The 56,651-nt window shown below is 45.6% G+C and carries 57 protein-coding genes (2 of these 57 cut by a window edge); 31 read left to right on the forward strand and 26 right to left on the reverse strand.

The window, feature by feature from the left end; translation table 11 throughout:
* The 3 genes from V2H45_RS00870 to V2H45_RS00880 form a co-directional block, all read left to right on the forward strand.
* On the forward strand, positions 1-312 hold the end of the coding sequence (locus tag V2H45_RS00870) for a UbiH/UbiF/VisC/COQ6 family ubiquinone biosynthesis hydroxylase (protein WP_330481708.1). It extends 1,008 nt beyond the left edge of the window; 312 of the gene's 1,320 nt are visible here — the last part of the coding sequence; its start codon lies off the left edge, out of view; it ends in the stop codon at positions 310-312.
* A 160-nt stretch (positions 313-472) separates the two neighbouring features.
* A complete protein-coding gene (locus tag V2H45_RS00875) occupies positions 473-1,708 on the forward strand; it encodes an FtsW/RodA/SpoVE family cell cycle protein (RefSeq protein ID WP_330481709.1) in 1,236 nt (411 codons plus the stop codon).
* Positions 1,709-1,828: 120 nt separating this feature from the next.
* Positions 1,829-3,121 carry an MFS transporter gene (locus V2H45_RS00880; protein ID WP_330481710.1) on the forward strand — a complete coding sequence of 431 codons (1,293 nt, stop codon included), beginning with the start codon at positions 1,829-1,831 and terminating at the stop codon, positions 3,119-3,121.
* A gap of 120 nt (positions 3,122-3,241) precedes the next feature.
* Here V2H45_RS00880 and leuS read toward each other — a convergent pair whose 3' ends face one another.
* The gene (gene leuS / locus V2H45_RS00885) at positions 3,242-5,830 is read right to left on the reverse strand and encodes a leucine--tRNA ligase (RefSeq protein WP_330481711.1); all 2,589 of its coding nucleotides are present in this window, start codon (positions 5,828-5,830) and stop codon (positions 3,242-3,244) included.
* 369 nt (positions 5,831-6,199) lie between these two features.
* On the opposite strand from leuS, the gene V2H45_RS00890 reads away from it, so the two are divergent.
* From V2H45_RS00890 to V2H45_RS00910, 5 genes are all read left to right on the forward strand, one after another.
* Positions 6,200-8,464, forward strand: a complete 2,265-nt coding sequence (locus V2H45_RS00890) for a cation:proton antiporter (RefSeq protein ID WP_330481712.1) — start codon at positions 6,200-6,202, stop codon at positions 8,462-8,464.
* Positions 8,461-8,955 carry a hypothetical protein gene (locus V2H45_RS00895; RefSeq protein ID WP_330481713.1) on the forward strand — a complete coding sequence of 165 codons (495 nt, stop codon included), beginning with the start codon at positions 8,461-8,463 and terminating at the stop codon, positions 8,953-8,955. The genes V2H45_RS00890 and V2H45_RS00895 overlap by 4 nt, the downstream gene beginning before the upstream one ends.
* A gap of 86 nt (positions 8,956-9,041) precedes the next feature.
* Positions 9,042-9,383 carry a hypothetical protein gene (locus tag V2H45_RS00900; protein WP_330481714.1) on the forward strand — a complete coding sequence of 114 codons (342 nt, stop codon included), beginning with the start codon at positions 9,042-9,044 and terminating at the stop codon, positions 9,381-9,383.
* 197 nt (positions 9,384-9,580) lie between these two features.
* On the forward strand, positions 9,581-9,892 hold the full coding sequence (locus V2H45_RS00905) for a hypothetical protein (RefSeq protein WP_330481715.1): 312 nt from the start codon (positions 9,581-9,583) through the stop codon (positions 9,890-9,892).
* 95 nt (positions 9,893-9,987) lie between these two features.
* Positions 9,988-10,413: an SRPBCC domain-containing protein gene (locus V2H45_RS00910; protein ID WP_330481716.1), complete on the forward strand. Its 426-nt coding sequence runs from the start codon at positions 9,988-9,990 to the stop codon at positions 10,411-10,413.
* On the opposite strand, the gene V2H45_RS00915 is transcribed toward V2H45_RS00910, so the two are convergent.
* The 4 genes from V2H45_RS00915 to V2H45_RS00930 all read right to left on the reverse strand — a co-directional run bounded on the left by V2H45_RS00915 (position 10,408) and on the right by V2H45_RS00930 (position 14,748).
* The gene (locus V2H45_RS00915) at positions 10,408-11,760 is read right to left on the reverse strand and encodes a TldD/PmbA family protein (protein ID WP_330481717.1); all 1,353 of its coding nucleotides are present in this window, start codon (positions 11,758-11,760) and stop codon (positions 10,408-10,410) included. The two genes, V2H45_RS00910 and V2H45_RS00915, sit on opposite strands and share 6 nt — an antisense overlap.
* 137 nt (positions 11,761-11,897) lie before the next feature.
* Positions 11,898-12,431: a Ycf51 family protein gene (locus tag V2H45_RS00920; RefSeq protein WP_330481718.1), complete on the reverse strand. Its 534-nt coding sequence runs from the start codon at positions 12,429-12,431 to the stop codon at positions 11,898-11,900.
* Positions 12,432-12,629: 198 nt separating this feature from the next.
* Positions 12,630-13,934, reverse strand: coding sequence for a homoserine dehydrogenase (locus tag V2H45_RS00925; RefSeq protein WP_330481719.1), 1,305 nt, complete (start codon positions 13,932-13,934; stop codon positions 12,630-12,632).
* 130 nt (positions 13,935-14,064) lie between these two features.
* Positions 14,065-14,748 carry a DUF4333 domain-containing protein gene (locus V2H45_RS00930; protein WP_330481720.1) on the reverse strand — a complete coding sequence of 228 codons (684 nt, stop codon included), beginning with the start codon at positions 14,746-14,748 and terminating at the stop codon, positions 14,065-14,067.
* Positions 14,749-14,979: 231 nt separating this feature from the next.
* Here V2H45_RS00930 and V2H45_RS00935 point away from each other — a divergent pair, with 231 nt between their 5' ends.
* On the forward strand, positions 14,980-15,666 hold the full coding sequence (locus V2H45_RS00935; protein ID WP_330481721.1) for a Uma2 family endonuclease: 687 nt from the start codon (positions 14,980-14,982) through the stop codon (positions 15,664-15,666).
* 215 nt (positions 15,667-15,881) lie between these two features.
* On the opposite strand, the gene V2H45_RS00940 is transcribed toward V2H45_RS00935, so the two are convergent.
* Entirely contained in the window at positions 15,882-16,247 is a 366-nt protein-coding gene (locus V2H45_RS00940) for a Rieske (2Fe-2S) protein (protein ID WP_330481722.1), read from the reverse strand.
* A gap of 93 nt (positions 16,248-16,340) precedes the next feature.
* Here V2H45_RS00940 and V2H45_RS00945 point away from each other — a divergent pair, with 93 nt between their 5' ends.
* Entirely contained in the window at positions 16,341-16,526 is a 186-nt protein-coding gene (locus tag V2H45_RS00945; RefSeq protein ID WP_330481723.1) for a diguanylate cyclase domain-containing protein, read from the forward strand.
* Positions 16,527-16,640: 114 nt separating this feature from the next.
* Complete coding sequence (gene mnmG / locus V2H45_RS00950; protein WP_330481724.1) at positions 16,641-18,551, forward strand: tRNA uridine-5-carboxymethylaminomethyl(34) synthesis enzyme MnmG; 1,911 nt, start codon at positions 16,641-16,643, stop codon at positions 18,549-18,551.
* 205 nt (positions 18,552-18,756) lie between these two features.
* On the opposite strand, the gene V2H45_RS00955 is transcribed toward mnmG, so the two are convergent.
* The 8 genes from V2H45_RS00955 to V2H45_RS00990 form a co-directional block, all read right to left on the reverse strand.
* Positions 18,757-19,134, reverse strand: coding sequence for a clan AA aspartic protease (locus V2H45_RS00955; protein ID WP_330481725.1), 378 nt, complete (start codon positions 19,132-19,134; stop codon positions 18,757-18,759).
* Positions 19,131-19,403, reverse strand: a complete 273-nt coding sequence (locus V2H45_RS00960; protein WP_330481726.1) for a hypothetical protein — start codon at positions 19,401-19,403, stop codon at positions 19,131-19,133. The genes V2H45_RS00955 and V2H45_RS00960 overlap by 4 nt, the downstream gene beginning before the upstream one ends.
* 204 nt (positions 19,404-19,607) lie before the next feature.
* A complete protein-coding gene (locus tag V2H45_RS00965; RefSeq protein ID WP_330481727.1) occupies positions 19,608-19,946 on the reverse strand; it encodes a hypothetical protein in 339 nt (112 codons plus the stop codon).
* A 15-nt stretch (positions 19,947-19,961) separates the two neighbouring features.
* Complete coding sequence (locus V2H45_RS00970; RefSeq protein WP_330481728.1) at positions 19,962-20,249, reverse strand: addiction module antidote protein; 288 nt, start codon at positions 20,247-20,249, stop codon at positions 19,962-19,964.
* A gap of 8 nt (positions 20,250-20,257) precedes the next feature.
* Entirely contained in the window at positions 20,258-20,536 is a 279-nt protein-coding gene (locus tag V2H45_RS00975) for a type II toxin-antitoxin system RelE/ParE family toxin (RefSeq protein WP_330481786.1), read from the reverse strand.
* A gap of 151 nt (positions 20,537-20,687) precedes the next feature.
* Entirely contained in the window at positions 20,688-21,056 is a 369-nt protein-coding gene (locus tag V2H45_RS00980) for a clan AA aspartic protease (RefSeq protein ID WP_330481729.1), read from the reverse strand.
* The gene (locus tag V2H45_RS00985; protein WP_330481730.1) at positions 21,053-21,328 is read right to left on the reverse strand and encodes a hypothetical protein; all 276 of its coding nucleotides are present in this window, start codon (positions 21,326-21,328) and stop codon (positions 21,053-21,055) included. Before V2H45_RS00985 ends, V2H45_RS00980 begins: the two co-directional genes overlap by 4 nt.
* Before the next feature lie 129 nt (positions 21,329-21,457).
* A complete protein-coding gene (locus V2H45_RS00990) occupies positions 21,458-22,447 on the reverse strand; it encodes a PD-(D/E)XK nuclease domain-containing protein (RefSeq protein WP_330481731.1) in 990 nt (329 codons plus the stop codon).
* Between the two features lie 453 nt (positions 22,448-22,900).
* Here V2H45_RS00990 and V2H45_RS00995 point away from each other — a divergent pair, with 453 nt between their 5' ends.
* The 3 genes from V2H45_RS00995 to crtA all read left to right on the forward strand — a co-directional run bounded on the left by V2H45_RS00995 (position 22,901) and on the right by crtA (position 26,791).
* Positions 22,901-24,256: a hypothetical protein gene (locus V2H45_RS00995; protein WP_330481732.1), complete on the forward strand. Its 1,356-nt coding sequence runs from the start codon at positions 22,901-22,903 to the stop codon at positions 24,254-24,256.
* A 262-nt stretch (positions 24,257-24,518) separates the two neighbouring features.
* Complete coding sequence (gene hisD, locus V2H45_RS01000; protein WP_330481733.1) at positions 24,519-25,817, forward strand: histidinol dehydrogenase; 1,299 nt, start codon at positions 24,519-24,521, stop codon at positions 25,815-25,817.
* A gap of 38 nt (positions 25,818-25,855) precedes the next feature.
* Positions 25,856-26,791: a cyanoexosortase A gene (crtA, locus tag V2H45_RS01005; RefSeq protein WP_330481734.1), complete on the forward strand. Its 936-nt coding sequence runs from the start codon at positions 25,856-25,858 to the stop codon at positions 26,789-26,791.
* Positions 26,792-26,948: 157 nt separating this feature from the next.
* On the opposite strand, the gene gatA is transcribed toward crtA, so the two are convergent.
* Entirely contained in the window at positions 26,949-28,421 is a 1,473-nt protein-coding gene (gatA, locus tag V2H45_RS01010; RefSeq protein WP_330481735.1) for an Asp-tRNA(Asn)/Glu-tRNA(Gln) amidotransferase subunit GatA, read from the reverse strand.
* Between the two features lie 115 nt (positions 28,422-28,536).
* On the opposite strand from gatA, the gene V2H45_RS01015 reads away from it, so the two are divergent.
* From V2H45_RS01015 to V2H45_RS01030, 4 genes are all read left to right on the forward strand, one after another.
* Complete coding sequence (locus tag V2H45_RS01015) at positions 28,537-28,893, forward strand: STAS domain-containing protein (RefSeq protein WP_330481736.1); 357 nt, start codon at positions 28,537-28,539, stop codon at positions 28,891-28,893.
* A gap of 56 nt (positions 28,894-28,949) precedes the next feature.
* Positions 28,950-29,348 (forward strand): Mini-ribonuclease 3, encoded by a 399-nt coding sequence (locus tag V2H45_RS01020; protein ID WP_330481737.1) that lies wholly within the window; start codon positions 28,950-28,952, stop codon positions 29,346-29,348.
* A gap of 38 nt (positions 29,349-29,386) precedes the next feature.
* Positions 29,387-30,940, forward strand: coding sequence for a 23S rRNA (guanosine(2251)-2'-O)-methyltransferase RlmB (rlmB, locus tag V2H45_RS01025; RefSeq protein WP_330481738.1), 1,554 nt, complete (start codon positions 29,387-29,389; stop codon positions 30,938-30,940).
* 75 nt (positions 30,941-31,015) lie between these two features.
* Positions 31,016-31,318: a DUF1816 domain-containing protein gene (locus V2H45_RS01030; protein WP_330481739.1), complete on the forward strand. Its 303-nt coding sequence runs from the start codon at positions 31,016-31,018 to the stop codon at positions 31,316-31,318.
* Between the two features lie 252 nt (positions 31,319-31,570).
* On the opposite strand, the gene pgl is transcribed toward V2H45_RS01030, so the two are convergent.
* Entirely contained in the window at positions 31,571-32,290 is a 720-nt protein-coding gene (pgl, locus tag V2H45_RS01035) for a 6-phosphogluconolactonase (protein WP_330481740.1), read from the reverse strand.
* 366 nt (positions 32,291-32,656) lie between these two features.
* Here pgl and V2H45_RS01040 point away from each other — a divergent pair, with 366 nt between their 5' ends.
* The 6 genes from V2H45_RS01040 (at position 32,657) to V2H45_RS01065 (ending at position 37,068) form a co-directional block, all read left to right on the forward strand.
* The gene (locus V2H45_RS01040) at positions 32,657-32,866 is read left to right on the forward strand and encodes a hypothetical protein (protein ID WP_330481741.1); all 210 of its coding nucleotides are present in this window, start codon (positions 32,657-32,659) and stop codon (positions 32,864-32,866) included.
* A gap of 2 nt (positions 32,867-32,868) precedes the next feature.
* Positions 32,869-34,263, forward strand: a complete 1,395-nt coding sequence (asnS, locus tag V2H45_RS01045; RefSeq protein ID WP_330481742.1) for an asparagine--tRNA ligase — start codon at positions 32,869-32,871, stop codon at positions 34,261-34,263.
* A gap of 168 nt (positions 34,264-34,431) precedes the next feature.
* Complete coding sequence (locus V2H45_RS01050; RefSeq protein ID WP_330481743.1) at positions 34,432-35,436, forward strand: phosphoribulokinase; 1,005 nt, start codon at positions 34,432-34,434, stop codon at positions 35,434-35,436.
* A 440-nt stretch (positions 35,437-35,876) separates the two neighbouring features.
* Complete coding sequence (locus V2H45_RS01055) at positions 35,877-36,218, forward strand: hypothetical protein (RefSeq protein ID WP_330481744.1); 342 nt, start codon at positions 35,877-35,879, stop codon at positions 36,216-36,218.
* Between the two features lie 144 nt (positions 36,219-36,362).
* Positions 36,363-36,734 carry a DUF433 domain-containing protein gene (locus V2H45_RS01060; RefSeq protein ID WP_330481745.1) on the forward strand — a complete coding sequence of 124 codons (372 nt, stop codon included), beginning with the start codon at positions 36,363-36,365 and terminating at the stop codon, positions 36,732-36,734.
* Positions 36,718-37,068 (forward strand): DUF5615 family PIN-like protein, encoded by a 351-nt coding sequence (locus tag V2H45_RS01065; RefSeq protein ID WP_408648686.1) that lies wholly within the window; start codon positions 36,718-36,720, stop codon positions 37,066-37,068. The genes V2H45_RS01060 and V2H45_RS01065 overlap by 17 nt, the downstream gene beginning before the upstream one ends.
* Positions 37,069-37,382: 314 nt before the next feature.
* Here the strand turns inward: V2H45_RS01065 and V2H45_RS01070 are convergent, their stop codons facing one another.
* A complete protein-coding gene (locus V2H45_RS01070) occupies positions 37,383-38,504 on the reverse strand; it encodes a metallophosphoesterase family protein (RefSeq protein WP_330481746.1) in 1,122 nt (373 codons plus the stop codon).
* Positions 38,505-38,642: 138 nt separating this feature from the next.
* Positions 38,643-39,299, reverse strand: coding sequence for a YIP1 family protein (locus tag V2H45_RS01075; protein WP_330481747.1), 657 nt, complete (start codon positions 39,297-39,299; stop codon positions 38,643-38,645).
* A 103-nt stretch (positions 39,300-39,402) separates the two neighbouring features.
* Here V2H45_RS01075 and aroA point away from each other — a divergent pair, with 103 nt between their 5' ends.
* Positions 39,403-40,731 carry a 3-phosphoshikimate 1-carboxyvinyltransferase gene (gene aroA / locus V2H45_RS01080; RefSeq protein ID WP_330481748.1) on the forward strand — a complete coding sequence of 443 codons (1,329 nt, stop codon included), beginning with the start codon at positions 39,403-39,405 and terminating at the stop codon, positions 40,729-40,731.
* A gap of 213 nt (positions 40,732-40,944) precedes the next feature.
* Here the strand turns inward: aroA and V2H45_RS01085 are convergent, their stop codons facing one another.
* Both V2H45_RS01085 and V2H45_RS01090 read right to left on the reverse strand, forming a co-directional pair.
* A complete protein-coding gene (locus V2H45_RS01085; RefSeq protein WP_330481749.1) occupies positions 40,945-41,280 on the reverse strand; it encodes an STAS domain-containing protein in 336 nt (111 codons plus the stop codon).
* A gap of 464 nt (positions 41,281-41,744) precedes the next feature.
* Positions 41,745-42,419 carry a response regulator transcription factor gene (locus V2H45_RS01090; RefSeq protein WP_330481750.1) on the reverse strand — a complete coding sequence of 225 codons (675 nt, stop codon included), beginning with the start codon at positions 42,417-42,419 and terminating at the stop codon, positions 41,745-41,747.
* 344 nt (positions 42,420-42,763) lie between these two features.
* Here V2H45_RS01090 and V2H45_RS01095 point away from each other — a divergent pair, with 344 nt between their 5' ends.
* Positions 42,764-46,096 carry a PAS domain S-box protein gene (locus V2H45_RS01095; protein ID WP_330481751.1) on the forward strand — a complete coding sequence of 1,111 codons (3,333 nt, stop codon included), beginning with the start codon at positions 42,764-42,766 and terminating at the stop codon, positions 46,094-46,096.
* Between the two features lie 12 nt (positions 46,097-46,108).
* Positions 46,109-46,933, forward strand: a complete 825-nt coding sequence (locus V2H45_RS01100) for an ABC transporter permease (RefSeq protein ID WP_330481752.1) — start codon at positions 46,109-46,111, stop codon at positions 46,931-46,933.
* Positions 46,934-46,945: 12 nt separating this feature from the next.
* On the opposite strand, the gene V2H45_RS01105 is transcribed toward V2H45_RS01100, so the two are convergent.
* The 4 genes from V2H45_RS01105 to V2H45_RS01120 all read right to left on the reverse strand — a co-directional run bounded on the left by V2H45_RS01105 (position 46,946) and on the right by V2H45_RS01120 (position 48,752).
* The gene (locus V2H45_RS01105) at positions 46,946-47,137 is read right to left on the reverse strand and encodes a hypothetical protein (RefSeq protein WP_330481753.1); all 192 of its coding nucleotides are present in this window, start codon (positions 47,135-47,137) and stop codon (positions 46,946-46,948) included.
* A gap of 109 nt (positions 47,138-47,246) precedes the next feature.
* The gene (locus V2H45_RS01110) at positions 47,247-47,855 is read right to left on the reverse strand and encodes a DUF3455 domain-containing protein (RefSeq protein WP_330481754.1); all 609 of its coding nucleotides are present in this window, start codon (positions 47,853-47,855) and stop codon (positions 47,247-47,249) included.
* 41 nt (positions 47,856-47,896) lie between these two features.
* On the reverse strand, positions 47,897-48,289 hold the full coding sequence (locus V2H45_RS01115) for a DUF2358 domain-containing protein (protein ID WP_330481755.1): 393 nt from the start codon (positions 48,287-48,289) through the stop codon (positions 47,897-47,899).
* Positions 48,290-48,518: 229 nt separating this feature from the next.
* Positions 48,519-48,752 carry a hypothetical protein gene (locus V2H45_RS01120; protein ID WP_330481756.1) on the reverse strand — a complete coding sequence of 78 codons (234 nt, stop codon included), beginning with the start codon at positions 48,750-48,752 and terminating at the stop codon, positions 48,519-48,521.
* 383 nt (positions 48,753-49,135) lie between these two features.
* Between V2H45_RS01120 and V2H45_RS01125 the strand changes: the two genes are divergently transcribed.
* The gene (locus V2H45_RS01125) at positions 49,136-50,038 is read left to right on the forward strand and encodes a pentapeptide repeat-containing protein (protein ID WP_330481757.1); all 903 of its coding nucleotides are present in this window, start codon (positions 49,136-49,138) and stop codon (positions 50,036-50,038) included.
* Positions 50,039-50,182: 144 nt separating this feature from the next.
* On the opposite strand, the gene V2H45_RS01130 is transcribed toward V2H45_RS01125, so the two are convergent.
* A complete protein-coding gene (locus V2H45_RS01130) occupies positions 50,183-51,826 on the reverse strand; it encodes an MBL fold metallo-hydrolase (RefSeq protein ID WP_330481758.1) in 1,644 nt (547 codons plus the stop codon).
* Positions 51,827-52,459: 633 nt separating this feature from the next.
* Between V2H45_RS01130 and V2H45_RS01135 the strand changes: the two genes are divergently transcribed.
* From V2H45_RS01135 to V2H45_RS01145, 3 genes are all read left to right on the forward strand, one after another.
* On the forward strand, positions 52,460-53,299 hold the full coding sequence (locus V2H45_RS01135; protein WP_330481759.1) for a septal ring lytic transglycosylase RlpA family protein: 840 nt from the start codon (positions 52,460-52,462) through the stop codon (positions 53,297-53,299).
* Positions 53,300-53,922: 623 nt separating this feature from the next.
* A complete protein-coding gene (locus tag V2H45_RS01140) occupies positions 53,923-54,960 on the forward strand; it encodes a pentapeptide repeat-containing protein (RefSeq protein WP_330481760.1) in 1,038 nt (345 codons plus the stop codon).
* A 58-nt stretch (positions 54,961-55,018) separates the two neighbouring features.
* Positions 55,019-55,936, forward strand: coding sequence for a histone deacetylase family protein (locus V2H45_RS01145; RefSeq protein ID WP_330481761.1), 918 nt, complete (start codon positions 55,019-55,021; stop codon positions 55,934-55,936).
* 115 nt (positions 55,937-56,051) lie between these two features.
* On the opposite strand, the gene purD is transcribed toward V2H45_RS01145, so the two are convergent.
* Positions 56,052-56,651, reverse strand: partial view of a phosphoribosylamine--glycine ligase gene (purD, locus tag V2H45_RS01150; protein ID WP_330481762.1) — the 3' end only. It continues 678 nt past the right edge of the window; only the last 600 of its 1,278 coding nucleotides appear in the window; its start codon lies beyond the right edge, outside the window — the gene reads right to left on this strand; its stop codon occupies positions 56,052-56,054.

The raw sequence follows: 56,651 nt of genomic DNA on the forward strand, positions 1-56,651 counted from the left end.
GCAGAAGTTGCGATCGCGGCACACCAACAGGGTGAAGATCTTGGCTCCATGGCTGTTTTAAAGCGCTATCAGTCCAGACGATGGTGGGATAATCTGGGCGTAATTTTGCTAACCCATGTAACAAATCGTTTGTTTTCTAACCAAAATTGGTTGCCTCAGGGATTGCGTCGCTTTGGTTTACTCGCACTCGCTACCCTGTTACCCGCAAAAAAAGTCTTGATGTTTCTAATGATGGGCTTACATCAAACTAGAGAAGTTCGTCCAGCTCGCGATCGCGAGCCTCAAGCCGTTGTAAATTCTGCGAGATCGTGACGCTATGCGATCGCTTCGCCCAGAAACCGATCCTAGACTTGACTTGTGATGTAAAATTCAGCTCTCTAGATTCAGTCAGGGACTTGCCTAAATGATTAAATCATTTTAAAGTTTCGGTTTAGCGGATGACACTTTTGCAAAAGCCTTTATACTAGCGGCTGTGAAACTATTTAAGATTTTTCCATTCTTTGATCAGACTGTAGGAAAGTGGGCTACCGAAGCGAGGCTGCTACGATGGCTCACGTTCTTATGGCTATTTGTGGGTTTGGCAGTCTTGTTCTCGGCATCCTACGCAGTGGCAAGAGCAGGGACAACCGATGGTCTCTATTACGTCAAAATGCAGTTGGGCTGGGTCGTACTCGGATTGCTACTCTTCAACGCAGTCATCCATTTCCCGCTGCGAATGCTGGCGAAAATCGGCAGTATTTGTCTGTTTATCGTCTTAATTTTACTATTTGCTACCCATATCCCAGGGGTGGGGACAACTCGCAATGAAGCAACGCGCTGGATCTCTTTGGCAGGTATCCCCGTGCAGCCCTCGGAGTTGATTAAACCTTTTTTAGTCTTGCAAGCTGCTCAACTTTTCGGTCACTGGTCGCGGATTAGCCTACTGCGGCGGGCAATGTGGCTGGGCGTCTTTTTATTGGCACTTGTGGGGATTTTGCTGCAGCCAAGTCTTAGCGTCACCGCTTTATGCGGACTCACCCTTTGGCTGATCGCCCTAGCCGCAGGTTTACCGATGTATCAAATGCTTGGTACTGGAGCACTTGGAATCATTGCAGGTGTGGCAAGTGTCTCGATTAATCGCTACCAACTAGTCCGTATCATGTCTTTTTTAGATCCTTGGCCAGATCAAGCGGGTAGCGGTTATCAGTTAACCCAAGGTTTAATGGCGATCGGCTCGGGTGGTTTTTGGGGAAAAGGCTTTGGCTTTTCAGAGATGAAGCACCTTTTGCCTTACCAAGACACAGATTTTATCTTTGCAATCTTTGCTGAAGAGTTTGGATTGGTTGGTAGCATTAGTATTATTGTACTGCTGCTGATCTTTGCCAGTGTTGGCTTAATGGTTTCTAGTAAGTGCAAAGATCCCTTTGTGCGTTTAGTCGCTCTTGGTGCGACGGTATTGCTCGTAGGGCAATCCTTTCTGAATATTGGTGTGTCATCAGGGGTCTTGCCAACTACAGGTTTGCCTTTTCCTTTCTTTAGTTATGGGGGCAGTTCTATGCTCTCTAGCCTATTTGTCGCTGGGATGTTAGTTCGGTCTGCCCGCGAAATGTCTGCTGCTGAAGTACTCCCTTTTAAGCGATCTTCCCCATCCGAGCACAAAGACTTTAGAGCCCAAAGGCAGGAAAAATTAGCCGCATCAAAGCGACGACGTAGCTTTTCTGTGAAGTGACATCCTCCATTCTCCCAATGCCAAACTGAGGACAGTTATGGTAAGAGTTTTATAGCTCTCCAAACGCTCATTTTGATCGATACTCTATGTCGCCGCAACCACGCATGAATCACAAAACAGATGTCTAGCTCAGATTCCAACTCAGCCTCAGGTTATTTAAAGTTACTGCGCAATTATCAATTTTTAGCTTTGTGGATGGCTCAAATTTTGGCGCAATTGGTAGACAAGATTTTGCTGGTTTTACTAATTGCGATCGCGACCTCCACGGACTATAAGGACTATCCCGTTCCCGTAAATACGCGGGAATCCTTAATCATGATTGCCACGACGCTGCCAGCAATTTTCTTTGGCTCGATCGCGGGAATTTTTGTCGATATGCACCCTAAACGGCAAGTGATGATTCTTTGCAATGTCCTTCGGGGTGTTTTGGTGTTGCTGATTCCCTTCATTCCGAAAGCACTGCCCTTGTTATTGGCGGCAACATTTTTAATTTCTGCCCTCACCCAAGTCTTTGCCCCTGCCGAGCAGTCGGCGATCCCGTCCATCGTGCCTGAGTCTGGCTTAATGTCTGCCAATGCCCTATTTACGATGACGATGATGACATCGATGATTGTGGGCTATGCGATCGGTTCGCCTTTACTGTCGGGCTTAGTGGAATGGTTGCCACAATTTAAAGACTTTAGTCGCGAGTTGCTTTTAGGGGGAATGTATTTACTGTCTGGGGTCGTGTTACTGCTCATTCCCAATCGTGAAATTGTGCATCCTAGAGCTGAGGGGTATAGCTTTTGGGGCGATCTGATCGATGGTTTTAAATACGTGCGACACAACAAACTGATTGCGGGGGCGATGATTCAGCTATGCGTGCTATATGGCATTCTCTCGGCGCTGATGAAACTATCGATGAACTTGACCGAATTGGTCACCAATAGTCGGGCTGATTTTGGCTATTTGATTGCTGCGGCTGGGATTGGCTTGGCGATCGGGGCTTTGCTCTTGGGACAATTTGGCGATCGCTTTGCCCATCGTCCTTTGCCCTTAGTGGGGTTTGTGGGTATGGCATTTGCTTTGGTGATGTTTGCCTTTGTATCTAACCTATGGCTGAGTTTGGTGATCAGTGGCTTTTTGGGTTTTCATGGGGCTTTGATAGCCGTACCCATGCAGACTGCGATCCAAAAATACACACCAGAAAATATGCGAGGCAAGGTGTTTGGTCTTTTAAATAACGTTGAGAATATCGCGGCAAGCTTACCGTTAGTGCTAGCGGCAGTAGCCCTAGATCTCTCAACATCATTCTTTGGGCAAAAGTTGGGGTTTCAAATTGTGATGATTGCTTGCAGCCTCATCGTGGCTTTTTTGGGGACATGGGCATGGACGCATACCCATAAGGCATTAGGTAGTACGAGTTCGAAATAAGGACAAAATTGGAAAATTATCGCGATGTTGTTAGTTTTTGGGCAAAGCATTCCTATAACAAGGGAACTTCAAAATTCACAAATTATTTTGGCAATGCTTTATCCCTACAGGTTTATGGCTCTAGACGACGAAATTAACTAGTTTCCCTGGGACGGCAATCACTTTTTTGATGTCCTTCCCTTCTAGATACTTCTGGGCAATGGGAGAATTCCGTGCATAGGCTTCTAGGGCTGCTTTGTCAGCACCAGCGGGTACTTGGATATTCCCTCTCAACTTTCCATTTACTTGAATTACCAAGGTGATCTCATCCACGACCAATGCTTCAGGATCGGGTTCTAGCCAAGGTTGCAAATGGATAGACTCGGAATGACCCAACTGCGCCCACAACTCATCGGTGATATGCGGTGCGAAGGGAGCCATCAAACGCAAGAGCGATTCAATTCCCTCAACGTAGATCGCCGAGTTTTTTTCCTTGCTATCTTGCAACGCATTACTGAGCTTCATCAACTCTGAAATTGCGGTATTGAGCTGATAGTCGCCCGTCAAATCTTCTGTGACTTCCTTAATCGCGGTGTGAATGGCTCTACGGAGAACGCGATTTCCTTTTTCGTCTGGAGAATTGTTTTGAGGGGAACTTGACGATCGACTCTCCACAAACTCTGTCACCAAACGCCACACACGATTCACAAAACGGAACTGACCTTCCACATCGGCTTCATCCCACTCTAAATCCTTTTCGGGGGGTGCTTTGAACAGCGTAAACATGCGAATGGTATCCGCGCCATATTTAGCGATCGCTTGTTTCGGTGCGACCCCATTCCCTTTGGACTTAGACATCGTGGTGTAAAAAGCTTGAATCGCCTCTCCTGTGTCGGGATCGCGCGGATCTTTGGGATCGACCAAAGCGGAAGGAATCCATTTATCTTTACCGCTCTTGTTGGGATTCATGTAGGTCAAGCCCTGTACCATTCCCTGTGTCAACAAGCGTTTGAACGGTTCGTCAAAATTGAGAATGCCGCGATCGCGTAACACCTTGGTAAAAAATCGAGAATAGAGCAAATGTAAAATCGCGTGTTCCACACCACCGACATACTGATCGACGGGCAACCAGTCGTTCACCTTTTGGAAATCGAAGGCAGTGTCAGAATTCTGCGCGTCGCTGAATCTTAAGAAATACCAAGAGGAATCAATGAAGGTATCCATCGTATCGGTTTCGCGTTTTGCGGCTGTGCCACAGGTGGGACAGGGCACATTTACCCAGCTTTCTAATTTTGCCAAGGGCGAAGCGCCGCGACCTGTAAATTCCACATTTTGGGGCAATTCTATGGGAAGGTCGCGATCGGGGACAGGCACAACGCCGCAGTGGGGACAATGAATCACGGGAATCGGACAACCCCAATATCGCTGCCTTGAGATCAACCAATCCCGCAAACGATATTGCACCCTGCCTTTCCCCCAGCCTTGGGCTTCCGCTAGCTCGATAATTTTGGTTTTGGCTGTGGGTGAATCGATACCATCAAAATCCCCTGAGTTAACCATGACACCTGATTCGGTGTAGGCAGATTGGGAAAGGGACTTGGGGATTTCTCCTGCTGCCGTCCCATTGGGAACGATCACATACTGAATCGGCAAATCGTACTGTTTGGCGAAGGCAAAGTCTCGCACATCATGGGCGGGAACTCCCATGACCGCACCCGTACCATACTCAAATAGCACATAGTCGGCGATCCAAATCGGAATTTGGTTGCCTGTGAAGGGATTGATCGCGATCGCGCCAGTGGGGACGCCACGTTTGGGCTTATCTTCAGCAGTGCGATCCATTTCACTAATATTTGCTACCTCGGCGACAAAGGCTTCGACCGTAGCAGCTTGCTCTGGTGTGGTAATTTGATTGACCAAAGGATGCTCTGGGGCAAGCACCACATAGCTAACGCCATAGACGGTATCGGGACGGGTGGTAAAGACCGCAATGGCTTCTTGATTCCCACTATTGAGAATGGGGAAGCTCAATTCTGCGCCCACAGACTTACCGATCCAGTTGGCTTGCATGGTTTTGACGCGCTCGGGCCAATCGGTTAATTTGTCTAGATCTTGGAGCAACTGTTCGGCATAGTCGGTAATTTTGAGGAACCACTGCCGCAATTTTCGTTTTTCTACCTTTGCCCCCGATCGCCAAGATTTACCCTCATTATCAACCTGCTCATTTGCCAAAACGGTCTGATCGATCGGGTCCCAGTTGACCGTTGCCTCTTTTTGGTACGCCAAGTCAGCTTTGAGAAATTGCAAAAATAACCACTGCGTCCAGCGGTAGTAGTCGGGCGCACAGGTGGCAACTTCGCGATTCCAGTCATAGGAAAGACCGACCTGCTGCAACTGCGATCGCATCTGCGCCATATTTTTAAAAGTCCATTCTGAGGGCGTCGTGCCGCGATCGATCGCCGCATTTTCTGCAGGTAGCCCAAAGGCATCCCAACCCATTGGGTGTAAGACGCGATACCCCTGCATGCGCTTAAATCTGGCAATTACATCGGTGATCGTGTAGTTACGGACATGCCCCATATGTAGATCGCCCGATGGATAGGGAAACATAGACAGGGCATAAAACTTAGGGCGACTGTCTTCTTGCTCGGGAGCGTCGTCTAGCTTGTGCTCTGCCCAAATTTGTTGCCATTTGGGTTCAATCTGTTGGGGATTATATTTAGCTTCCATTACCTAACTTCTATCACGATCGAAAAAACATGGGACAATCTGTCGGCGATTAGCCTCATTGTAAGCCTACTCTAAAAGGATTGATTAAGTTTGACGACTAAGTAATTCATGTTCGTTAGAGCTTGCCCTCAAACCCTCTTCAAGTGGTACTGCCTGTAGCGTGAATTGTATAGATCTTCATTGGATATTGCTTAAAAATTGGGTTTAAAGCCAAAATTCAGGCAAAACTATGAATAAATGTTGCTCTATCCTTAAGAAAACGGCATCGCACGGGGGTATAACGCTGAAGTGAAGAAAAAGCAGTAACAGGATATTTTTTACCTTGATATACTGCTAGCAAAGCACGTTATTTCAATCGCTGCCCCAAACATGAAAACCGCAATTTTAGTGCTGGTAGAAGTTTTGATCGTGATCGGGTTGTCTCGCCTAGTAGGCACTGTATTTCGCTATCTCAAACAACCCCTCGTGATCGGTGAAATTGCTGCAGGCATTATGCTTGGTCCCTCGCTATTAGGAATTATCTCGCCCGAATTGTCAACTTGGCTATTTCCGCCTGAGGCAATTCCATTTTTAGAGGTGCTCTCAGAGGTCGGGTTAATCTTTTTTATGTTCTTGATCGGTCTGGAGCTCAACCCAAAATATCTACGCGGACAAATGAATGTGGCGATTTTGACCTCCCATGTCAGCATTCTTGTCCCCTTTACCTTGGGGTTGTTCTTAGCATTAGGACTCTATCCAGTGCTATCTAATGCCAGCGTCTCATTTACGGCTTTCACCCTGTTTTTAGGGTCGGCGTTGTCAATAACTGCTTTTCCCGTATTGGCTCGTATTATCACTGAAAAGAAACTACAAAATACGCCCCTTGGTATCTTGGCACTTACGTCTGCGGCAGTGGGAGACGTTACGGCTTGGTGCTTGCTGGCAGTATCGATCGCGGTGACACAGACAAACAGCATGTCAGCCGCAATTCCCACTATTTTGCTCTCAGGCGTATATATCGGACTGATGTTTACGCTCGGTCGTCGCTTCTTGAACAAACTAGCAAAATACTACGAGCGCACCAAACGCATTAGTCAGCTTGTTTTAGCTGGCATTTACATGGCAGTACTAGCTTCGGCGTTAATTACCGAGTTGATTGGCATTCACTTAATTTTTGGCGCTTTTTTAATGGGGGCAATTATGCCCAAAAATGCAGGACTGACTAGAGAAATTGCCATTAAAACTGAGGAATTTGTTCTAATCTTTTTGCTACCAATTTTCTTTGCTTACAGTGGGTTGCGTACCCAAATCGGGCTGCTCAATAGTCCAGAGTTGTGGTTGATTTGTGCGGCAATTATCGGTGTGGCAGTGGTTGGAAAATATTGCGGTACCTATTTTGCTGCTCGTTTTTGTGGCATTTCCAAACGAGAGTCCATGGCATTGGGCTGGATGATGAATACACGGGGTCTAACTGAGCTAATCGTCCTGAATATTGGTTTGAGCTTGAATGTGATCTCACCGATATTATTTGCGATGCTGGTGATGATGGCACTGGTTACAACATTTATGACTTCGCCATTACTCGATCTAATTTTTGGCAAACAACCTGCCCATCTCAATCCGCAAGATGATGATGAATCAGAGGAGCATTTTGCAGCCCCTTCTGCTGCCTACTCAGATCTGCAAACGCACCTCGAACATGAAGCGATCGCACCGCAATATCGCATTCTCGTGCCCGTGGCAAATCCCAATACCCAAGAGGGGTTGATTCAGCTAGCGGCAGCGATCGCAGTGGGTAAACGCTATAGCCAGCCTTTGCAATCTGTGGCAATTTATCCGCTCAGCCTGATTAAATTTGAAGAAGAATATCTGTTTGAGAGTACGCCCACCGAAACCAATCGGGCAATTCAAAAACGCCAAGATCGCTTGCAAGAATTGGTTTTGAGTTTAGAACCACCTGAATTGCGTAAGTTAATCTATCCGACTGTGCGGGTCAGTAGCGATGTTGCTGGCGAAACCAGCGCGATCGCTAAGGTCGATCGCATCGATCTAATTCTGATGGGCTGGCATCGACCTGTATTTACCAACAATCCCCTCGGTGGTCCAGTGGGGCAAATTTTGGCATCTGCACCCACAGATGTTGTGGTATTTGTCGATCGCAACCAAATTAACCTCAATCGCATCCTTTTGCCCTATTCGGGTAGCACCCATAACGATTTGGGCTTAGAGTTAGGTTTGCGACTCCTGTTGAACGATCCAGAGGCTCATCTCTCTATTCTCCAAATCCTCACAGACAAGGCATCAGAAAATCCTCGGATTGAGTTAAATCACGAATTTAGCAAGATTTTGGAGCAACTGCCGCAAGCCGTCCGCGATCGCATTGCGATCGTCAGCCGCGAAGCGAGCAATATCGTTGATGGCATTGTTGAAGCGAGTAAAGACATCGATCTGACAATTGTAGGAGCTAGTCGAGAATGGGGAATTGCCCGTCAAACCCTTGGCAAATATACAGATGAGCTGGCATCGAGATGTCCTTCTTCCCTCTTGATCACGCGCAAATACAATAAGGTAACTTCGCATTTAGCCTCGGCATTGTTAGAAATCGAGACACAAGCTAGCAACGATCGCGATATGAATCTTGGAGTCCAATCATGAGTATCTTTACGCCAAAACTCTTAGCCTTTTATGCAATCAGTACAGTGGGTGCGATCGCGCTGTTTGTCGGTATTACCAACTATGGTGAGAAAAATCTTAAAGCTGCTCCGCTCTTGGTAGGAACCTATCGTATAGAAGCTTCTAATCTGCATGGATGTCTCAAAGAGCGATCGCTCTTGCTATCGATTCAACAATCTGGGGTTTATATGAGTGGCATCTTGGATATCGAAGAGAGTACACCAAGCGATTTGCCAACCCATAAAGCCGAAACAAAGTCAAAGCCTTCACTGATAGGCAATTGGCAAAATCAGCAGCTAACGCTTGCAGGTACTGTGACAAAAATTAAGGAATGCGATGCTCAGATGCCGATTATGCTTAAAGCAGAACTTGTAGATAAAAACTTAAAAGGCACGATCGCGCTCTCCGGTGAAACCTCTAACTTTACCGCCCTACGCCAAGAACCTCGCCTCAAGCCAACCAACTCCCACTAAGTTGAGTTCAATAGATCGCTAGAAAACGATTATTATATAAAGATTATATGACTTGTATATAGTTTTTAGGCACAAAAATATAAAAAATGAGTGTTTTACATAAAAATAAGGAGATTTACAATTGTGCCTTCATCTTATTAGTGCATCTAATTTTACAGGCTTCGGAAAGGCGAACGACCCATCCTTGGGGGCTTGCTATCTTCAACTCCCTGGCACAAATCCAAAAAATTAATCAAGAAAGTCAGGCAACGGGGGACGAACTATCTAAAGAACAGCTAATGGGAATTCTAGAATCTGCCTATGAGACAGCTCTTGTAAATGCTGTGGTTGAGGCGTGGGGCGGTATCTATAAACCCGAACAACTAGGCAGCATGGTCGATCGCGATGAAATTATTCGAGAGGCGATCGCGATGATTATTGCGGAGTAAATGCAACAATGTTACCAGTGCGTTTCTGGATAAAAACTAGTTATGCCTCTAAACTTTGAAATAGCCAATCAAGAAGTTTTTGCATACAATTTATTACGGTGATGAGCAGTTCAGAATCGGAACAACCACGTATATATCGCCCTCTTCCAATTCTTAGTAGCAAGGATGAAATCGAGAGGCGATTAAGTTGTGGAACGATGGAAGAACTTCTAGTCTTACCACTGGCAATAGGTGAAAACTTCCCAGACTGGAAATACTCACAGGATTTATGTCTGCGTCTAGCCGAGCACCCAAGCGATAAGGTTCGAGCTAATGCCTGTTTGGGGCTCGCATATGTTGCGCGAACAAAACGACGACTAGAAAAGCATTTTGTTAAGCCTATCCTTCTCCGTGAACTTCGTTCCCAAACTGAATTCCGTTGGCGAATAGAAGATGCCATTAAAGATATTAACCATTATTTGAAATGGTGTTTAGCGCATAAATCATGGGAAGAAGTGCATGATGATTGACTCAACAGATTTGCAACATTCCTAGATTGTATATTCATCAAGCGATCGCATAATGTAGATTACTGTACAACGATCGCATATTAGGATAAACCGCTATGAAATCTTTTAGTGCCACAATCGACATTCATGCTTCATCGGAAACCATTTGGGCAATTTTGATCGATGTTGCCAACTGGCCATCTTGGAATCCAACCGTTACAAAGGTTGAGGGCAAGATCGCATTAGGCGAGAAGATCTCTTTGTATTTTAAGTCAACCCCCGATCGCACGTTTCCATTAACCGTGAGCGAGTATGCCCCCAAAGAACGTATGGTGTTTTCTGGGGGGATGCCCCTAGGTCTGTTTAAGGGCGATCGCACATTTACACTCACTCAAAAAACTGATGGAATTGTAGCTTTTTCTATGCGAGAGGTTTTTAGCGGTCTGATGGCACCATTGATTACGCGCTCGATTCCCGATTTACAGCCTAGCTTTGAGGAGTTTGCGGCATCCCTAAAGACAAAAGCAGAGCAGGCTCTATAGCGTGAACGTGAAGTTATTTACTAACATGCCAGGAACGAGAATGCCACCGAGCGATCGACTGCCATAGGTTCCAGTATTGGGAATGAACTCTTGGAAGTCAGTCAAGGCTTCTAAATCTTGACCGAGAAAGTCATAGATACTATCGTCAAAGCGTAGATTCTCAATCGGGGCAACCACTTTCCCATTTTCAACCCAAAAGCAGGCATAGCGAGTCATCCCTGTAATTCTGCCACCAGAGCGATCGCTCCAATTGAGATAATGCAGGTTCGATAGGTATAAGCCCGTATCTAGCTGTTTGAGAATGCGATCGGTACTTAAATCCCCTGCGCTGACTTCAGGGGCTCTGGGATATTCGCCGCCATTTGCCGCATTGGAAACCTTTCCATATTCCTTCGCCGTTCGAGAACTCACCAAGGGATTGACCAGTTCACCTGCCACAACGATCGGAATTTCTTCGGGAGCGATTTCTCCTAATTGATTAAACCGAGGCACAGTGCCCCCTCGAAAGTTCTCTTTAAAACTAAGGAGTGGCGATAAATGCTTTTCTCCATTACGTAGCTTAAGCAAAGCACTGCTTCCCTGCTGTAGTGAAGCCTCACCCACAGAATCTGAGAGCATTCCCAATAACTCGGCAGCAGCATCGGGTGCGAAGTAGGTGCGATATTGACCTTTTTGAATGGTTTTGATCGGCAAATTGAGCGCAACCATCTGCTGTTTCGATCGCTCGATCTGGGCTTCATAGTCTGATTGTTGCCAGTTTTTACCAGCATAAATTCCTTTTACGGCTTGCGAATCACCTGACTCCGTAGCATTAAAAATAGAATAATCGACAAAAAAAGAATCGGTGGCAAACCAGTGCTTTTGTCCTGCGGAGTTGGCATTTGCCCTGATCGTCGAGCCTGATGCGTAGAAGCCCGTAAAATCAATATCCCCTAGCGAACCGAGAATGGCTGCGATCGCTTTTTCGGGCAACAATAGGGAACCCTGATACACCTCACGGCTGGAACCTTTATTTTCTGGCAAGACGATGAAGGGATTTTCTGGCAGTTGCTCCACCTGCGATCGCAAATAATCGAGATTTTCTAAAGCACTGACACTATCCACGCCCCGATCGCCTGTAAAGGGGAAAGAGGCACTCGCTTCGCGCTGATGGTCGATCAAGTTTAAGGAAATCGTTCCATCTGAAACTAAACCTGATTGCCGTACCTTGGCATGGTTAAAGCGGGTAAATTGACTGCGTTCGCTATTGAGGCTAATGGTCAGATGTTCGTCTGCATGAAGACTACTGACCAACTGATCGGCGAGGTGTTGAAAGCCAGTCTCTAACTTCTCTAGATCTTGATTCATAGTGCTTAGGAATGACGATAATTTATCGATGCGATCGCTTGTGGGGACACTGTAGTCCCTGAAATATGGAGATGAATGCTTTGCCTTTACTTGCTAAGAATGACAAAAAATCTCTGTTTCTTAGGGCTTTTTAGGGTTTATTCGGATACATTCGGTGCAAATCTGGCTAATTCTGCCAACTGTTCGGGATATATCTGCACCTCCATGTTTGGATCTTTGCGTTGGTGGAGCGATCGCTTGACTTGCCCTATATAAACAGGCTGAGACAGAGAATCGCTCAAATGTACAACGGTGCGGGCTCGAATCGTGAGCTGATTTTCTCCATGTCCGCTGCGGCCAGAAGAGAAGAGGTTATCGGCGGCTTGCTTGAGCGTTGCCTCTAACTGGGGTGCTGTCACGGTCGGAGGAACTGAAATAACTGCCTGTGTGCCATAGCGATCGTAAACCAAGGAATAACGAACTGACCCTGAAACAGAGGTGCGGGTAATGGGTGCAATGCTGAGGGCAAATAGGCCGACTGTTAAAACGACAGAAAAGGAAGTAATGCCTACAAGACGAAACCGCCATCCCCACTGACGCACAAAGGCAATTCCTGTAATTAAAGCTGCAACCAGCACAACAACGCCCATACCTTGAGCAATCTGACCAAATTCAACAGGGGTTAGCAACATATTTCGCTTTTAAACAACAGAAATCAATTCGTATTCATTTTAAGCCTTAGGGCGGATCGGAAAATATTTGGATTTACGAGATTGCAAGATTTACAAGAATATCTTTGATTTTTGTAGAGGCAGGGGATGGTGTGTGCCTGACCAGTGGAGTCTAGAGCAACCACGGGGCAACCACGGGGGGATTGCCCCTACGGGCGTCTATAAAACCCGTATCAAGGTTGGAATGCTGTGCAGGGCTGCCAGATTTTTGAGATCGGCGATCGCGGCTTGGAAATTTTGTTCGCTGACGGTTTGTGTCACCACAATAATTTCAGCAAAGCCGTCATGAATATTGCGCTGCAAAATGGTTTGAATGCTGACCAAGTGCTTGCCAAAGCAAGCGCCTAGGTCGCCAATCACGCCCGGCTTATCCTGTGCGATCAAACGCACGTAATACTGGGTGGCAATATTTTGGATGGGGCTGAGGGTGGCATAGCGATCGTGAGAGCAACCCATGAGTTGATTGATCTCATTGGAGGCTCCTTTTGAAGAGGCTTTGAGTGCGGCTACTACATTGACAATATCCGCCACAACCGCACTTGCGGTCGCACCTGAGCCTGCCCCAGGTCCCGAAAATACCACTTCACCAATTGGATCGCCCTCGACTCGGATTGCATTTGTCACCCCATTGATGCTGGCAAGGGGATGAGTTTGTGGCACAAGGGTAGGATGTACGCGAATCTCAATGCCCTTTTCGGTTTTGTCGTTAGAACGCCGCGCAATTCCCAAAAGCTTGATTACAAACCCTAAATCCTTTGCCCAAGCAATATCAGCACTGGTGATCGTACGAATACCTTCTCGGTAGATGTCATCGAGTTTAATGCGATCGCCAAAGGCCAAACTTGCCAAAATTGCAATTTTATCGGCTGCATCAAAGCCATCAACATCTGCGGTCGGATCGGCTTCAGCATAGCCCAGCCTTTGGGCATCCTCTAGGGTATTTTCAAACTCTGCACCCTCAGCGTGCATGCGGCTGAGAATATAGTTGGTCGTGCCATTAATAATGCCTGTAATCCCTGTAATCCTGTTGGCTCCAAGGCTTTGCTTAAGGGCTTGAATCACGGGAATGCCGCCACAGACTGCTGCCTCTAGCATCACATAAACGCCATGCTCTTTGGCTGCGGTAAAAATCTCATCGCCGTACCTTGCAATTACGGCTTTATTGGCGGTAACAATATGCTTGCCATTGGCGATCGCAGTTAAGATCAATCTCTTCGCTGGCTCAATGCCACCCATAACCTCGACCACAATATCAATTTCAGGATCGGCAACGATGGACTGGAGATCTTCGGTAATATATCCGTCGGGAAACTCTACATCCCTAGGCTTAAGTAGCGATCGCACGCCAATTCGGGCAATTTCAATTTCTTGTAGCAAAGGGTGACGATCTACAGGATCTTGTAGAATTTTTGCGACACCTGTACCAACCGTTCCGAGTCCTAGTAGACCAACTTTACAAGTCATGGTTCTTAGCGTTCAGCCGTAAATCTCAGCATACATAATCATTACCATTTTGCCTCATTCGCTTACCCAATGGAAAATATTGGCAAAATCATTATTGTGTTAAGAAAGATTACCGTCGCAAAAATTCCAGTTAGATTTTCCAGCTCACTCCCCCTGCTTCATCTTTAACAGTGATCGTCGCATCCTTAACCGTGCCATCAGGAATTTTGACTTTGCAGGTAAACACGTCCCCTACCTTCGTGATTTTGATCTTGGCTCCCCCACAATTTACCTTGACATCAACATTATTCTGCTCCTTCACATTTTTTTGAATGAGTTCCTCTAGTAAAGGTAACTTAAGCAGTCCTTTGGTATTCAAGTCAAATTTATTTCCTTCAGCATCTTGCAGTTTTACAGCTACGGCAAACTTCCCTTCCGCTGCCGTTGCATTGCAATCAAATTCTTTCCCTTTCGCAGGCACAATATCTTGGGGACAGCTTATCGCAACATCCACGCCCAAGTTTTGCACTAAGTAATCTTTGACTTCCTTCTCTACTACCTGAATCTTGGAAGATGTCTTAGCAGATGCCACAGGAGTCGCAGGAGTCGCAGTACTGGTTTGAGTCGTACTATCCGCAGGAAAGTCCGTTTGACAGGTCATCCCTTTGGCTTCTGCTTTTCTGACCTCGGCTTCAGCACGTTCGCGATCGCCTGTAGAACCATTGGAAAATCCCCCACCGCCGCTACAGTTATATTTATAGGGTAAAGCGCCACACCCAGATAAGCAGCTAGCTGTAAATAACGCAAGGACACCAACGAAGCTAGAGACTTTCATAATCTACAAAGCAAACAAAACACCATAAAAACTGTATTCGATCTTATCCGTTTTTACCCACTTTTCAGCTCGAATTTGAAGCAATGGCAAGTTTAGGGAATTGGGATAGCGTAACACTAGAGAATACCTCACACCCTGCACGAATGGTTATGTTTGTGCCCTCGAAGAAGTGAGCTTATCTGGATTGGATTATACTAACATTAGAGTAGATTAGCCCGAACAGAGTTCAATATGAGCGCGATCGCAGAATCAGCAACTATAACTTCAGCGAATCCCCAAGCAAGTACTACAAAGGATGCCACAATCTCTCAAGATCGGCTTTGGCGGATGTCTGTCGCGCAATATCACTTGATGGAGCAAGCAGGTATTCTTAAGGAAGACGATCGCTTGGAATTGCTAGAAGGTTTACTGATTGCCAAAATGCCGAAGAATCCACCCCATCGAATTAGTACGAAGCTAATACGTCAAGCGCTAGAGAAAATAATTGTCGAAGGGTGGTATGTAGATTCACAAGAGCCAATTAGTTTGGGTGATAGCGAGCCCGAACCTGATGCGGTCGTAGTTCTTGGCAAAACTACCGACTACCGCGATCGCCATCCTGATGCCAGATCGGTAGCAATCGTAATTGAGGTGTCTGATGCCACGTTAGAAAGCGATCGCACGGTCAAACAGAGGATTTACGCGAGGGCAGGCATTCCGATCTATTGGATTCTCAATTTACGCGATCGGCAACTGGAAGTTTATACAGAACCGCTATCTGAAGAAGGCGATCGTGGGATAGAACCCAAATATCAGCAATGCCAAATTTTAAGGGAAGCAGAATCTGCGATCGTAAGCCTAAAGGATGAAACAGGCGGCGGAACGCATCCCAACGGGAATCGCGTACTTGGTCAAATATCTGTAGCGGATTTGTTTTAAAGTTCTAATCTTATGGGTCACTGCTCTGGCTTTTGCTACTTTTTAAAGTAATCTGTAAAACGTTGATTTGGGTGACTAGACAAACCATGTCTGCCTAATCACCTCAAAGTTACAGCTTAAAAGGACAGCTTAAAAGGAAAGTTCTGTCTTTTACCTCATATTTGAGTATTGCCCTATAAGCAGATTAGGCAGAAGCTTTCCATTTCCGTAAAAAGCTAGGCATCAATAAACAGGTCAGCGCCTTCTTGGGTGACAGCAAAACTTGCTACATCTGTGGGAACTTTACCCATAGCCATCATTTTCTTGGCAATGCCGGGCAAGGGGATACCGACAACGGAGTCCACCCATTCGACGTTTTTGCCAGTACAGATTTCAAACTTAGAACCATGGAAGGGGCAAGTAACTACACCGTTTTCAAATTTGCCTTTAGCCATGGGGAGACCGAGGTGAGGACATTTATTGGCGATCGCACAATACTTATCTCCAACTTTTGCCACGAGGACAGATTGACCATTGGCGTTGGTTTTTAGAACTTTGTCAGTACTGACATCAGCTGTGGTAGCAATTTTGGTTTTAGCCATGATAAAAAACTCCTGTACTATGAAAGATTCTGAAAATTTTTGAAAATAACTACCAGATCATACAGGATCTCATGGTTGTGCAGATGAGACTCAATGTTCGGCAAACTCAAGTTAGTATTGGTGATAGCTTGGTTGATTCATAGTTCCCAAAAAACTCCCGAACAGCTTATTGCTGCTGCCGATCGCGCCCTATACCAAGCTAAACACAACGGACGCAATCAATATTCCTATGTCGAATCAGGAATGGAAACCGACGATCGGCAATCGCAAGCCCCTTAAAATCGCGATCGCCGTTTTTTTTGCTACGGTAAACTAGTATCTGTAAACACGGAAACTTTTGCTGCGATCGCGATCGCCACATTTCATAGCCACATTTCACAGCCACCAAAAAACATGAACAACGTCGAGTTTCTAGATGAATATGAAGTCATTGTCGTAGGGGCAGGTCATGCGGGCTGTGAGGCGGCCTTGGCATCAGCAAGACTGGGAAAAAAGACCCTGCTACTCACGCTCAATCTAGATCGGATTGCTTGGCAGCCCTGTAACCCTGCGGTGGGTGGCCCCGCAAAATCGCAATTGGTGCATGAAATCGATGCCCTCGGTGGTGAAATTGGCAAGATCACCGATCGCACCTATCTACAACGGCGCATTCTCAACCGATCGCGGGGACCAGCGGTGTGGGCATTGCGAGCGCAGACCGATAAGCGCGAATATGCGGCTGAAATGAAGAAAGTCGTGGAGAATCAAGCCAATTTGCAGGTGCGCGAAGGAACGGTCGTTAACTTGGTACTTAAAAATTTGGGGGGCGATCGTAAATCAGTTCTAGGGGTGGAAACTCAGTTTGGCGTTGGCTATGGCTGCAAAGCCGTGATTCTCACCACAGGAACCTTTCTCAACGGTCAGATCTGGGTAGGAAATCGCTCCATGGCCGCAGGCAGAGCAGGAGAATTTGCCGTCACAGGTCTAACGGAAACCCTGAACGAATTGGGCTTTATCACGGATAGATTAAAGACTGGAACCCCCGCAAGAGTCGATAAGCGCACGGTGGACTACAGCCAAATGGAAGTTCAGCCCCCTGATGACGATCAAAACTGGTTCAGTTTCGATCCAACGGCTTGGGTGGAACGCGAACAGATGAATTGCTACCTCACTCGTACCACGGCTGAAACCCATCGCATCATTCGCGAGAACCTCCATCTTTCGCCTGTATATGGTGGCTTTATTGATGCCAAGGGCCCTCGCTACTGCCCCAGTATTGAGGACAAAATCGTGCGATTTGCCGATAAGGAAAGCCATCAAATTTTTATCGAGCCCGAGGGTCGAGAAATTCCAGAACTCTATATTCAGGGCTTCTCTACGGGTTTGCCCGAACCGATTCAACTCCAGATGTTACGCACGCTCCCCGGCTTAGAGAACTGCCAAATGCTGCGGGCTGCCTATGCCGTGGAATATGATTTTATTCCTGCCACCCAATGCTTTCCTACCCTGATGACAAAAAAAGTAGAAGGTCTATTCTGCGCGGGTCAAATCAATGGCACAACGGGCTACGAAGAAGCAGCCGCCCAAGGTCTGGTCGCGGGTATTAATGCGGCAAGGTATGCCAGCGAAACAGAGATGCTGACCTTCCCTCGCCATCAGAGCTACATCGGTACTTTGATTGACGATCTCTGTACCAAGGATCTGCGTGAACCCTACCGCATGCTTACGAGCCGCTCGGAATATCGCTTACTCCTACGTTCTGATAATGCCGACCAGCGCCTCACTCCCTTGGGGCGTGAAATTGGCTTGATCGACGATCGCCGCTGGCAGCTATTCCTCACCAAGCAGGCAAATATTGAAGCAGAGGCAGAACGGCTGCAAAATACGCGGATTAAAGAACACGAAGAGGTGGGGCAAGCGATCGCTGCTTCCACAGGGGAGGTGATTCACGGCTCGATCACGCTTGCCGACCTGCTGCGCCGCCCAGGAATTCGCTATCTGGACTTGACCCGTTATGACTTGGGCAATCAAAAACTAGATGCGATCGAGCAGCAGTCTGCCGAAATTACGATCAAATATTCTGGGTACATTCAAAGACAGCAACTACAAATCGAGGCAACTGCCCGTCAGAGCGATCGCAAGTTGCCATCTCAGCTTGACTATAGCCAAATTGAGACGCTCTCAATGGAATCGCGGGAAAAACTGAATAAAATCCAACCGCTGACGCTGGGGCAAGCCAGTCGTATTGGTGGGGTCAGTCCTGCGGATATCAACGCTTTACTTGTATATTTAGAAGTTGCCAAGCGTAAATCGAGTAGTTTATAACCTTGAGAAGCGATCGTACTGGTGTTCCAAGAAACATCTATTTTGTGTATGTTGCTTTGTAGCTAGAAGATTCATAAGAACGCCAGCAACTTCAGAGTTACTTCAAGATTAGCCTCCTCTTTTCAGTCTAACGGCTAAATTCAGCCATCGCAAATCAACTCTGATTTTTGCAGATCGCTTTTGAGATGTCGGCTCCAACGCAGTGTTAGACGGCGCTTACTTTCAGGATTTCTACGCTACCTTCTTCACATACTTGAACTGTGAGCTGATAGCCCTCCATCAATGACATTCCAACAAGGGGTTCCGAATCAGCTTCATCAATTGGGATAGTCAGATAATCTCCATCCCAAATTACCACTGCTTCATAGACGTTAAAAACGCACTCACTGCCATCACCAAGAATAGCGCGTCCTCGTCTTTTCCATTTTAGATTTAGCCGATCAATCAGGTCTGGTGGCAATGAAAGCCAACCGTTAAAACCTGTATCAATAATCGCATCCTGAATATAAACTTTCCCATCAGAGTCACATATCGAAAGCGAGATAATTGCCTCAAAGTCAGCATTAACGATTCCCGCGATCATAGAATTCTCTTTGTGCGTCCACCAAATCGGCGAACGTGGCGAGAACCGACTCGAACAATCCAGATTTGAGCATCTGGGTGACGAGCTTCAAGTCTATTGCAAGCAGCTATTTCACGGGCATCAATTTCAAAGTCTCCAGTTTCAAGGTCAATTGCTACAATTTTGCCGTGATTGCCCTCTTCGACCTGTGGGAGTATTTGCGTTTGATAAATTAGATCGCCACGTTGGGCGAACTCTTCTTTGCTGTAGTGGGGTTGACGGACTGCCATGATTACGACTTTTCCTAGATCGTTACCTTATCTGGCATTATAACTGACCAGAAGCTGCTCCAAAAAAATTGCTCACATTTAAATAAAAACTGACGCATTCTTTCGAGGCTGCGCTTTTCAAATTCCTTAAGACCAGGTTCTTGGGTTTGGATAAACGCTGCAAGTTGTCCAATCGCTTTTTGTCCCCATTCACTGTTGGCTAGGCTAGGCGATCGCTGATGTATCTACCGATGCTCCATTATAGTGCGATCGGTTCTTGGTTTGCAGTGGCGATGACCTTTTGCTGAACTTTGGATAAGGGTGAGAACTTAAGTAAATTGAGGCTGCAAAGAGTCTGTAATTCTGGCGTTCTTGTCTTCGATTTTGGTATGGGAGTGTTAGCATCAGTCTATCAACTGCCCAGTGGGTTGATAGAGCAGTATTATCCTTAACTTCTCCGAACTCAACAATAAACGGAGCGATCGCTATTGGTATAACGGTGTAGTTGAGCCGCCGCATCCAATCTTTGGCTTTTAAAGAATAACTTTGAGAAGTCCGCTCCAACGCAGTGTTAGGCGGCTATATGGGAGTAGCTCGTAAACGGATACCAAGCGATTGTATAACTTTAAGAACAGTTGCAAATTCTGGATTGCCTTCGAGGGACAAAGATTTGTAGAGGCTTTCACGTCCTAATCCTGTTTCACACGCAATATTTGTCATTCCCTTGGATCGCGCAATATCTCCTAATGCTGCTACTACTAAATTAGGATCGCCATCTTCAAGAGCGGCTTCAAGATAAGCTGCCATATCTTCTTTCGTTTCTAGATGGTCTGCTGCATCCCAAGGATAGGTTGAAATTTTGTTCATGAGATCTCCTATAGGTTTTCTGATAAATCTAAGGCTGTTTTGATGTCCCGATCTTGGGTGCGTTTGTCGCCTCCTGCAAGCAAGACGATTAACGTATTCCCTCGTTGTATGAAATACACTCGATATCCTGCACCATAGTTAATACGGAGTTCTGACACACCTTTTCCTATCGGTTTCACGTCACCAGGGTTGCCCATAGACAACCGCCGAATACAAATGTCGATACGCGCCCTAGCTTCTCGATCGCGCAGTGATTTAAACCATTGAGAGTAGATTTCAGTATACAGATGTTCGTTCGACTACTCCCCTCTCCGAAAACCCAGCCGCATAACTTCACCGTTATGCGGCGGCAGCTAATCTTTGATTTTTACAGATCGCTTTTGAGAAGTCGGCTCCAACGCAGTGTTAGACTGTCTTTACCGATAACCTTTGGCGGAGTCATAACGCTTCAATGGTAACGCGACCTCCTTCAACTGCCTCAATCTGAAGTTTAAAGCCATACAACAAACCCATTCCCACTAAAGGATCTGCATCAGAAGCTGCAACATCAATAATTTGCTCCTGACCATCCCAGATTACAGAAGCCTTGTATATTTCAAAAACTACTTCACTCCCATCACCTAATGTGCCAATATCTCGATAGTGCCAAGGTAACCCAAGATCTGTGATGATAGAAAGCGGTAAAGACAAAAAACTGGTGAATCCTGTATCAATGACAGCATCAAAGGCTATTTTGGGTGAACCGATACGACCGACTGCAACTTTGATAATCGCTTCACAATTATTATTAACCACACCGAACATCATAAGGACTTTTTCAGACTGCGACTGCCAAGACGAAAGACGGCTCTATGTCCAATCCGAATCACCCAAGGTTGAGCATCGGGCTTACGTTCATAAAGTTTATCAACCGCTAAGAGTGTTGAATCAGCCACCTCAAAATCTCCAGTCTCAATGTCAATAGCAATTATTTTGCCGTGATTGCCCTCTTCGACCTGTGGACGTATTTGCGTTTGATAAATTAGATCGCCACGTTGGGCGAACTCTTCTTTGCTATAGCGGGGTTGACGGACTGCCATGATTACGACTTTTCCTAGATCGTTACCTTATCTGGCATTATAACTGACCAGAAGCTGCTCCAAAAAAATTACTGACATTCAAATAAAAACTGACGCATTCTTTCTAGGCTGCGCTTTTCCTCTCCGAGTTCACGGCACCATAATGACATGGGTTATAACACGGGGCAACGTAGAGTAGAACGTGTAGTCTTTATTCCATCTATATGCATCCACGTCTACACCCTCTTTCACAAAAATTAGGAACAGTAGTATACGAATGTTTCCATTGCGTTTGTAGAATCGTGCAAGACCATCAAGAGTCTTCACGACCTCTGCTTTCTTGCCGTTGCTGTCAATAAACTTCATCTCGACTATTAACTGATTGTCAAAGAAGGCAAAGTCCGCACTCTTTTTCTGCTCATCATAAATAACTGTCACTTCTTCACGTGCAATAGATTGCAACCACGGTTTCACAACAGTATAAAAAAGGTTCTGGCAGTCGTACTCTGATCTTAGATTAACCGTCCAACCCTCCTTTGCTACACCTCGTTGACCGAGATCAGTTGGTCTCAGTATCATGCGCTTGGCAATTTCAGTCAGCATAGCAGTTGCCTTATCAACGGTATCACCAATGAATGGAGCAAAAGGTAGCCCTGCATCTTCTGCACGCTTGACCATGTACTGCCAACTAAGTTCTCCTACGTTCCCATCGGGTAGTACCGTAGCTACGAAGTTCACTATGCCACCAACTTCGAACACCCATGGGATGGGAAGAAACTCAGTAAATCCATCCTGAGCAGTCCAAAGCAGCAACGCATCCAGTTTTTCAAATAGCTCCTCAAAGGTATCAGCCGACACGTAGCTGTCGTTCATACAACTAACGGCTCGTCCGCCATCAGCAATGAAGAAATCAAGTGCACGGCATTGGGTAAGTGCAAAATCACGTAGCGCGCTAGCCTTGACGTACTCTCCCTGTTTAACGCGAACGAGAATATCACAGTCGGAACGCAGGCTCTCTGTACCATAGGCTCGCGAACCAAACATCCATAACTCAGCAATACTAACCTGCTCATCTACTAACTCGCCCAGAAGTAATTGGAGGTTGTACTTAACGTTTGTTGGTTGTTTCCCAAGCGGCATAGTAGCAAGAATCTTGTGTTAAGGGTGCGAATGTGATCGAGTGTGAAGTAATGGTCAATTCTTTATTCGGTCAAATGTTCTGTCTAACGGTTGAGTTGAATTGCTTTAGCTACGCTAAACGGTTAACTAGAAGTCACTCTGCTACCGTATTTCGTTATTTTATCATATACCGTCAAGTCTTGTATTCGCGGTCGATAGAATGAGATTAGTCGCAATAGATTGGGTGAAATTAAGCCAAAATTTCTATATGGCGGGGGGCTTATAGCTCCCCAAACCCCTCGCTAGATAAACAGGGTTTTATTTGCATCGGTGGGGTCAGTCCTGTGGATATTAACGCTTTACTTGTATATTTAGAACTTGCCAAGCGTAAATCTAGCAATTTATAAAAATTCAGTATGATTTAGCTACGGTTGCATGTAAAACTGGTAACTCATGTTTGGCAGGCATAACCCTATGCGTAAAAATAAATACTCTTCCTATTCTTCAAGCCCAAGGCGTAAGTTGGGACTGCGTAGCATTCTTTTGATTTTGCTAATTGGCTTACCTCTCTTGTTGCTGATTGCCGAGTTGATTGCACGCGGTGTCGTCTTAGCAACTGGTCCTGCGGGGCAGGTGGCAAAAGGGGTGTCGATCGCGCAAGCCTATACCCTAAAGCTTCAAGATGCCAATGGACGGGTTTACCCCGGATTGCCGATTTCAGGCAAGTTACAAGTCCGTCGTAGTCCTTTGATGGGCTACGAGTTGGTTCCCAGTCAAAGCAGCGATCATTGGCAAATTAACGACCAAGGATTTCGGCAAGACTCTTCGGTCGCGACTGAAAAACCCGCTGGCGAAATTCGTGTATTTCTGGTAGGCAACTCCACAGCATTTAGCTACATGGCTGCCAGCAATCAGCAAGCCTTAGCCTTTAAGTTAGAAAAATTACTGAACGATCGCGTCAGACTGCAAAATCAGCAACCCAATCAATTTAAGCCCAAGGAACTGCCCTATTTTGCCGATCAAATTGAAGCCAGCCGCGCCCTCCCTCCTCGGATTCGGGATGGCTCCTATCGCGTGATTGCGGCGGCTGTCCCCGGCTATAACTCCAGCAACGAATTAGCCCTAATTGTCCATCGGGTTATGGGATTTCACCCTGATGCCTTGATTGTTTTAGATGGCTATGAGGACTTGCGATCGCCTAGTCAAGAAAGCGCCCACGAGTTGGTAAATCTCGAACAGTTGTTACAAGACCCAATGGCACAGTATCGCCAGCAGGTGTCTCAAAACTTTAATGCTTGGCTAGATTCGTTTTACCTGATGCAAGCGTTGCGCCGTTGGGTACTACCGCCCCAAGCACCCCCTGTTGAGGGTGGGTATCAAATTTTTAGCGCCGAGCAGATCAGCAACGATCCCAAGGAAGTGCGATCGCGTATAGAGCGATATCGCTACAACATTCAGCAAATGGCGAAATTAACGGCGGGGATTCCCACAATCGTGGCAATTCAGCCTGAAATTACAGGCAAGCAAGATGCGCTCACCCCTGAAGAAACTGAGTTGCTCAAACGCCTTGGTAGCGACTACACCAAGCGCGCCGAAAAAGCCTACGCAGAGTTAGAGTCAAAAATTCTGAGCTACAACCTGCCAAATGCCAAACTCCTGAGTTTTTATCAGGCTTTTAGCAACTTTAAAAAACAAGCATTTCAAGACCCCATCCATCTCACGGATGCGGCAAATGACTTTGTTGCCGATCGCCTATATACCAATCTTGCCGATGCCTTTGCTGTTCAACCCGCCAGTCCTACCCCTCAATCAGAATCTTTGGGGCGTTAATTGATTCAGTGGATGGATTCTGTGGCTCTGCGCGAGTGAATTCGTTCAATTGCATAGACAACACTTGGTTAAGAAGCTTTCCAGCAAACAAAATACCCTATGCGGGGGATATGTAGGGGTGGTGGATGGTGCGTGCCTACCCCTCAATCCTCTATTTTGAGCTTTTTGTCATGTCTTGCCCTGAAATCTATGTACCCGTTTCCCCTCAACAGAGAAAATCAGGTTAAGCTAGGATTACTATCGCTTCTTCAGTCATAATCCTATGCTGCGAATTATTACTCAGAAAACTGAGGCTGAAGCCGAGCTAAGGCGAATCTGCGATCGCATTCATGACGATCAAATGATCCATAAAGAAGCCACTGTTAGCGAGGTGATCCAAACCGTGAGGCGGAAAGGGGATGCTGCCTTGCTACACTACACGGCTGAGTTCGATCGCCAAGACATTACCCAAGCGGAGCTAAGGGTGAGTGGGGCTGAGCTTGATGCTGCCTATCAGCAGGTCAACAGTGAGTTACTCAAGGCGATCGAAACCGCCCATGCTCGCATTGAGGCCTTTCACAGACAACGCGTACCCAAAAGTTGGGTACAGTTTGCCGATAAAGACGTCGTTTTGGGAAAACGCTACACCCCTGTGGATATTGCAGGAATTTATATCCCAGGCGGTAAGGCATCCTATCCCAGCACCGTGTTGATGAATGCCGTGCCAGCGATGGTGGCAGGCGTGAAACGGGTTGTGATGGTAACCCCCCCTGGGGGAAGTAAAACAATTAATCCAGCCATTCTCGTTGCCGCCCAAGTTGCAGGTGTCGAGGAAATCTATCGAGTCGGTGGGGCACAAGCGATCGCAGCGCTTGCCTATGGCACGGAAACCATTCCTAACGTTGATGTGATTACAGGTCCTGGAAATGTCTATGTCACCCTCGCAAAAAAGCAAGTCTATGGGCGGGTGGGAATTGATTCTCTAGCAGGGCCTTCTGAGGTATTGATTATTGCGGACAAGACTGCCAACCCCGTTTATGTTGCCACCGACATGCTGGCACAGGCAGAGCACGACCAAATGGCGGCGGCAATTTTAATCACCACCGATGCCCGTTTGGCAACCCGCGTCACTGAAGAAGTCGAACGACTTTTAGAACAACACCCTCGACGACTGCTTACCGAAAAAGCGATCGCCCATTATGGCTTGGTTGTTGTGGTGGAAAATCTTAAAATCGCAGCCGATCTTTCTAACCTGTTTGCCCCAGAGCATCTAGAACTAGAGGTAGAAGAGCCTTGGGACTTACTCGACTCAATTCGTCATGCTGGGGCAATCTTTCTCGGTCACGCCACACCCGAAGCTGTGGGTGACTATTTAGCAGGGCCTAATCATACCTTGCCCACTTCTGGGGCGGCTCGCTATGCTTCTGCGCTGGGTGTAGAGACATTTATGAAACACTCTAGCTTGATTCAATACACGCCAGAAGCCTTAAAAGAAGTTGCAGGGGCGATCGCATTGCTTACGGAAGCCGAAGGGCTACCCTCCCATGGTGATTCCGTGCGCGTTCGACTTGAGGATATTTAATTTCTTTAGAGCGTTTTTAGGTGCGATCGTGAGCGTCCATGAACAATCTCCTAGATAGCTACAAGCCATTATTCCTATCTGCGTCTAAACAGATTGAATTTTGGTTGTTTAGCACCCTAGTTAGTCTGATTGTAGTCAACCTCACCCTCGTATGGCGGCTGAGTCAGGATCTTGATGAGATCGCGATTCAAATCCTATCTTGGGGGATAGTCTTGCTGCTGCTCTATCGTCAAAAAGGTAAACTTCAGCTCGATAGCGATCCTACCGCCACAGCGCTAGGGCTTTCGTTAATTGTTTGGACGCTGATTAAAAGTGCGATCGCAAAGCGCTATGGAGATATCTTGTTTCTGCTCATCCCTTTTTTATCGGTCTTGGGGTTGGGTCTGATTGCCTCTGGCTTTAAAGGCTTAAAACAGTATTGGCAGCCTCTGCTGATGGCTTCTATCCTTGGCATTCCCATCCAATTTGTGCATGCAGGGATCGATACCCTCGAAAAAGTTATCCCTATTAACCTATTTACTGCCCAGTTTGCCCATTCAATGCTGTGGTATCTCGGCTTTAATGTAGCCCAACAAGGAATTTATATATCTAGCCCTGAGGGCGTTGTGCGAGTGGGACAAGGTTGTGCGGGGCTTCCACAAATTTTCTTGTTGCTCCGCATCACGGTGATGTTTTTGCTGATTTTCAAAGTTTCTCGCCGCGATTTATGGATTATTCCCCCTGTAGCTGTAGCGATCGCTTTTGTGGTGAATTCTGTGCGTGTTGGCATACTTGCCTTAATTGTTGCCAATCAGGAAGCATTTAAGTATTGGCATGATGGCGATGGCTCCCAGATCTTTTCACTAATTGCTGTGTTTTTACTTCTCGTTTTCTGTAATTTTCTAACACGTTCAAAAAATGAAGCCGAAGAGGAATTCGAGGAAGAAGAATTTGCAGAGGAACTTGAGGAAGAAGTAGAAAAGCATCCTTCCTAGTTACGCATCATCAGAATCTATCGACGATTCTTCTAAAAAAAGCAGGATTGTCAAGGCTTCGTGTTGACAATCCTGCTTGTTCAAAATCCTTTCTTTTTTAGGAATATCCTAAATTTTCACAGTTTCGCCCCTATCGTGTCCTATCCCATCAAAGACGCTAGGGGTTAGCAATCGCTGAGGGTTGGCGTTTATGCCACTGCGTCGATTGTTCGTAACCATAGGCAACCTGTAGCAAAACATCTTCCCGCAGCACATTGCTAATCATCTGAAGTCCTATCGGCAAGCCTTTCGCATCAAAGCCGCAGGGAATGCTCAATCCGGGTAAACCTGCCAAGTTGACTGGAATCGTCATTAAATCGGATAGATACATGCTCAGGGGATCTTCTTTTTTGCTGCCTGCTTCAAAGGCGGTTGTGGGTGCGGTGGGGCAAACCAAGACATCTACACTGGCAAAAGCCTGTTCAAAGTCTTGTTTAATTAGAGTTCTGACCTTTTGGGCTTTGAGGTAATAGGCATCGTAATAGCCAGCAGACAACACATAGGTGCCGATCATGATGCGCCGCTTTACCTCCGCCCCAAACCCTGCCTCACGGGTGTTGGCATACATACTGAGCAGATTTTCAGCATCCGCATCTCTCATGCCATATTTGACACCGTCATAGCGAGCCAAGTTTGCCGAGGCTTCTGAGGGTGCAATGATGTAGTAGGTGGGCAATCCATAACGAAAACGCGGACAGGAAATTTGGTGGATTTCTGCCCCCATAGACTCCATATGCGCGATCGCATTTAGCACTGCCGTCTCTACCTCAGGATCCAGCCCTGTTCCAAAGGTTTCTGCAATCACGCCGATTTTTTTACCCTTGAGCGATTGGGGCAAATCGGGTGTCAACAAGGCAGCATAGTCTGGAATTGGCACATTTAGGCTAGTCGAGTCCTTGGCGTCGTAGCCCGCCATTACCCCCAGCAGAGTGGCAGCATCCTCAACCGAGTTGGCAAAAGGCCCAATCTGGTCTAACGAAGAAGCAAAGGCAACCAGCCCAAAACGAGAAACAAGCCCATAGGTAGGTTTTAAGCCCACTACGCCGCAAAAGGAAGCAGGTTGGCGAATTGATCCTCCCGTATCCGAACCCGTAGCAATGACGCATTCACCACTGGCTACAGAGGCAGCCGAGCCGCCCGACGAGCCACCAGGTACGCAAGCTAAGTCCCAAGGGTTTGCCGTAAGCTGAAAGGCTGAATTTTCGGTCGAACTGCCCATGGCAAATTCATCAAGGTTGGTTTTACCCACCATCACCGATCCTGCTTGTGCCAATTTCTGGGTTACAGTGGACTCGTACGGAGGCACAAAGTTTTTTAGGATTTTAGAGCCACAGGTTGTAGGAATGCCCCTAACACACATATTATCTTTAATACCAATTGGCACACCTGCAAGTGGCGGTAAAGTTTCTCCTGCGGCGATCGCTGCATCAATTTGTTTTGCCTGCGCGATCGCAACTTCAGGCGTAATTGCAATGAAGCTATGCAGTTTTGGTTCAAGGACAGCAATACGATCTAGAAATTCTTGGGCAATCTCGGTGGCTGAGCGATCGTGATTGGTTAAAAGTTGACGGATTTGCCGAATTGATAACATGGAGAGTAATTTAACTTGATAGACAAGTGCAGTGAAAGCAAATAAAATATATCCGCAAATTAAGGTATGTTTGCGTCCCTAGGAGGTCATTATTCCTGAACCGCTAACCCTGACTGTGAGTTTAAGAGGCAGCCGCGAAGTCAAGGAAAACTATCAGTTACTACGCCTCACAGGTCTGTTGGATGCTTTTTCGGAGCCTGCTTTTCGTAAAGTAGTCGGAAAATGCATCGATGATGGGCCTGTCAATGTCATCCTAGATTTATCAGCAATTGATTTTGTCGATAGCTCTGGGATCGGAGTTTTAGTGCAGATGGCAAAAAAAACCCAAGGCTTAAGCGGTACACTCCAGATTATCAGTAATCCGCGTGTGACTCAAACTGTCAAACTAGTTAGACTAGAGCAGTTTTTGTCTCTACAACCATCTGTTGAATCTGCCCTGAATAATATTGGCAATATTGGTAAGGATAAGTAGAAATCATCTTGATGACTAACGCTGAACGATAAACTATGGACAAAAGTAGGTAACTGATGTCCATATTCCGTCCTGAAATTGATAAAATTGCAGAGATACCAGTCTCTGCTTTAGCTTATTTGGGGGATGCAGTTTTTGAACTGCATGTAAGACTTCACTATCTACAGCCACCTCAGAACCCCAAGGAGTATCACCAACTCGTTGTCAACCGCGTTAGGGCAGAGAGTCAAGCACAATTTCTTAGTTGTCTTGATCTCACCCCAGCAGAATCTGAGTTAGTGAGACGCGGACGCAATGCGGCGGGTTCTGCTTCGCGAAAGCTCGATCCCAACATTTATCAAAAGGCTACGGGCTTTGAGGTATTGATCGGTTATCTTTACCTCACAGACCCTGAGCGGCTCGAACAGATTTTGACACAACTGGTTCAGCCCAACCCATCCAATTCAGCTCTCTAACTCAGCTCACTGCCAAATGGGCGATTAATTACTGCACTATGAAATTTAAAGGTAAGCCTAAACAAAAGTCCACGCAAGCAGGCAGGGAAGCCCCTAGTCCGCGCGATCGCCCCAAACGTCGCGATGACGATCGTTCGGAAAGAAGAATTCCAGAAGGAAGAAATCAAGAATTTAGAAAACCAGAAGCCAGAAGCTCCGATTACAGAGGTCGGAAAAGCGGCTCGGATCGGGATTCTGGTTCGCAAAACAGCGTAAAACCCGTGCTTAGATCGGGACATCATGAATCTAGACAACATGATGAATCTAGGCAACCCATCTCCCGACAACCAATTTCTAGGCAGGGATCTGCAAAATATACGGTGAGACGTAAGTCGGCAGCCAAATATTCAGAAACAGACTATTCAGAACAACCTTCCGAAAAATCCTATACAGATCGGCGAGACGTGACCAAAGATTCCTTCTCCGAGCCTGTACTGCCAAACACTAAAACGCAAAGACCGATTTTGGCGCCGCCCGACTCGCAATCGCGCCAAACCAATCGTAGCGGCACGGATAGGCCAGAGCGCCAAGACCGCTCCGATCGCCCCTTCAGAGCCGATAGATCGGATAGATCCGCAAGACCAGAACGGCAAGATCGGACAAATCGTTCCGATCGCAACGATCGCCCTGAGCGTTCTTCGTTTAGAGGCGATCGCCAAGACCGTCCAGAGCGCGATCGGTTTCAATCGAGAGATCGAGATGGCCAGCAAGGTAGATTTAATCGGCGGGATGAAGAGGCATCGCCAAGATATTCGTCCGCTGATTCCTATCAAGAAGATCAAGAAGATGCCCCAGATTTGGTCTACGGTCGTCATGCCGTGCAAGCGGCGATCGCTGGCGTTCGTTCGATCAATCGCATTTGGGTCACCGCCAAAATGCACTACGCCCCTGATTTTCTGCCGCTAATCAATGCTGCCAAAGAGTCAGGTGCGGTGATTGACGAAGTTGACATTCAACGGCTCAACCATCTAACCAATAACGCCAAGCATCAAGGCATCGTTGCCCAAGTTGCGGCTTACAGCTATCTGGAAGTAGAGGATTTGATCGCTACTGCCAAGCAAAAAACTAGTCAGCCCGTATTGGTTTTGGTGGATGGTATTACCGATCCCCACAATTTGGGAGCAATTATTCGCACGGCTGAGGCACTGGGCGCTCAAGGGGTCGTAATTCCCCAAAGACGAGCAGTCGGCGTAACGGGTACGGTTGCCAAGGTTGCGGCTGGCGCCTTGGAAAGTTTACCAGTGGCTAGGGTTGTTAACCTCAATCGCGCCTTGGAATTATTAAAGGCGGAGGGCTTTTGGATTTATGGCACCGTTGCCGATGCTGGCAGTGCCATTCACAAGAGTCAATTTTCGGGAGCCGTTGCCCTTGTGGTTGGGGCAGAGGGTGAAGGATTAAGTTTACTCACACAACGTTCCTGTGACTTTCTCGTATCTATTCCTTTAGAGGGAAAAATTGAAAGCCTCAATGCTTCCGTTGCTACAGGAATGGCTCTGTACGAAATTTTCAGGCAACGATGGGTAAATACGTTAAGTTTGAACAGTTTGTCATAGGGTTCTACTTTAAGTTATATAAACAATTGATAACTATTAAAAGCAGAATCAAGGTACTCAACTTTTAATCAACTTATGAGCATGAGCAATAACGTGTTTAAAAACTTCGCTACATCAGTTCTAGAGAAACTTGGTTTGGCAGTATGGGTCGAAGTAGCAACTGAGTCACCTCGTTGCACCTATTATTTTGGTCCTTTTCTCAGTACGCAAGAAGCAGAAGCTGCCAAGCTTGGCTATCTTGAAGATCTAGAAGCCGAGGGAGCAACAGGTATTGCAGCGATCGTGAAACGATGCAATCCTGAAAAGCTGACTGTGTATGACGAAACTTTGGACTTTCGGCTAAATCGCACGCCTAGCTTAAGCGGACATTCTTTCTAAATTCTGCGCGTTGGGTATTTTAGGAATTTATACGTTAGGTAAATTAGGACATCAGTTGTGGATAATTACCTTGCGTAGCAAGGCTTCTACATAAGCTAATCATCGCTAATAGCTGAATGCTAACAGCTATAGAACGATCTTTAGGATGGGTTAACGATAATGTAACCCATCCTGTCAATAAATCTAATTCGTTAAAGCTGATTCGTTATAGCTAGGCCGATCGCATCCTACATTTGATGAGGATCTAGAAATTTAGCCTTCACGAATTTCTGATGCTGCCTTCTGGTCTACTAACCAAATTGCATTCCCTTGAACTAAACGAGCAGGGTAGAGATTACTGTCGCCTGTCTCAGCCACAATCTCTCTCAATGCCTTGGCTTTGGCAGCGCCATCGACCATAAATAGAATCTGTCTGGCTTGGTTAATCAGTGGGGCAGTAAAGGTTATGCGTGGTTGACTGTCTTTTTGACCGACGGTAACGAGGCGATCGCTTACATGCAGAGCTTCCGTGTGAGGAAATAGAGAAGCCGTATGTCCGTCATCGCCAATGCCTAACAAAATGAGACTAAATTTAGGGAATTCCCCAGATCCCAAACCAAAAAACTCCTGCAAATGTGCTTCGTATTTGCCTGCGGACTCTTTTGGATCTGGATCGATCGTAGGAACGGGATGAATATTCTCAGGTGGGATCGCGACAAGATCGAGCCAAGCTTTGCGAGTCATGCCCTCATTACTCTGAGGATCGGTGACAGGTACGTACCTTTCGTCTCCCCAAAACACATGAACCTTTTCCCAATCTAGGGGTTGCTTTGCTAAAGCCTCATACAGCGGTTTGGGCGTACTTCCGCCTGCGGCGGCAAGGGTGAATTTGCCCTCAGTGGAAATCGCCCATTTGTAAGCATCTAGGCATATAGATAGGGCGCGATCGATAATTGCGGCGCGATCGGTGAGAATTTCTAATTGTCTAGACATAAATTCTTTTTCTAATTTTTCTGATGATTTGGCTCTGGCTGAATCTCGCTGAATCTCATGGTTGAATGCGCTCTGAAGTCAGCTTTCGCATAGGATTCACATTCGACAATTTGACTGAAACATTTGAAATATTAAGGATTGAGGGATTGTAAAGATGGATACGCAAATGTTTCGCAACTACGCAAAACTGGAATTTAATGACTTGCTATTCCATAAACATCTGCATCGGAATGTATCGATCCCTTCGCAATCAACCTTGAGACAGGTGATTTTTATTTCGATTTGTGTGAATTTTGTCATTACTACCATGTACATGGTTTAACCTGAGCAAAGTTAGGAAATTCTTAAGATTGAGGTGTTTGGACTATGACCCCTAACCTGATGCGCTTATTTTGGGATTCAGTGAACCAAGCCCATCCCAGCCAAATTATGCGTCTTGATGACGAAGGCTTGATGAGTTGGCTCGTCGATCAGGTGTTACAACGCTCTTCGTTAGACCACAGCCAGCAAAGCGACTTGAGTAACTATATTAGCGATCGCTTGCCTTTGATCCGTGACATTGCTACGCAAGGGTAGAAATGAGTCCATCTAGAATTATTGACCTCTTGCGCCATGCTCAACCAGAGACATCTGCACAAGCACAGGGTTGGGTTAGAACAAAGCGAGAAGCCAAGGGGATCGCGTTTTTAGAGCTGAATGATGGCTCATCACTCCAAAACCTTCAGGTGGTGATCTCCCAAGATTTGCCTGAATACGAACAGGTGATTAAAGCGATCGCCACTGGTGCAGCGGTGAAAGTGGCTGGGAAATTGGTCGCTTCTCCTGGCAAAGGTCAGAGAATCGAGTTGTCGGCTGAGTCTGTGGAAGTATTTGGTACTGCCGATCCCGAAACCTACCCCCTGCAAAAAAAGCGTCATTCCTTTGAATTTTTGCGCACGATCGCTCACTTGCGACCTCGTACCAACACGTTTGGTGCGGTGTTTCGAGTACGTAATGCCTGTGCCTATGCCATTCATCAATTCTTTCAAGAACGGGGCTTTATTTGGGCGCATACGCCGATTATTACTGCCAGTGACTGTGAAGGTGCAGGTGAGATGTTTGCTGTCACAGGGCTGAATTTAGATAAGTTAGCGCAATCATCGAAGCCCGTAGACTACAGCCAAGATTTTTTTGGGAAACCGACATTCTTAACCGTGAGCGGTCAGCTAGAAGCCGAAATTATGGCAATGGCTTTTAGCAATGTCTATACCTTTGGTCCTACCTTTCGCGCTGAAAACTCAAATACCTCTCGACATTTAGCTGAATTTTGGATGATTGAGCCAGAGATGGCTTTTTGCGATCTCGAAGGCAATGCCGACCTAGCCGAAGATTTCCTCAAGTACATTTTTAACTTTGTGCTGGAGAAATGTCCTGAAGACATGACATTTTTTCAAGAGCGAATTAACGACCAAGTGATGGCAAATGCTAGGAAAATTATCGATCAGAAATTTGAACGAATTACCTACACTGAAGCGATCAGATTATTAGAAAACAGCAATAAGAATTTTGAGTTTCCTGTCAAATGGGGGCTCGATCTACAGTCCGAACACGAGCGTTATTTAGCCGAAGAATTTTTCCAAAAGCCCACGATCGTGATGGACTACCCGATTGGCATTAAATCCTTTTATATGAGGGTGAATGATTCTGATAGCCAACAAACGGTCAGAGCCATGGATATCTTAGCCCCGGGGATTGGTGAGATTATTGGGGGTTCGCAGCGGGAAGAACGTTTAGATGTGCTGGAATCGCGAATTAAGGCAATGGGTCTCAATCCTGAAGATTATTGGTGGTATTTAGACCTGCGTCGCTATGGTTCAGTGCCTCACGCTGGCTTTGGGCTTGGATTTGAGCGTTTAGTCCAGTTCATCACGGGCATGGGCAATATTCGGGATGTCATTCCTTTCCCAAGATCGCCACTGAATGCAGATTTTTGAGATAATTATTTAGCAAAATTCTTTGCAGTTTTTTAAAGTACTTTTCTTAACTGATTTAGATTGTCAAATTTGTCACTTTTGCTTGAACAGGTATCCGTGTTTTGGTAGATTTAGATTTAGTAAAGAAGTAGTAATAAATACACAATTTAAAGGGATCAGTTCAGACTTATGAGCAGTAAGCCAGACCGCGTTGTTTTGATTGGCGTAGCAGGAGACTCTGGTTGTGGTAAATCCACATTTCTCCGCAGGTTAAAAGACCTGTTTGGTGAACAGTTTATGACTGTTATTTGCTTGGACGATTATCATAGCCTCGATCGCAAGCAACGCAAGGAAACTGGCATCACTGCCCTAGATCCCCGTGCAAACAACTTTGACCTCATGTACGAGCAGATGAAAGCGCTCAAAAGTGGTCAATCGATCATGAAGCCAATTTACAACCATGAAACGGGCTTGCTCGATCCACCTGAGTTAATCGAGCCAAACAATGTTGTCGTGATCGAGGGTTTGCATCCTCTCTATGACGAACGGGTGCGATCGCTTTTAGACTTTAGCGTCTATCTCGATCTGAGCGATGAAGTCAAAATTGCATGGAAAATTCAACGTGACATGGCAGAACGGGGTCACACCCTCGCCGATGTCATGCAAGCGATCGAAGCCCGCCGCCCAGATTTCTCGGCTTACATCGATCCACAAAAAGGACATGCCGATGTTGTGATCCAGATCTTGCCTACCAATCTGATCAAAGATGATAAAGAGCGCAAGGTGTTGCGCGTTCGACTGATTCAAAGAGATGGCATTGAAGGACTCGACCAAGCCTATCTGTTTGACGAAGGCTCAACCATTGAGTGGACTCCTTGCGGTAAGAAGCTCACCTGCTCTTACCCCGGCATGAAGTTCTATTATGGCTCTGACACCTACTACAAACATCCTGTATCAATTTTGGAAGTAGATGGACAATTCGATCGCCTCGATGAAGTCATCTACATCGAAAATCACCTGAGCAATCTTTCGACCAAGCACTACGGCGAACTCACCGAACTCTTGCTCAAGCACCCTGATTACCCCGGATCTAACAATGGTACGGGTCTATTGCAGGTGATTGTCGGTCTCAAGATGCGTGCTACCTACGAGCGCCTAACTCACAAGAATGCCGAGCAACTCGTCGCTGTCTAGAGATTTTTCTGGATTTGCTCTCAAAAACAAAATAAAAAAGATAAAGGGACACATTAATGCGTCCCTTTATCTTTTTGCCGTAAATTCTTGAAAAAAACATACGGTCAACAAACTCTTCAAACCTAGATTCAGCAGGTATTTTAATTGTTTTTTACCCAGATCGCCTACTGAACGTACAAAGCAGACATGAATCTAAATAAAATCCAAGATTTTCCGCATAACACATCGATCTGGGTGATTATACAGAAACTTTCTGCATAAACACCTCAATTTGGGATCTTAGACGGAAAGTTTCCGCTTTTGACCCCCTATAGGGTGTTTATGCGGAATGTCAACTTTCCTTATAAACACCCTATAGTCATGTTAGACGGAAAGTTTCCGTCTAATACATAGTTAGGCTTCATTCCCAACTTACACCAGTCAGTTGGAAAGGCATCAATATGACTGTAGAAGAAGCCAAGCTCATTATCAAAGAATTTGAAGTCCAAAAGTTAAGCCTTCAAAAGTCAATGAATAACACACAAACTGGCGGAGAAGTTACAAAACTTGCATCCACTGGTGCTGGATTAGCAGCAATGGTTACTGGCGCTGCATTACTTCTATTTCCGCCAACAGCGATTGCTGGAGCTATTACGCTAGCATCAGGCGTGGGAGCAGCAGGAATTGGTAAGATGGTGGGTGATGGAGTCAGCAATATTGGAACTAACAGCAATTCTCAAGCAATTGAGCAAATCGATAATTACATCGACTCAATTAAAAATGCTATTATCTCTTCAATTTAATAATTATTAAATTAAGCTGTGATGTATTGAGATGACGTAGCTCACTAAACAGAAACTTTAGATTTGCATAATAAGGCGTAAGTAAACAATAATGCGTTAGGCTTCTTTCTACAATGCTTTTAGATAGTTCAAGTCAGGTGCAATATGTCCCTAATGAGCGCCCCAGTCAAATTTCAAGCTGTCTCTCCCCCTCTCTGTTGGGATGAAGCAGGAGGTATCCGTATAGGTTCGAGCCGAGTGACTCTAGATAGTCTACTCGCTGCATACCACAATGGCTCCACTCCTGAAGAGATCGCTATTCAGTATTCAGTTCTTCATTTAGAAGACATATACAGTGCGATCGCTTATTATCTAAACCATCGACAAGAACTTGACAATTATTTAGAGCAGCGCAATCAACAAGCTAAACAACTCAGACAACAACTTACTCAAAAACACAACTTAGACGATCTGAGGCAGCGCTTGCTTACTCGTCAGTCACAAAAAGAATTGGGGCAAAATGCGCCTTCTAAGTGACGAGAATTTTAACGGAGCCATATTGCGTGGTCTAATGAGACGCTTGCCTAAACTAGATTTAGTTCGTGTCCAAGATATAGGGCTAATGCATACTGATGACCCAGTTATTTTAGAATGGGCTGCGAACGAGGGACGTATCCTGCTTACCCATGACATAGCTACTGTTACGATGTATGCATACGAGCGCGTCAATCAAGGATTACCTATGACTGGAGTTGTTGAAGTGATTGCGACAGCACCCATTGGTAAGATTCTTGATGATTTAGAGCTATTTATTTGTTGTAGCGAACCCGAAGAATATGAGGGGCAAGTTCTTTTCATCCCTTTCTCGTAACAGAACAATCGCCAGTTTATAGCTCCAGTAAAAGCCTAACAACTTTGTTGGAGCGGGTTTATTAAGTTCTTTGATGTATTGCGAAACCATGTGGCACCCACTCAACACGACCGTTAGCTGGCGGCTGGGATATTGGTGAGGCTATTCCTCTATTCTGCATAAGGCTCTCGTACCACTAAAGATTCCTGCTTTAGCTGGTTAGGACTACTCTTTGTGCGGCAGAAGCCAACACTGTGTTGGTGCGGATGACAGTCATTAAGGGTTTTTAGGTAAATACTGATTTTCAAAAAACACCTGCTGAATGTAGGCTGAAATTATTCTTGGGATGGATTGAGATAGGCTAAGCCTTTTGCTACCAAGCGATCGCGATCGATTCCAGCAGATAACTCGCGATTTTGCAAAAATTCTTGGGCTTTGTCTGCCAGACCGCCTTGGCGGGTGGCTCCTTCTCCATTTGAGTCATGGGTTGAAACCTCAGGCGATCGCGGCTCAAATAAATAATGCACTGCCATCATCTGAAAAGTGCGAAGCTGCTTATAGTCCAATTGTCGTTGTACGGATTTGGGCAAGTTAATCACTTTTTGTCGCACAAGTTTGTCTTCGATGCCAACTTGGTTGGCTTGGTCGGCAATGATTTGGTCGAGGGTGGGGGCATCTTTCCCTGTGGCATCAATAATTGGTAAATCCACAGTTTTGCGGGGAGATTCCAATTTATGGAACTGAGCTTTATGCGAGGTTAGGTCAAAGGAGACAAAGCCCTTATCTTCCTTTGCCTCTTTCCAAATATCATTACTGGTACGCTCGATCGCGCCCGCATAGTAGGCATTGCGACCTAAAGGCGTATAGCTGTGATAATGACCGCAAGCCACATAGTCCCAAGGCAATGCCAGCAAGTCCGTAGGAATTTCGTAGCCGCCATAGTCATTGATGCGATCGCTGTCTACCGTACCGTGCAGCATCAACAAGTTGTAGGCATAGTCAGGATCGGGACGAATTTGGATTTGTTCGACCTGTCCGAGGGCATTGTGGGGCAAACAGAAGACCTTGGCTTGACCATCGCAAACTTCCACGGCTTCGGGCTGATTGGTAATGACTTGGACGCGCGGAATTAAACTCATCAGTTCCAGAATGCAGCGATTGTCTGAAGATTTCACGGATTCGTGATTGCCAGCAATGACCACAATTTCAGCGCCACAGCCTTCTTGAAATTTAATCAGTTCTTTCTGGGTCTGTACGACTGCCAAATTGCCCGGACGGGGTACATGAAAAACATCCCCTGCAATCAGCACTACATCAGGCTTTAGCTCCGCTGTCTTTTGTAAAGCTTCCTGAAAAGCTCTAAATACATCGGCTTCACGACGATTTACACCTTGCGTTGTCAGGCGATTGTAGGCACGAAAGCCCAGATGCAGATCGGCGAGGTGAACGAGTTTCATGATTTTGGGATTGATAGGAGTGTTCCGCTGTTAGCTTTCAGCTATTAAAGATAAGTTCAGGATATCTTGAATGGCAAATTCCCTTGCAAAGCAAGGACTAAAAAAAGCTGACTGCTGACTGCTGAAAGCTATGGAAAGCTAAAACACGCTAAACATGAGCTTAAACAGATTGGCTAGCCAGATTAAACTGACAATGCCCCCTGCGATCGCGAGGGGAATCACAGACAACAAGCGCCAACTGGTCGTGCCAATTGCCACAGAAGCTGCCCAAACCTGCCAGATCGCAAACCAGATCATTACTGCAAGTGCAGCATATATTCGGGTGGGAGAGGCTAAGCTCAGAGCTGGTCCCATAAAGATCCAAGGCATACTGCCAAACGCGGTGAGGGTGAGTAATTCTTGTAACCCGATTTTGTGCTGAAACACCTCTGCTAGGGATTTGAGCAGTGAGGTAAAAATAAACCAGCCCACTAATCCAGGAATCACGATCAAGGGTAAATATGCAGGTGAGCGACCGATCCGCAGTCCTTCTAAAGCATTCACCAAAATGATCGCCGCGATCGCCTGTGCCATGGAAGGATGCGATCGTAGGGCTTCAAAGGTTTTCGCAGGCGTGAATAAAGCACCATAGATGTGATCTAAGAAACTGCCAATGGAATTTGATGGCTTTAATTCGGGTTGATTGGAAACGGCAACCTGCGAATCTGTAATTGGCGGTTCTGACATGGGTGACTGTTCTCGATCTTGTCCTTCTGGAAGCGGCGCGGTATCTAATGGATCGGTATCTTCTGGCATGGCATTTAAAACTTGAGGTTAAATTCCCGTTTCGAGTTTATCATCTAGCATTCGATCGCCTGAATTTGATAGTCTAGACTGCTACCCCTAAATTAACGCAGCCATGATCGATCTTGACACCACCCAAGCCCATCACACCCTTTCTATTGATGCCGATCAACTCGGCGATCGCGGCTTGCATGGGCGCATCACAATTCCTGGGGACAAGTCAATTTCCCATCGGGCTTTGATGCTAGGTTCGTTAGCCAGTGGGGAAACGACGATTCGCGGCTTACTCTTGGGTGAAGACCCCCGCAGCACCGCCGCTTGTTTTCGAGCAATGGGGGCTGAGATTTCCGAATTAAATTCCGAACTGGTGACGGTCAAAGGAATTGGGCTGGGCAATTTGCGCGAACCGCTCAATATTTTAGACGCAGGCAACTCAGGCACAACGCTGCGTTTGATGCTGGGCGTGCTGGCAAGCCATGCCGATCGCTTTTTTACAGTAACTGGCGATGCTTCGTTGCGATCGCGTCCAATGGCGCGGGTGGTGAATCCTTTAAAAGAAATGGGCGCTCAAATTTGGGGCAGAGAGTCGGGCAATAAAGCCCCCTTGGCGATCGCCGGGCAAACCCTGAAGTCGATCCATTACCACTCGCCGATTGCTTCTGCCCAAGTTAAATCCTGTATCTTACTGGCAGGTTTGATGGTCGATGGCGAAACCATCGTGACCGAACCCGAACGATCGCGAGACCATAGCGAACGCATGTTAAGAGCTTTTGGCGCAACTGTGGAAGTTGATGGCAATATGGTTTATCTGAAAGGGAAAGCCACATTAGAAGGTCAGCCCGTCACCGTTCCAGGGGATATCAGTTCGGCAGCTTTTTGGCTAGTGGCAGGTTCCATTGTACCCAATTCCGATTTGCTGATTGAGAATGTTGGGGTGAATCCCACGCGCACGGGAATTTTGGAAGTTCTCGCCGAAATGGGAGCCGACATCACCTTAGAAAACAGCCGCGAAGTTGCAGGCGAACCTGTGGCTGACCTACGCGTGCGATCGGCTCAGCTCAAAGCCTGTACGATTGGCGGCGCTGTGATTCCCCGTCTGATTGATGAGATTCCAGTGTTGGCAGTGGCGGCAGCCTGTGCCGAGGGAACCACAATTATTCAAGATGCGGCAGAATTGCGGGTTAAGGAAAGTGATCGGATTACAGCGATCGCGACGCAACTCAACCATATGGGAGCCAATGTCAGCGAACGTGCCGACGGTCTGGAAATTATCGGCGGAACTCCTTTAGTGGGAACTTCCCTCGAAAGCTATGACGATCATCGCATCTGTATGAGCCTAGCGATCGCCGCGATCGTCGCCTCAGGCAAAACCACTATCGACCATGCCGAATCCGCAGCAATCTCCTATCCTTCCTTTATTCCTACTTTACAGCAGCTTTACTAGGCTAACGTCAGTTCGGGATAAGAAAACCTGAAACGCTATATATTCCAAGGATCCCCCTGCCCGATCGGGTAGGGGGATCGAACCCTTTAGTTCCAACTTGTTGGTTTGTTTTGTTCTGAAATTCTTAATCCCAAATCCTTAACCTACATGCACGTTAGGCTACATTTTTCATCTAGGATTGCTATATCTTTAGATTGCTCTAGAAGAAAGATGTTAAATTTTTTGCATGGAATTATGTGTATTTAGAAATGCGTAGACATCAGGGCAGAGATTTAACACTTTATCCATTGCTGTTATTTGTAAGAATAATTCGACTGATTCGGAAGCAACAGAACCAACTATTAATTGGAATCCGAACTTTTTTGAAAGCCTCAAAGCCCCCAAAATAGCTCCTAGCCCAAAGGTATTGATATGGGTAACATCACTCATGTCGATCACAAAATAGTCAATCTTTGAAATTCCCAGCATGTGAATCTGATCGAATATCAAGGCACGGCTGTCGTGATCCATTTTTCCACTGGGTCTAAATACATGAACCTTTTTTTCCATTCACACCACCTGAATCAAAAGCATGAACCCCAAGGTTAGACTTGGCAGTTAGTCCGCCGCAAGCAGCAGGGAATTAATCTAAAGAAATTGAAAATCTGAGATCGTTACCGATCGTTACCGAAAAAAGATTAAATCAGTTTCCTTCCCTAAAAAAAACAGCCTTTTTTCATAATCCCTTTTTTTCAGAATAAACCGAAAAAGACAAGATATAACCTAGTGATTTGAGAAGAAATCGATTAGAGCGATCGCATCTATAAAAAATTAATGATTTGCCAAAAAATCGATTAGAAATACCTAAATTTGATGACTATACAGTGAAGAATAGCCAGATAAATCTAGAATTTTAGTTGCAATTTTTCTTGCTTAAACAAGACAAAAATTTCATACAAATTGAAGGATCCTCTGAATGTATTCTCCGTAAAAATATAACGTATTTACTTATGACTAGGATGTACTGACAAATACTATTTAAGACGATAGCCAACACCCCGTACAGTTTCAATTAGATCGTCCGATGCTCCAACCGCAATTAGCTTATTTCGTAAGCTTTGTAGATGAGCTTTCACGGTGTACTCCGAAGGAGAATCTGCAATATCCCAAATATTTTCGATGATTGCGCCTCTACTCAAAACACGACGCCCATTCTTGATCATCAACTCAAGCAACGCATATTCCTTTGGGGTAAGTTGAACGGGATGCTGATTGTAAGTGACCTCATAGGTATCTAAATTAAGTTCGAGGTTTTCCCATTTAAGTATGGTGTCAACCTGTTTCAAACCCTGCTCTCGACGCTGCCAAACCCGAATACGAGCAAATAACTCTAGCAGGTCAATTGGTTTAGCAATAAAGTCGTCAGCACCTGAATCTAAGCCAATCACTTTATCTACTGTACTACTACGTGCAGTAATCATAATAATGGGGATGGTAAGACCGCGAGAGCGAATGCTTCGGCAAAGCCTAATCCCATCCAATTGGGGCAGCATTACATCGAGTAATATCAAGCTATATTGATTAGCCTGAATCATTTGCCAGCCAGTTTCACCATCAAAAGCAACATCAACTACAAAGCTTTGATCGCTGAGGGCTTCTACAAGGGTTTCTGAGGTTTTGCGATCGTCTTCTACAAGCAGAATCTTCATTGAGAATATTGTGTTTTATCGATTAGTAAGCAATTACAACAGTTTTAATTATGTGTAAAAACCTACATGCAAAAATAATAAATGGAGTCAAACATAAGAGCGAAAATGAGAGCAGAATAGGTTAAACACCTTTTTGCAAAGTACCCTCAAAATTATCTAATCCATAGTTTACTTAACCACAAAAGTACCAAGAAATCAAAGGTGTACAATCTGAGTATATCCCCAATCCTTTGTGTAAAAATCAATTTAGGGATTGTGATATGAATCCAAATAAAAACTAAGGTTTACATAAATATAACTTAAGCTCTAAAGCATAGCTGAGATAAAAAGAGGAATTACTTAGAATGTCATCAACAAAAATTCTAGTAGTTGAAGATGAGGTAATTACAGGCAGAGTCATTTCAGAAGAACTCACGATATTGGGATATATCGTTAGTGACCTAGCTCATTCTGATGAAGAGGTGTTTGCCAGTGTATCCAAAAATAAACCAGACTTGGTCTTGATGGATATCAATTTGAAAGGCTCAAAGCAAGATGGTATCGCGATCGCTACCATCCTGCGCGAAGTATTTCACCTCCCAGTTATTTACCTCACTGCACATACAGATGATGCCACACTGGAACGGGCCAAAAATTCGGATCCCTATGGTTATCTAGTCAAACCTTTTGATGGTAGCGATCTTCATACTGCGATTGAGATTGCAATTTACAAGCATTGTATGGAAAGTCAAGTTGCGGAGCGTGAAGAGAGATTTCGACAACTGGCAGAAAATATTAAAGATGTCTTCTTTTTACATTCCATTGATTTTAAGGAAGTAATTTATATTAGTCCAGCCTTTGAATCTATCTGGGGCTATGCGCGAGAAGATTGTTATCAAAATCCTCTTCTTTGGATCGAGTTAGTTCACCCAGAAGACCTAGAGCGCATGCAACTATCATCTGCCTTGGTTACACAAGCAGAACAGATGATGGAATATCGAATTATTCGACCCGATGGAACTATACGTTGGCTCAGAACTCGTGCCTTTCCAGTAAAGAATAAAGCAGGTGAAGTTTATCGAATTGCTGGTGTGACTGAAGATGTTAGCGATCGCAAGTCTCTAGAAATAGCACTGCAAAATAGCGAAACACAATTCCGTTCTATCTTTGAGCAAGTCCCAGTGGGCATAGCCTATATCAATTCTCAGGGAGAATTTCAGAGAGTCAATCAACGGTTTTGCGATATTCTTAGGTTTACTGAGAAGGAACTAATGCAACTAACTGTTCAATCAATCACCCATCCAGAAGATCTGGAAGAGAACTTAAGGAATTTACAAAGGCTTGATTCTGGTGAAATCTCTAGTTTCTGTATAGAGAAACGATATATTCGCAAAGATCGTACAATTGTTTGGGTAAGTCTGACGGGTTCGATTTTTCACGACACCCAAAAAAATGAAATTTTTTACATTGGTGCCATTACAGATATTAGCGATCGCAAACAAGCAGAAGATTCATTAACGCTGCAACTTCAAAGAGAGAAGTTAATTACTGAAGTTACACAACAAATTCGTCAGTCTTTAGAACTTGATGAAATCCTTTCTGAGACTGTTGCCAAGGTAAAACATGTATTGCAAGCCGATCGCGTATCGATTTTCCGTCTTTATCCCGATGGCAGAGGCAAAATAATTCAAGAAAAAGTCGATCCCAAATATCCATCGTACTTAGATCTGACCTGGCTAAACGAATATTTTGAGCCTGGCTGTTTTGCTTATTATTGCCAAGGACAACCGCGCATCATCTCGGATGTCACAATGGACGAATGGGGGACTTGTCTGGAGGAGTTGATGCAGTCTATGGGAGTAAAGTCTAAGATTGTCGCTCCAATTTTGCAACACTCACAGCGCAACCGCGCTCGCCATCAAGAGTCTAAATATGGGGACTTATGGGGCCTATTGATCGCTCATGCCTGTACGACCGATCGCACATGGCAGGGGTCAGATGCAGAGTTACTACAACAAATTGCAAATCAATTGGCGATCGCGATTCAACAAGCACAGTTCTATGCCCAAGTTAAAGATGAGCTAGCCGATCGCATCAAGATAGAAGCAAAGTTACGTAAAAGTGAAGCAAATCTAGCTAAGGCTGAAAAATTGGCACATTTGGGTAATTGGGAATACGATCTCACCACAGGAAAAATTATTTGGTCGGAGGAGCTATTCCAAATTTGGGGTAGGGAACCTAGTTTGGGTGAGCCTACCTATACAGAATTATTACAGATAGTACATCCTAGCCAGCGAAAAGAGTTTGATGCCACTGTGACAAGGGCAATTCAATCAGGGGGCAGTTACGAAATGGATCTGCAAATCCTCCATCCAGATGGTTCGATTAGATATATTTGTTCCAGAGGGAGTACGATTCTTGATGAGGCTGGTCGGAGAATTGCCTTGTTTGGAGCAACCCATGATATTACAGAGCGCAAACTGGCCGAAATAGAACTTAAGCTTGCAAAAGAAGAACTAGAAAGTAAGGTAAGAGAAAGAACTTCTGAGCTTATGGCTGCGAATTTTTCTTTGCAAATGGAAATAGAAGAGCATAAACGTACAGAGGCTGCACTATCTCAAAGCGAGGTACAGCATTTAGCTTTACTGAACGCCATTCCCGACTTAATTTTTCGGCTGAATCGTAAAGGAGATTTTATTGATTTTAAAGCTAGACGAGAACATTTGGTGATGGAACCTCAAGCAATTAAAGGTTCTAATATTGCTGATTCACCGTTGCCATCAGATGCGATCGCTCAGATCGTGAAAGCGATTGACCGAGCGTTACACACAGGTAATCTCCAAACTGTAGAATATTCTTTAGAATTACTGGATGGACAGATCCATCACTTTGAGTCTCGCATTTTGGCAAGTGGAAAAGATGAAGTTGTGGCATTTGTGCGGGATATTAGCGATCGTAAAGCTGTTGAAGTATCCCAGCTAGCTTTACAAAGAGAGCAGGAACTCAGCAGATTGCAGCGCAACTTCTTTTCGATGATTTCCCACGAATTTCGTACCCCCTTGGGTGTAATCAAAATGTCAGCTCAACTCATCGAACATAATGGCAGCCAAATACTAGATGAGAAAACTAGGCGGAGCTTAGCTCGAATTCAATCATCGATCTCTTACATCACAAGTCTTTTAGATGACATGATTACGATCAATAAAGCCGAAGCTAGCCAACTAGAGGTTAATCCACAAGTAATTAACGTAGTTGATTTCTGTCAAAACCTTGTGGATGAGCTACAGTTGGAGAGTCCACCAAGAATTGCCATTGTTTCCCAAAGCGCCCAAAATCAAAAGGCTTATTTCGATCCCAAGCTTTTGCGCTTTATCCTGTCAAATTTGCTCTCTAACGCCATCAAATATTCAGAGCCGACGACTCAAATTGATTTTGAGATTGACCACAGCGACAATACGCTCGTTTTTCGCATTCAAGATCGGGGCATTGGTATCCCCTTAGAAGAACAAACGCATATTTTTGAGCCATTTTATCGTGCGACAAATGCAGATGCGATCGCAGGATCGGGGCTTGGGCTTACCGTTGTGAAAAAGTGTGCAAAAGTACATGGAGGTACGGTTACGTTCACTAGTAAAGTAGGAGTTGGCACAATCTTTGTGGTTACAATTCCATCACAACTTCCATTGCTCGATCTGTAGACTTTCTGAACTATGAACTCAACTTCTCAACGTCTGATGTTTGTTGGAGTGGTAATCAGTGCGATCTTTGCCTTGATGGCTCTGCTTTTTCCCGTGCTACAAATGTTGGGCATACTGGCAAATCCCAACGAGTTTTTGAGCAATCCCATTCACGAAGCACCATCCCTGACCCATTGGTTTGGTACGGATCAGCAGGGGCATGATGTCTTTAGCCGCACGATCTCTGGTGCAGGCGTTGCATGGCAGGTTGTCTTGGTTTCAACACTTCTGAGCCTATTGGTGGGTGTGCCTTTAGGCATGATCAGCGGCTACAAGGGTGGTTGGATCGATAAGGGCTTGGTGTTTATCATGGATGCAATCTATACCCTGCCGGGGCTGCTGCTATCGCTGACGATCGCCTTTGTTGTGGGAGCAGGGGTGTGGAATGCTGCGATCGCGCTCAGTGTTGCCTATATTCCCCAGTACTTTCGCATTATTCGCAATCAAACGGTGAGCGTCAAAACCGAGCTATATATCGAAGCTGCCCAAGCGATCGGGGCAGATACTTGGACGGTGTTAACGCGCTATTTGGGGCAAAATGTGATTCAAAGCTTGCCTGTGATCTTTACGCTCAATGCCGCAGATGCGATTCTCACCTTAGCGGGGCTAGGCTTTTTAGGGCTAGGCATTCCTGAAGATGTGCCCGAGTGGGGACACGATCTGAAACAGGCCTTAGATGCACTTTCCACAGGTGAGAATATCTGGTGGACGACCTTGTTTCCCGGTTTGGCAATTACGATCATGGTGGTGGGACTCTCTCTTGTGGGTGAAGGCTTAACCCAACGTCAGAAACGATAGAGCGATCGTTCGCTAATGGGGGCGATCGCCCTCAGTCTCGATCTCTTTGGGGAAAAATCGATTGGCTGCAATCTCAAGGATTTTGTCAATCGATGTATCTTGAAGAAACTTACGAGTCGCGGCAAGATATTCTAGGTTTGGGCAGCGATCGCCAAGGATGCAACCATTGATGCAGGCTTCTTTACAGTTAACGGTTTCACTCATAAAGGGCTTAAGTGTTTTGATTGATGGTGTGTTGGGATAGGTAAAGTGCTAAGAAAAGAGCCATTGCAATTCTTAATTGTTTGCGAACAATTGCCCAGATTGGCTATCTCTACCACAGCCCTTGAACGGTGGTAGAACCGTAGAAATAATAATCGGCTTCGTACCCGACGCCAACCTCTTTACCAGTTTTTGAAGCATCGCAAATTGTCTTGGGAGCCAAACCGCCAGAAGTATTGAGTCTTTGAATGCTGGTGACATTGGACATCACACCCCTACCTTCATGGGAAGTAACTTCGAGCAGCAGCCAAGGAATCGCTGTAGGATCGGGAGCCCCAACTTTTGCTTTTACCTTTGCCTTGACCTTACTTTTATCGAGATACTCCCAACTGGGCCCTCCGTAGTGGTGAATAATTTTCATACCCCGATTGTCAAATAGCTCGGCTTCAGGAGCCTTAAATGTCCACTCAAATTTATTCTTGTCATTGGCTTTACAGGTATAAATTTGCGTACCTTTAGCAGAAGCCTTAAATAACAGTTCCTCTCCTGGACTGACTTGCAGCTTTTCAGGAACAATAGGTTTTGCCGTTGCTGCGATCGCTGAACCCACAAAACCAAGCCCTATTAGCGAACCCAATAAGCAAGGAACTAAGTGGGTATTTCCCAATCCATTGCCCAAATTGCCCTTAAATTTAGCTTGCTTTGACAAGAACGTTTTCATGAAATTTTCCTCTATTCCACAATCGTTATTTTAAAAGTGAATTACTTTGCCGAGAAAATAAAATGCTGCTTGACCACATCCCAGCGATCGCAGTCCCAATAATCGATATGAGAACTAATTAGTCCTGCCTCATTTACTTGGAGTTCGCTGTAACCTGTTACTGAAATGCGAGGCTTCCAGGGTAAAGGGGCATCCCAGCTCATTGTCCAGCGCGTTTTAATCGCATTCTCAGTGCGATCGATTTCATGGAGGTCGAGTTTGAGTGCTTTAAACCAAGTGGTGATAAAGCCAATCATTTTTTTGTACTGCGCTAAACCTCGAAAGTTATAGACAGGATCTTTAAAATAAACGTCCTCAGCATAGATGCTGTAAGTTTGTGCCTCTGGAAATTTCTGATAATCGGCTTTGACAATCTCAATCAGGTTTGAATCCATCTCTTTTTTGGTTATACCAATTTCAAGTAAATTTACAATAGATTTGGATTTGAGTTCCGCACTATGGGGGGATTTCAAAAAACGGCGACATCGTTTTTTTGAAACTGTTATTTGTGATTTTAAACAGATTGGAAATTTTATTTGCTACAGTTCGATTTAATTTGTCGCACAGCCAAGCTATCTACCAAACCCTGGGGACACCCTATAAATGATAGATTGTGTAGCGCGATTATCCTACGCGAAAGGACTTGCTTAGGGCAATACTGATCGTTATTAGAGAAGCTGTCAAAGCAATCGTCGTAATAAAAATAGGCATCTTTAGACTTTGTGCTTCAACGATCCGATGGTGCAAGTTTCTCTCAGCATCATTTGTCGGAACGATCAAATTTTGCCCAAAAGCAGCATTCGGCAACATCAATGTAGAGATCAGAACGATAGAAATCGTAATCAATGAGAGTTTCATGATTTTATCCTCCATCAAATCTCTAAGTTTTCTTAAAGAGATTCTCTTCTAAAGAATACTAAGATTTACTTGGGAAAAACTCTAAATATCATGAATCTAAACAATTTTTTGGTTATAAATACCAATAGGTTTATTCTTAGGGTTTCCTTGATTGCTACGTTCATGCTTCCCTTTATTCCATCAAGATCTTAAGGAGCTGTTTAATTCATTTAATAAGGTTGATGAAAAGACTTAGGTAGTGTTAGAAAATTCAATTAAGCTTAAGTCCCCTAAAGACGAATTCTATCAAGGGAAACAATCCGAAGACATTGTTAAATTGTTCACAATGCTAATCTCTAACCGCCATAACCCTTAAACTGTAATGATGGTACGGTGAAACTCTTATGATTGATTTAGACCGATGCTATCGAGTACTTGGACTAGAGCCAAGTGCTTCCCTTGAGGAAGTGAATCAAGCCTATAGAGACTTGGCGTTTATTTGGCATCCCGATCGCATTCCCAAGGATGACCTAAGGTTGCAGGCAAAAGCCCAAGAAAAATTAAAAGAGATCAATCATGCGCGCGATCAGGTGCGATCGCATCGCTCTTCCGCACAAACTCACGCTACCCAATCTCATACTACCCAGACCCACTCTGCCCAAGCCCACTCCACACAAACCAATCAATATTCGCACCAAGCTAAAACCCAGTCCACACAATCAAACCAGTCAAGCTATCAGACGCATCACCAACCCAATCCTCAGACTAGCCACCAACAATATAGCTACCAAACAAATCATCAGGCTAGCCATCAATATGGCGCTAAAACCAAAACCCAATCAAACCAGTACACCGCTCCACGCCAACCGCAGCAAACTTACCAACCGCGCTATCAGCCCACACCCAAGCCTACACCTCAACCAAACCCTCAGCCAAAACGACCAGATCACTTGAGTGGTGCCGATCTCAGTGGTGCCGATCTGCGTGAAAAATATCTTGAAGGTCGCAATCTTAGCAACGCCAATCTTAGCAATGCCAATCTGACGGATGCCTTTTTGCATCAAGTCAATTTTGAAAATGCCAATCTGTACAGAGCCAATTTATTTAGAGCCAACTTGTTACAAGCAAATCTAGTCAAAGCGAATCTGAGGGAGGCGAACTTAATTGGTGCAGATTTAAGTGGCGCAGATTTGACGGGAGCTGACTTGACGGGCGCTCGTATTGGCTATAACAATCGCATTATGGTAAAGCTAACGGGAGCAAAGCTCAAAGGAGCCATTATGCCCGATGGTTCTGTTCATGCCTAATTCGTTTATGTGGATCAAGCCATTTTGCGGATGCGATCGCTACTTGAGCAAGTTAGGTTAAAACTATGTCTCGGATAATTCCTCAATAGCGCGGTTTGCTAAGTTAAATTAGCCTTACCCCGCTATTTTCGTTTTATAAGGGAGCTATTCAGTGTTTTCAGCGATCCCTTCAAAAGCCAAACAATAGCCATCGCGACTAACTTTCAGCCCTGACAACGGCGACGCTAGGTTGAGGCAACGTTGCCCTCGATAAAACTGGCAGTTGCCACAGACGCGCAAATTGTCATTGCCAGCATCAGACAACTCGCCCGAGAGTAATTCTCTTTGGGTAAGTCCACGAATAATTAACTCTTCGCCCTGCCACCTTGCTTCAACCAAACCCGTATCGGCAAAGTTTATCCACCGTGAATCGGCTGTAATTTCCGCAGGTAAGGTCAGCACCACAGCCGAATCTAGCTCAGCTAGTTCCCCTTCATAGGGTTGTAGTGCAGCGCGATCGGATCTAGGCGGAATTGCCCCATGAAAAGACTCACCCACTGCCAACTCTAGCCGCTTTCCTGAAGGGGGGCAATGAACGTGATAGCGATTACTTAATTCGTCTAAATTTGCCAGATCGGCTAGATAGTCAGCACTGCCATGCATAAATACAATGTGCTGAGGTTTTAAGTTATGGATTAGTTGCGTTGTCCCTGCAACATCGCTGTGATCGGCTAAAAGATAGGTATCAATCTTGGCGGAAGCGTGGGGAAACGAAGTATTTAAGAAATTCGACCCACGGCTTTGAAATTCGGGCAGAAGTATGAGCCAAGGTCTTGCCCATCGATCGAGCCATTCTGTCCAGTCAGAGTGTTTGTCAACCAATAAAATGCAGGGCTCGCGATTAAGCTGCTGACCTGATTCAATCCGTCCGACATGCGGCCTGACTTTTTTGTCCCAAAATAGCGGTTGATGTTGCGCAAAATTTCGCACTGAGTTGGGTAGATAAGGCAGCAAATCTAAATAGGCATCGCACCCAAGCGCGATCGCGGCATCTACCCAAATATCAATATCTTTTCCTGTAAATTGATGATGGCTGCGCAGTAACATTAAAATTTCTTGCCCAATCCCAATTCTCGATACAGGTAAAATCACTGAGTAACCCGTCGCGATCGCCTCGATAATTTTGGTAGCTAAATCGTTTTCTTGGCTGCGGCGGTGAGGATGCTTGGCTGTGCCATAGCTGCCTTCGATAATTAGAACATCGGGTGACAGACCGCGAAAGTCTTCTAAGCGCAGGGACTCGACTAGGCGAGAGTTAGAGAGAAAAAAGTCACCCGTATAGAGAATTGAGTATTCTCGATCTTTGGCAGTATAAGTCAAGCTCAAGCTTGCCGCTCCCGGTAAATGACCAGAGGGCAGCAACTTTGCCGATAAATTGGGTTGAATTTGATATTCTGTCCGCCAAGCCAAGGGAACGCAAAATTCGGGCGGGGCAAGGGCGGGATCTGCCCAAGCCAGAGGCAGCAACCGAGATGTTACTTCGCTTGTGTAGATCGGTAAGTCAGGGGCGATCGCATGCAGTTCTTTTAAACCGCGTCCATGATCGGAATGGGCATGACTGCAAAAAACCCCTGCCCAAGGCACATTACCTTCAGATGAACCTTCAGAACTGAGTCCTGTATGAAACAGGGGGGATAAATCGGTCAAGCCACAATCGAGCAGAAACCAGTAGGGACCCAAGCGTACTTGGAGACAGACCCCCTCACCCTGCTGTCCCGATGCTAGAGGTAAGCATTCCAGTTCAGCCACAGGCAATTTCCTGTTTTCTCTGGAAACACTTGGCGATCAGGATGTGTCCCCCTGCCCCTCGATGACTTATTGTGGCAAAGTTTTTTGTGCCAAAGTTTGGAGATTGAGGATTTTGTCTATTAAGTAACCCTATAAACAACCTTTTAAGTAACCCTATAAACAACCTTTGTTGAATGGGTTGGACATTCGCAATTTTGATTTGGGGCAGTTTGATTGTTTTCTTGCTTAAAAATTCCCCATCTATTAAGGGGAAAAACAAATGAAATAAAGAATTTAAATGTGTTTTTAAATACATCGTTGAAACGCTTGACTAGGGCGTATTTGCATAAAAAATTAATGAAGAATTTCTTGGGGAAATAGACCTAAGTAATTTTATCTCTTCCAAAGGGGTGATTTTTGATCCCCGACGATCCTCTATTTTGTATTGAGGCATACAGAAACCTTACAAAAGTATTCCACTTTTGTGAAATGGTTACAGGGAAACCGATCGACCAGTTTTTAATGCTTCTCTAAGAAAAATATAAAACGAGAAATCTAAAACCTACTTTTTACAACAGTCTATTTACAAATCTTTTTTATATTCTAACTATCTAGAGATTTTGGCTTAACGAAATCTAGTTTGCAGTCTTTATTATGAATACTTTCGCAGCAATGTGGGTCGTATCAATCGGCTCCACTTTCTTTAGCGCGCTTTATTTTAATCTCAACAAAACGATCGCGGGCTCGCCTTCTTATCAGAGCGTCAAGTATATTGACCAATCTGCAGTTAATAATTCTGTACAATCTAAAGGTTTGACTTTTGCCCCAAAGCGATCGCAGTTCCATACCATTTCTCTACAGGCTACTGGTGCGAACCATTGGACGATTTTTGTCAATCAGAAACCAATCTTAACGCTGAGCCACATTGCAGATGCAGCGACGGTAGCCGCAAGGCTAGAATTTTTGCTAAATTCCTCTAGCTTCGATCCGAACAAAATTCTGCCAGTGATTTGGAATGGTAGTTACATTGGACAATACGATTTGGCAACGCTATTTACAGTCCCAATGGTTGGAATTGCCAATCCCGAATTAAATCTAACTCAATGGGTTAACAACTTACGTCAAGCCACAGGTGCAAAGCCCTTGACCTTAGTTGAGGCACAACAGCAGATGCTTCAGCTTACGGCTACAGACCACAGCGTGCAGGGTGAGGCATCTTGGTATGGATGGGATTTTCATGGCCTGCCAACGGCTTCAGGAGAAACCTTTGAGCAAAAAGGGTTTACGGCCGCCCATCCTTCTTTGCCCCTCGATACCTATCTAAAAGTTACAAATCTCCGCAATGGGAAATCGGTGATTGTACGGGTGAACGATCGCGGCCCCTATGTGGGCGATCGTATCCTCGACCTGTCCCATGCCGCAGCCATAGAGATTGATAGCGAACAAGTAGGTGTTGTCGAAATTAGCGCGACGGTAATGCAAACGCGATCGTAAGAAGGTCGCCCGTTGCGTTCACCCAACTGGGTGATGTTGGCAAGCTATCCAAACCGATAATCTAATTACATTAAAGCCTTAAACTGACTGCGCCCAGAAACCCTTCTGGGCTTTTTTTATTTTTTGAAGCGATCGTTCGCGAGAAAAAGGTCGTCCGCTACGTTCACCCAACTGGGTGATGTTGGCAAGCTATCCAAACCGATAATCTAATTACATTAAAACCTTAAACTGACTGCGCCCAGAAACCCTTCTGGGCTCTTTTTTTGCTTTTTTGGGACAGCCGCGAATGGGTAGGCTTTGACAAAAACAAAGCGATCGTTCGCGAAAAAAAGGTCACCCATTGCGTTCACCCAACTGGGTGATGTTGGCAAGCTATCCAAACCGATAATCTAATTACATTAAAGCCTTAAACTGACTGCGCCCAGAAACCCTTCTGGGCTTTTTATTTTTTATAACATTTTATAACAATTGCATCATAGGTAATAAAGGATTGGCGTTTAGGTTTTGGCTCTTCGCTAGCAACGGTTTTCAAAATACAATTACAGACTTTTTCTTGTTTCTGTATATACATAACCCTGAAATAATCACGCCAATCAAACCATCCAAATCGAGGAGTCACCTCTATGGCAAACGCAGAACATCTGGCATTGCTAAAACAAGGCGTAGCGACATGGAATCGATGGAAGGCTACTCATCCTGAAATTGTGCCAGATTTAAGTAGTGCTAACCTCAAACTTGGAAACCTTAGAGAAGCAGATCTGCGTGGGGTAAATCTGCGTTGGGCAAATCTAAGTTGTGCCAATTTGCTTGGTGCAAACTTGAGTAATGCCGATTTGCGGAAGGCTAATTTGCGAGAAGTCGATCTATACCGTGCAAAGCTCATTGGTGCCGATCTCAGTGGCGCTTATCTCTGTCACACCTACCTTAGAGAAGCAAATTTTAATGGCGCTATTCTTAGTTCGGCCATGATGGCAAATGCTGACTTGACGGAGGCACTATTTAGTAATGCCGATCTAAGTGGGGCAAACCTCAATGGCAGCGATCTAATCGGCTCGAATCTCAACCATGCCACGCTTAGTGATGCTGATTTACAAACTGCCAATCTCTCAAAAGCCAATCTCAGTTTCGCAAACCTCAGTGGCGCCAATCTCACTGAAGCCAATTTAAGTAACACCAATCTCAGCAATGCCATCCTAAGCAATACCAATCTGACACTATCGATTCTCAATGATGCCGATCTGAGCGATACCATTCTCAATCATGCTGTTTTGGTGGGAGCTGACTTGAGTGATGCCGTTTTAAGTAATGCCAATCTCAGTCACGCTAACCTGACGGATGCGATTCTCAATCGTGCCACCCTCAGCAATGCCACCCTCAGTAATGCAAATATTACCAATGCCCAGATGTGCGATGCCATTCTTAGCGATGCCCAGCTCGATCACGCCAACCTCACGGGTGCGAATCTTAATGGCGCTCAGTTGATTTCAGCGAGATTAGAGGCAGCGTTTTTAATCGGCACAAACTTGATCAAGGCAAATTTACGACTGGCAGTGCTTACAGGCGTTAGTTTTCGAGATGCCAACCTCAGTGGGGCAAGTTTGAGTGGCGCAATTATGCGGGGAGCTGTGATGCCAGATGGCTCTGTGGTGGGTTACGAATAATGGGGGCTGAGCGTTAGGATGCTGTTTTATCGATCGCTTGGGATTGCTACAGCTCCAAATGGAACTACCGATTGTCTATCATCCTGATTATGTTGTTCCTTTACCTGACGGACATCGATTCCCTATGGTAAAGTTTCGTTTGTTGACAGAAATGCTGTTGGCAGAAGGGGTGGTGCAGTCTAAACAATTGCATTTGCCTGAGTTACCACCGAGAGCATGGATCGAGTCGGTGCACGATCCGAGCTACGTGCAGGCCTATTGCGAGGGTAGCCTCGATCGCAAAGCATTAAGACGCATCGGACTGCCTTGGAGTGAGGGGTTGGCCCATCGCACTTGCATAGCTGTAGGGGGAACGATGCTTACGGCTCAGTTGGCTTTGCAGTGTGGGTTAGCCTGTAACACAGCGGGAGGAACCCATCATGCCTTTCCCAGCTATGGATCGGGGTTTTGCATTTTTAACGATCTGGCGATCGCCGCAAGGGTAATCCAACAGTTAGGATTAGCTAAAAAAATTCTGATTGTCGATCTAGATGTGCATCAGGGGGATGGCACGGCATTTATTTTTGCTGATTCTAAGCAAGTGTTTACCTTTTCAATGCACTGCCAGATTAATTTTCCGAGTACGAAGCAAAACAGCGATCTCGATGTTCCTCTGCCTGAAGGTATGGAGGATGATGCCTATCTACGCACCTTAGCGAACTATTTACCCGATCTGCTCTCAGCGTTCAATCCCGATCTGGTGCTTTACGATGCAGGGGTTGACCCCCATGTCGGCGATCGCTTAGGGAAACTAGCGCTTACGGATACTGGGTTGTATCGGCGTGATATGCAGGTTTTGAGTACTTGCTTAGCGCAGCGATACCCCGTAGCCTGCGTGATCGGTGGCGGCTATGCCGACGATCTGCGAGCCTTAGTCTATCGGCATTCCTTGCTACATCGAGCTGCCAGTGAAGTGTTTCGCCACTATCGGCTTTAATTCGGAGCGACCATCAATTCTAGAGAATCAGAATCTTTTTAAGTCCCCCAGATATTGAGGGATTTAGGGGGGCTTTTAGGTTGTTAAGCTTACATCTCTTCGTTGTTAGAGAGAATTAGGATGCGATCGCGCGGCTGGCAATATCTTTCCGAAAGATCGCTCCGTCATAGTCAATGGACTCGATCGCGCTGTAAGCCGAAGCGATCGCTGCTTGAATATTTGAGCCCGTGGCGGTCACACCTAAAACCCTGCCACCACTGGTAATTAGGCTATTATTTTTTAGCTTTGTACCTGCCTGAAACACAACAGCACCAGATGCTTCAGCTTTACCAATTCCAGTAATAAATTTACCGAGTTCAACTTTTTCGGGATAGCCACTCGCTGCCATCACAACACAGACAGAGGCTTGAGGCTTCCAAGCGATCGGCGGCATTTTTTCTAAACGGCGCTCAATACAGGCAAGCAACAGTTTTTCTAAGGGAGTATCTAAAAGAGGCAAAATCGCCTGCGTCTCAGGATCGCCAAATCGACAATTAAACTCGATTACCATGGGCTCACCACTGGGTGTAATCATCAAGCCTGCATAGAGACAGCCACGATAGTCAATTCCCTGTTCTCTGAGGGCAGCGATCGCTGGTTCTAGTACCTTAGTTTGAATTTTTGCCATTAGCTCAGACGTAGCGATCGGTGCTGGGGCATAGGCTCCCATCCCGCC

Source organism: Tumidithrix elongata BACA0141 (genome assembly GCF_036349135.1).
Classification (GTDB): Bacteria; Cyanobacteriota; Cyanobacteriia; order Pseudanabaenales; family Pseudanabaenaceae; genus Tumidithrix; species Tumidithrix elongata.

What these genes read in the sequence shown, in the direction of transcription:
- V2H45_RS00880 (WP_330481710.1), top strand. Translation starts at nt 1,829, where the DNA reads ATGTCTAGCTCAGATTCCAACTCAGCCTCAGGTTATTTAAAGTTACTG.
- leuS (WP_330481711.1), bottom strand. Translation starts at nt 5,830, where the DNA reads ATGGAAGCTAAATATAATCCCCAACAGATTGAACCCAAATGGCAACAA.
- V2H45_RS00890 (WP_330481712.1), top strand. Translation starts at nt 6,200, where the DNA reads ATGAAAACCGCAATTTTAGTGCTGGTAGAAGTTTTGATCGTGATCGGG.
- V2H45_RS00895 (WP_330481713.1), top strand. Translation starts at nt 8,461, where the DNA reads ATGAGTATCTTTACGCCAAAACTCTTAGCCTTTTATGCAATCAGTACA.
- V2H45_RS00900 (WP_330481714.1), top strand. Translation starts at nt 9,042, where the DNA reads ATGAGTGTTTTACATAAAAATAAGGAGATTTACAATTGTGCCTTCATC.
- V2H45_RS00905 (WP_330481715.1), top strand. Translation starts at nt 9,581, where the DNA reads ATGGAAGAACTTCTAGTCTTACCACTGGCAATAGGTGAAAACTTCCCA.
- V2H45_RS00910 (WP_330481716.1), top strand. Translation starts at nt 9,988, where the DNA reads ATGAAATCTTTTAGTGCCACAATCGACATTCATGCTTCATCGGAAACC.
- V2H45_RS00915 (WP_330481717.1), bottom strand. Translation starts at nt 11,760, where the DNA reads ATGAATCAAGATCTAGAGAAGTTAGAGACTGGCTTTCAACACCTCGCC.
- V2H45_RS00920 (WP_330481718.1), bottom strand. Translation starts at nt 12,431, where the DNA reads ATGTTGCTAACCCCTGTTGAATTTGGTCAGATTGCTCAAGGTATGGGC.
- V2H45_RS00925 (WP_330481719.1), bottom strand. Translation starts at nt 13,934, where the DNA reads ATGACTTGTAAAGTTGGTCTACTAGGACTCGGAACGGTTGGTACAGGT.
- V2H45_RS00930 (WP_330481720.1), bottom strand. Translation starts at nt 14,748, where the DNA reads ATGAAAGTCTCTAGCTTCGTTGGTGTCCTTGCGTTATTTACAGCTAGC.
- V2H45_RS00935 (WP_330481721.1), top strand. Translation starts at nt 14,980, where the DNA reads ATGAGCGCGATCGCAGAATCAGCAACTATAACTTCAGCGAATCCCCAA.
- V2H45_RS00940 (WP_330481722.1), bottom strand. Translation starts at nt 16,247, where the DNA reads ATGGCTAAAACCAAAATTGCTACCACAGCTGATGTCAGTACTGACAAA.
- V2H45_RS00945 (WP_330481723.1), top strand. Translation starts at nt 16,341, where the DNA reads ATGTTCGGCAAACTCAAGTTAGTATTGGTGATAGCTTGGTTGATTCAT.
- mnmG (WP_330481724.1), top strand. Translation starts at nt 16,641, where the DNA reads ATGAACAACGTCGAGTTTCTAGATGAATATGAAGTCATTGTCGTAGGG.
- V2H45_RS00955 (WP_330481725.1), bottom strand. Translation starts at nt 19,134, where the DNA reads ATGATCGCGGGAATCGTTAATGCTGACTTTGAGGCAATTATCTCGCTT.
- V2H45_RS00960 (WP_330481726.1), bottom strand. Translation starts at nt 19,403, where the DNA reads ATGGCAGTCCGTCAACCCCACTACAGCAAAGAAGAGTTCGCCCAACGT.
- V2H45_RS00970 (WP_330481728.1), bottom strand. Translation starts at nt 20,249, where the DNA reads ATGAACAAAATTTCAACCTATCCTTGGGATGCAGCAGACCATCTAGAA.
- V2H45_RS00980 (WP_330481729.1), bottom strand. Translation starts at nt 21,056, where the DNA reads ATGATGTTCGGTGTGGTTAATAATAATTGTGAAGCGATTATCAAAGTT.
- V2H45_RS00985 (WP_330481730.1), bottom strand. Translation starts at nt 21,328, where the DNA reads ATGGCAGTCCGTCAACCCCGCTATAGCAAAGAAGAGTTCGCCCAACGT.
- V2H45_RS00990 (WP_330481731.1), bottom strand. Translation starts at nt 22,447, where the DNA reads ATGCCGCTTGGGAAACAACCAACAAACGTTAAGTACAACCTCCAATTA.
- V2H45_RS00995 (WP_330481732.1), top strand. Translation starts at nt 22,901, where the DNA reads ATGCGTAAAAATAAATACTCTTCCTATTCTTCAAGCCCAAGGCGTAAG.
- hisD (WP_330481733.1), top strand. Translation starts at nt 24,519, where the DNA reads ATGCTGCGAATTATTACTCAGAAAACTGAGGCTGAAGCCGAGCTAAGG.
- crtA (WP_330481734.1), top strand. Translation starts at nt 25,856, where the DNA reads ATGAACAATCTCCTAGATAGCTACAAGCCATTATTCCTATCTGCGTCT.
- gatA (WP_330481735.1), bottom strand. Translation starts at nt 28,421, where the DNA reads ATGTTATCAATTCGGCAAATCCGTCAACTTTTAACCAATCACGATCGC.
- V2H45_RS01020 (WP_330481737.1), top strand. Translation starts at nt 28,950, where the DNA reads ATGTCCATATTCCGTCCTGAAATTGATAAAATTGCAGAGATACCAGTC.
- rlmB (WP_330481738.1), top strand. Translation starts at nt 29,387, where the DNA reads ATGAAATTTAAAGGTAAGCCTAAACAAAAGTCCACGCAAGCAGGCAGG.
- V2H45_RS01030 (WP_330481739.1), top strand. Translation starts at nt 31,016, where the DNA reads ATGAGCATGAGCAATAACGTGTTTAAAAACTTCGCTACATCAGTTCTA.
- pgl (WP_330481740.1), bottom strand. Translation starts at nt 32,290, where the DNA reads ATGTCTAGACAATTAGAAATTCTCACCGATCGCGCCGCAATTATCGAT.
- V2H45_RS01040 (WP_330481741.1), top strand. Translation starts at nt 32,657, where the DNA reads ATGACCCCTAACCTGATGCGCTTATTTTGGGATTCAGTGAACCAAGCC.
- asnS (WP_330481742.1), top strand. Translation starts at nt 32,869, where the DNA reads ATGAGTCCATCTAGAATTATTGACCTCTTGCGCCATGCTCAACCAGAG.
- V2H45_RS01050 (WP_330481743.1), top strand. Translation starts at nt 34,432, where the DNA reads ATGAGCAGTAAGCCAGACCGCGTTGTTTTGATTGGCGTAGCAGGAGAC.
- V2H45_RS01055 (WP_330481744.1), top strand. Translation starts at nt 35,877, where the DNA reads ATGACTGTAGAAGAAGCCAAGCTCATTATCAAAGAATTTGAAGTCCAA.
- V2H45_RS01060 (WP_330481745.1), top strand. Translation starts at nt 36,363, where the DNA reads ATGTCCCTAATGAGCGCCCCAGTCAAATTTCAAGCTGTCTCTCCCCCT.
- V2H45_RS01065 (WP_408648686.1), top strand. Translation starts at nt 36,718, where the DNA reads ATGCGCCTTCTAAGTGACGAGAATTTTAACGGAGCCATATTGCGTGGT.
- V2H45_RS01070 (WP_330481746.1), bottom strand. Translation starts at nt 38,504, where the DNA reads ATGAAACTCGTTCACCTCGCCGATCTGCATCTGGGCTTTCGTGCCTAC.
- V2H45_RS01075 (WP_330481747.1), bottom strand. Translation starts at nt 39,299, where the DNA reads ATGCCAGAAGATACCGATCCATTAGATACCGCGCCGCTTCCAGAAGGA.
- aroA (WP_330481748.1), top strand. Translation starts at nt 39,403, where the DNA reads ATGATCGATCTTGACACCACCCAAGCCCATCACACCCTTTCTATTGAT.
- V2H45_RS01085 (WP_330481749.1), bottom strand. Translation starts at nt 41,280, where the DNA reads ATGGAAAAAAAGGTTCATGTATTTAGACCCAGTGGAAAAATGGATCAC.
- V2H45_RS01090 (WP_330481750.1), bottom strand. Translation starts at nt 42,419, where the DNA reads ATGAAGATTCTGCTTGTAGAAGACGATCGCAAAACCTCAGAAACCCTT.
- V2H45_RS01095 (WP_330481751.1), top strand. Translation starts at nt 42,764, where the DNA reads ATGTCATCAACAAAAATTCTAGTAGTTGAAGATGAGGTAATTACAGGC.
- V2H45_RS01100 (WP_330481752.1), top strand. Translation starts at nt 46,109, where the DNA reads ATGAACTCAACTTCTCAACGTCTGATGTTTGTTGGAGTGGTAATCAGT.
- V2H45_RS01105 (WP_330481753.1), bottom strand. Translation starts at nt 47,137, where the DNA reads ATGAGTGAAACCGTTAACTGTAAAGAAGCCTGCATCAATGGTTGCATC.
- V2H45_RS01110 (WP_330481754.1), bottom strand. Translation starts at nt 47,855, where the DNA reads ATGAAAACGTTCTTGTCAAAGCAAGCTAAATTTAAGGGCAATTTGGGC.
- V2H45_RS01115 (WP_330481755.1), bottom strand. Translation starts at nt 48,289, where the DNA reads ATGGATTCAAACCTGATTGAGATTGTCAAAGCCGATTATCAGAAATTT.
- V2H45_RS01120 (WP_330481756.1), bottom strand. Translation starts at nt 48,752, where the DNA reads ATGAAACTCTCATTGATTACGATTTCTATCGTTCTGATCTCTACATTG.
- V2H45_RS01125 (WP_330481757.1), top strand. Translation starts at nt 49,136, where the DNA reads ATGATTGATTTAGACCGATGCTATCGAGTACTTGGACTAGAGCCAAGT.
- V2H45_RS01135 (WP_330481759.1), top strand. Translation starts at nt 52,460, where the DNA reads ATGAATACTTTCGCAGCAATGTGGGTCGTATCAATCGGCTCCACTTTC.
- V2H45_RS01140 (WP_330481760.1), top strand. Translation starts at nt 53,923, where the DNA reads ATGGCAAACGCAGAACATCTGGCATTGCTAAAACAAGGCGTAGCGACA.
- V2H45_RS01145 (WP_330481761.1), top strand. Translation starts at nt 55,019, where the DNA reads ATGGAACTACCGATTGTCTATCATCCTGATTATGTTGTTCCTTTACCT.